The sequence below is a fragment of the Leyella stercorea genome (assembly GCF_021531355.1).
Classification (GTDB): domain Bacteria; phylum Bacteroidota; class Bacteroidia; order Bacteroidales; family Bacteroidaceae; genus Prevotella.
In genome coordinates, this window is record NZ_JADYTS010000009.1 from 1 (window position 1) to 57,671 (window position 57,671).

At 45.3% G+C, this 57,671-nt stretch carries 45 protein-coding genes and 4 pseudogenes (1 of these 49 running past the window's edge); 23 read left to right on the plus strand and 26 right to left on the minus strand.

Annotation, left to right across the window (positions count from 1 at the left end; all coding sequences use genetic code 11):
* The first annotated feature begins 508 nt into the window (after positions 1–508).
* On the plus strand, positions 509–823 hold the full coding sequence (locus I6E38_RS03905; RefSeq protein ID WP_235392783.1) for a hypothetical protein: 315 nt from the start codon (positions 509–511) through the stop codon (positions 821–823).
* A 142-nt stretch (positions 824–965) separates the two neighbouring features.
* Positions 966–3,446: an ATP-binding protein gene (locus tag I6E38_RS03910; protein WP_235392784.1), complete on the plus strand. Its 2,481-nt coding sequence runs from the start codon at positions 966–968 to the stop codon at positions 3,444–3,446.
* Positions 3,447–3,456: 10 nt separating this feature from the next.
* Here I6E38_RS03910 and I6E38_RS03915 read toward each other — a convergent pair whose 3' ends face one another.
* Positions 3,457–4,752, minus strand: a complete 1,296-nt coding sequence (locus tag I6E38_RS03915) for an ATP-binding protein (protein ID WP_235392785.1) — start codon at positions 4,750–4,752, stop codon at positions 3,457–3,459.
* Between the two features lie 187 nt (positions 4,753–4,939).
* Positions 4,940–6,295: a sigma-54-dependent transcriptional regulator gene (locus I6E38_RS03920; RefSeq protein WP_235392786.1), complete on the minus strand. Its 1,356-nt coding sequence runs from the start codon at positions 6,293–6,295 to the stop codon at positions 4,940–4,942.
* A 123-nt stretch (positions 6,296–6,418) separates the two neighbouring features.
* Here I6E38_RS03920 and I6E38_RS03925 point away from each other — a divergent pair, with 123 nt between their 5' ends.
* On the plus strand, positions 6,419–9,370 hold the full coding sequence (locus I6E38_RS03925) for a PEP/pyruvate-binding domain-containing protein (protein WP_235392787.1): 2,952 nt from the start codon (positions 6,419–6,421) through the stop codon (positions 9,368–9,370).
* On the opposite strand, the gene I6E38_RS03930 is transcribed toward I6E38_RS03925, so the two are convergent.
* From I6E38_RS03930 to I6E38_RS03940, 3 genes are all read right to left on the minus strand, one after another.
* Positions 9,367–10,155 carry a LytR/AlgR family response regulator transcription factor gene (locus tag I6E38_RS03930; protein ID WP_235392788.1) on the minus strand — a complete coding sequence of 263 codons (789 nt, stop codon included), beginning with the start codon at positions 10,153–10,155 and terminating at the stop codon, positions 9,367–9,369. The genes I6E38_RS03925 and I6E38_RS03930 overlap by 4 nt on opposite strands.
* Positions 10,152–11,303, minus strand: coding sequence for a sensor histidine kinase (locus tag I6E38_RS03935; protein WP_235392789.1), 1,152 nt, complete (start codon positions 11,301–11,303; stop codon positions 10,152–10,154). The genes I6E38_RS03930 and I6E38_RS03935 overlap by 4 nt, the downstream gene beginning before the upstream one ends.
* Positions 11,304–11,500: 197 nt before the next feature.
* A complete protein-coding gene (locus tag I6E38_RS03940; protein WP_235392790.1) occupies positions 11,501–12,508 on the minus strand; it encodes an aspartate-semialdehyde dehydrogenase in 1,008 nt (335 codons plus the stop codon).
* 297 nt (positions 12,509–12,805) lie between these two features.
* Between I6E38_RS03940 and I6E38_RS03945 the strand changes: the two genes are divergently transcribed.
* Positions 12,806–13,717 carry a helix-turn-helix domain-containing protein gene (locus I6E38_RS03945; protein ID WP_235392791.1) on the plus strand — a complete coding sequence of 304 codons (912 nt, stop codon included), beginning with the start codon at positions 12,806–12,808 and terminating at the stop codon, positions 13,715–13,717.
* Between the two features lie 121 nt (positions 13,718–13,838).
* Here I6E38_RS03945 and I6E38_RS03950 read toward each other — a convergent pair whose 3' ends face one another.
* Positions 13,839–15,290, minus strand: a complete 1,452-nt coding sequence (locus tag I6E38_RS03950; RefSeq protein WP_235392792.1) for a CCA tRNA nucleotidyltransferase — start codon at positions 15,288–15,290, stop codon at positions 13,839–13,841.
* 166 nt (positions 15,291–15,456) lie between these two features.
* Here I6E38_RS03950 and I6E38_RS03955 point away from each other — a divergent pair, with 166 nt between their 5' ends.
* On the plus strand, positions 15,457–16,212 hold the full coding sequence (locus I6E38_RS03955; RefSeq protein ID WP_235392793.1) for a DUF5020 family protein: 756 nt from the start codon (positions 15,457–15,459) through the stop codon (positions 16,210–16,212).
* 63 nt (positions 16,213–16,275) lie between these two features.
* The gene (locus I6E38_RS03960; protein ID WP_235392794.1) at positions 16,276–17,574 is read left to right on the plus strand and encodes an NCS2 family permease; all 1,299 of its coding nucleotides are present in this window, start codon (positions 16,276–16,278) and stop codon (positions 17,572–17,574) included.
* Between the two features lie 176 nt (positions 17,575–17,750).
* Here I6E38_RS03960 and I6E38_RS03965 read toward each other — a convergent pair whose 3' ends face one another.
* Complete coding sequence (locus I6E38_RS03965; RefSeq protein ID WP_407936638.1) at positions 17,751–19,535, minus strand: DUF4091 domain-containing protein; 1,785 nt, start codon at positions 19,533–19,535, stop codon at positions 17,751–17,753.
* Positions 19,536–19,739: 204 nt separating this feature from the next.
* Between I6E38_RS03965 and I6E38_RS03970 the strand changes: the two genes are divergently transcribed.
* Positions 19,740–21,002: a dicarboxylate/amino acid:cation symporter gene (locus I6E38_RS03970; protein WP_235392795.1), complete on the plus strand. Its 1,263-nt coding sequence runs from the start codon at positions 19,740–19,742 to the stop codon at positions 21,000–21,002.
* Here the strand turns inward: I6E38_RS03970 and I6E38_RS03975 are convergent.
* A complete protein-coding gene (locus I6E38_RS03975; RefSeq protein WP_235392796.1) occupies positions 20,956–22,137 on the minus strand; it encodes an acyloxyacyl hydrolase in 1,182 nt (393 codons plus the stop codon). The genes I6E38_RS03970 and I6E38_RS03975 overlap by 47 nt on opposite strands.
* A 285-nt stretch (positions 22,138–22,422) precedes the next feature.
* Between I6E38_RS03975 and dnaK the strand changes: the two genes are divergently transcribed.
* The 9 genes from dnaK (at position 22,423) to I6E38_RS04020 (ending at position 31,982) form a co-directional block, all read left to right on the plus strand.
* On the plus strand, positions 22,423–24,339 hold the full coding sequence (gene dnaK / locus I6E38_RS03980) for a molecular chaperone DnaK (protein WP_235392797.1): 1,917 nt from the start codon (positions 22,423–22,425) through the stop codon (positions 24,337–24,339).
* Between the two features lie 210 nt (positions 24,340–24,549).
* Entirely contained in the window at positions 24,550–25,110 is a 561-nt protein-coding gene (locus I6E38_RS03985; protein ID WP_235392798.1) for a helix-turn-helix domain-containing protein, read from the plus strand.
* Entirely contained in the window at positions 25,107–26,381 is a 1,275-nt protein-coding gene (locus I6E38_RS03990; RefSeq protein WP_235392799.1) for a site-specific integrase, read from the plus strand. Before I6E38_RS03985 ends, I6E38_RS03990 begins: the two co-directional genes overlap by 4 nt.
* A gap of 491 nt (positions 26,382–26,872) precedes the next feature.
* Positions 26,873–27,232 (plus strand): helix-turn-helix domain-containing protein, encoded by a 360-nt coding sequence (locus I6E38_RS03995; RefSeq protein ID WP_235392800.1) that lies wholly within the window; start codon positions 26,873–26,875, stop codon positions 27,230–27,232.
* Positions 27,232–28,605 (plus strand): DUF3987 domain-containing protein, encoded by a 1,374-nt coding sequence (locus tag I6E38_RS04000; protein WP_235392801.1) that lies wholly within the window; start codon positions 27,232–27,234, stop codon positions 28,603–28,605. The genes I6E38_RS03995 and I6E38_RS04000 overlap by 1 nt, the downstream gene beginning before the upstream one ends.
* A 73-nt stretch (positions 28,606–28,678) precedes the next feature.
* Positions 28,679–29,716, plus strand: a complete 1,038-nt coding sequence (locus tag I6E38_RS04005; RefSeq protein WP_235392802.1) for a DUF6371 domain-containing protein — start codon at positions 28,679–28,681, stop codon at positions 29,714–29,716.
* Positions 29,717–29,915: 199 nt separating this feature from the next.
* Positions 29,916–30,284, plus strand: a complete 369-nt coding sequence (locus I6E38_RS04010) for a plasmid mobilization protein (protein ID WP_235392803.1) — start codon at positions 29,916–29,918, stop codon at positions 30,282–30,284.
* 12 nt (positions 30,285–30,296) lie between these two features.
* Positions 30,297–31,523, plus strand: a complete 1,227-nt coding sequence (locus tag I6E38_RS04015; RefSeq protein ID WP_235392804.1) for a relaxase/mobilization nuclease domain-containing protein — start codon at positions 30,297–30,299, stop codon at positions 31,521–31,523.
* Positions 31,524–31,544: 21 nt separating this feature from the next.
* Positions 31,545–31,982 (plus strand): hypothetical protein, encoded by a 438-nt coding sequence (locus tag I6E38_RS04020; RefSeq protein ID WP_235392805.1) that lies wholly within the window; start codon positions 31,545–31,547, stop codon positions 31,980–31,982.
* 48 nt (positions 31,983–32,030) lie between these two features.
* Here the strand turns inward: I6E38_RS04020 and I6E38_RS04025 are convergent, their stop codons facing one another.
* The 6 genes and pseudogenes from I6E38_RS04025 to I6E38_RS04050 form a co-directional block, all read right to left on the minus strand.
* The gene (locus tag I6E38_RS04025; RefSeq protein ID WP_235392806.1) at positions 32,031–33,509 is read right to left on the minus strand and encodes an RNA-binding domain-containing protein; all 1,479 of its coding nucleotides are present in this window, start codon (positions 33,507–33,509) and stop codon (positions 32,031–32,033) included.
* A gap of 123 nt (positions 33,510–33,632) precedes the next feature.
* Positions 33,633–39,728: a DEAD/DEAH box helicase gene (locus I6E38_RS04030; protein ID WP_235392807.1), complete on the minus strand. Its 6,096-nt coding sequence runs from the start codon at positions 39,726–39,728 to the stop codon at positions 33,633–33,635.
* Positions 39,729–39,731: 3 nt separating this feature from the next.
* Positions 39,732–41,993, minus strand: a complete 2,262-nt coding sequence (locus tag I6E38_RS04035; protein WP_235392808.1) for a hypothetical protein — start codon at positions 41,991–41,993, stop codon at positions 39,732–39,734.
* 42 nt (positions 41,994–42,035) lie between these two features.
* Positions 42,036–42,950, minus strand: coding sequence for a hypothetical protein (locus I6E38_RS04040; protein WP_235392809.1), 915 nt, complete (start codon positions 42,948–42,950; stop codon positions 42,036–42,038).
* Between the two features lie 83 nt (positions 42,951–43,033).
* Positions 43,034–43,285, minus strand: a pseudogene (locus I6E38_RS04045) (BRO-N domain-containing protein); the annotation flags it as partial.
* Positions 43,286–43,316: 31 nt separating this feature from the next.
* Positions 43,317–43,529 (minus strand): helix-turn-helix transcriptional regulator, encoded by a 213-nt coding sequence (locus I6E38_RS04050; RefSeq protein ID WP_235392810.1) that lies wholly within the window; start codon positions 43,527–43,529, stop codon positions 43,317–43,319.
* A gap of 503 nt (positions 43,530–44,032) precedes the next feature.
* Between I6E38_RS04050 and I6E38_RS04055 the strand changes: the two genes are divergently transcribed.
* On the plus strand, positions 44,033–44,263 hold the full coding sequence (locus tag I6E38_RS04055) for an HAD domain-containing protein (protein ID WP_235392811.1): 231 nt from the start codon (positions 44,033–44,035) through the stop codon (positions 44,261–44,263).
* Between the two features lie 127 nt (positions 44,264–44,390).
* Positions 44,391–44,939: a hypothetical protein gene (locus I6E38_RS04060; RefSeq protein WP_235392812.1), complete on the plus strand. Its 549-nt coding sequence runs from the start codon at positions 44,391–44,393 to the stop codon at positions 44,937–44,939.
* Between the two features lie 170 nt (positions 44,940–45,109).
* Here the strand turns inward: I6E38_RS04060 and I6E38_RS15300 are convergent, their stop codons facing one another.
* From I6E38_RS15300 to I6E38_RS04080, 5 genes and pseudogenes are all read right to left on the minus strand, one after another.
* The gene (locus tag I6E38_RS15300; protein ID WP_262912322.1) at positions 45,110–45,514 is read right to left on the minus strand and encodes an Rpn family recombination-promoting nuclease/putative transposase; all 405 of its coding nucleotides are present in this window, start codon (positions 45,512–45,514) and stop codon (positions 45,110–45,112) included.
* Positions 45,454–45,750 carry a PD-(D/E)XK nuclease family transposase gene (locus I6E38_RS15305; RefSeq protein WP_262912323.1) on the minus strand — a complete coding sequence of 99 codons (297 nt, stop codon included), beginning with the start codon at positions 45,748–45,750 and terminating at the stop codon, positions 45,454–45,456. Before I6E38_RS15305 ends, I6E38_RS15300 begins: the two co-directional genes overlap by 61 nt.
* Before the next feature lie 321 nt (positions 45,751–46,071).
* Positions 46,072–46,732: pseudogene (locus tag I6E38_RS04070) on the minus strand (BRO family protein); the annotation flags it as partial.
* 188 nt (positions 46,733–46,920) lie between these two features.
* On the minus strand, positions 46,921–47,211 hold the full coding sequence (locus tag I6E38_RS04075; RefSeq protein WP_235392813.1) for a hypothetical protein: 291 nt from the start codon (positions 47,209–47,211) through the stop codon (positions 46,921–46,923).
* Positions 47,212–47,216: 5 nt separating this feature from the next.
* Positions 47,217–48,476, minus strand: a complete 1,260-nt coding sequence (locus tag I6E38_RS04080; RefSeq protein ID WP_235392814.1) for an ATP-binding protein — start codon at positions 48,474–48,476, stop codon at positions 47,217–47,219.
* A 182-nt stretch (positions 48,477–48,658) separates the two neighbouring features.
* On the opposite strand from I6E38_RS04080, the pseudogene I6E38_RS04085 reads away from it, so the two are divergent.
* A pseudogene (locus tag I6E38_RS04085) lies at positions 48,659–48,886 on the plus strand (IS66 family transposase); the annotation flags it as partial.
* 106 nt (positions 48,887–48,992) lie between these two features.
* On the opposite strand, the gene I6E38_RS04090 reads toward I6E38_RS04085, so the two are convergent.
* Genes I6E38_RS04090 through I6E38_RS04100 form a run of 3 tightly spaced genes read right to left on the minus strand, consistent with a single transcriptional unit; the run spans position 48,993 to position 51,848 of the window.
* A complete protein-coding gene (locus I6E38_RS04090; RefSeq protein ID WP_235392816.1) occupies positions 48,993–49,712 on the minus strand; it encodes a hypothetical protein in 720 nt (239 codons plus the stop codon).
* A 5-nt stretch (positions 49,713–49,717) separates the two neighbouring features.
* Positions 49,718–50,719 carry an AAA family ATPase gene (locus I6E38_RS04095; protein WP_235392817.1) on the minus strand — a complete coding sequence of 334 codons (1,002 nt, stop codon included), beginning with the start codon at positions 50,717–50,719 and terminating at the stop codon, positions 49,718–49,720.
* Positions 50,694–51,848, minus strand: a complete 1,155-nt coding sequence (locus I6E38_RS04100; RefSeq protein WP_235392818.1) for a DUF262 domain-containing protein — start codon at positions 51,846–51,848, stop codon at positions 50,694–50,696. Before I6E38_RS04100 ends, I6E38_RS04095 begins: the two co-directional genes overlap by 26 nt.
* A 445-nt stretch (positions 51,849–52,293) precedes the next feature.
* On the opposite strand from I6E38_RS04100, the gene I6E38_RS04105 reads away from it, so the two are divergent.
* From I6E38_RS04105 to I6E38_RS04115, 3 genes are read left to right on the plus strand one after another with little or no spacing between them, the layout of a single operon-like run.
* Positions 52,294–52,599 carry a hypothetical protein gene (locus I6E38_RS04105; RefSeq protein ID WP_235392819.1) on the plus strand — a complete coding sequence of 102 codons (306 nt, stop codon included), beginning with the start codon at positions 52,294–52,296 and terminating at the stop codon, positions 52,597–52,599.
* Positions 52,556–52,765, plus strand: coding sequence for a hypothetical protein (locus I6E38_RS04110; RefSeq protein WP_235392820.1), 210 nt, complete (start codon positions 52,556–52,558; stop codon positions 52,763–52,765). The genes I6E38_RS04105 and I6E38_RS04110 overlap by 44 nt, the downstream gene beginning before the upstream one ends.
* On the plus strand, positions 52,762–53,097 hold the full coding sequence (locus tag I6E38_RS04115; protein WP_407936639.1) for a DUF4134 family protein: 336 nt from the start codon (positions 52,762–52,764) through the stop codon (positions 53,095–53,097). Before I6E38_RS04110 ends, I6E38_RS04115 begins: the two co-directional genes overlap by 4 nt.
* 216 nt (positions 53,098–53,313) lie before the next feature.
* On the opposite strand, the gene I6E38_RS04120 is transcribed toward I6E38_RS04115, so the two are convergent.
* Together I6E38_RS04120 and I6E38_RS04125 are read right to left on the minus strand one after the other, a co-directional pair.
* A complete protein-coding gene (locus I6E38_RS04120) occupies positions 53,314–53,700 on the minus strand; it encodes a hypothetical protein (protein ID WP_177833236.1) in 387 nt (128 codons plus the stop codon).
* A 12-nt stretch (positions 53,701–53,712) separates the two neighbouring features.
* Positions 53,713–54,084, minus strand: a pseudogene (locus I6E38_RS04125) (DUF4143 domain-containing protein); the annotation flags it as partial.
* Positions 54,085–54,590: 506 nt separating this feature from the next.
* Between I6E38_RS04125 and I6E38_RS04130 the strand changes: the two are divergent.
* Complete coding sequence (locus I6E38_RS04130; RefSeq protein ID WP_235392822.1) at positions 54,591–55,571, plus strand: hypothetical protein; 981 nt, start codon at positions 54,591–54,593, stop codon at positions 55,569–55,571.
* Positions 55,572–56,112: 541 nt separating this feature from the next.
* Here the strand turns inward: I6E38_RS04130 and I6E38_RS04135 are convergent.
* Positions 56,113–57,309, minus strand: coding sequence for a GH25 family lysozyme (locus I6E38_RS04135; protein ID WP_235392823.1), 1,197 nt, complete (start codon positions 57,307–57,309; stop codon positions 56,113–56,115).
* Positions 57,306–57,671: the 3' end of a hypothetical protein gene (locus I6E38_RS04140; protein ID WP_235392824.1), read on the minus strand. 636 nt of this gene lie beyond the right edge of the window; only the last 366 of its 1,002 coding nucleotides appear in the window; its start codon lies off the right edge, out of view — the gene reads right to left on this strand; its stop codon occupies positions 57,306–57,308. The genes I6E38_RS04135 and I6E38_RS04140 overlap by 4 nt, the downstream gene beginning before the upstream one ends.

Below are 57,671 nucleotides of genomic sequence, written 5' to 3' on the forward strand. Positions count from 1 at the left end.
TCATACCGCGCCCCTCCCCCGTAGGGAGGGGAGCGGTATGATTTGTCAGCTTAAGTGGCGGAGGTCTCCGGCCTCCGCAGCAAGGGATAATTGTGTTGATGTGTTGTAGTATGTACTCGACTTGGTGCTGCGGAGGCCGGAGACCTCCGCTACTAATCCCCTTACTTAGGCTACGGCGAGGACGCCATAGCCTCCTACAGTTTGCAGTGCATATTACTCCCCTCCCTACGGGGGAGGGGCAGGGGGTGGGGCTTTCTGTAGAAAATTTCCACACCCCTTCCACACTTTCCCCACATTTCCACAATGCCATAATTTTGCGGAATTTCTTCTTAAACATTGATAATCAGTATGTTATGTAAAGACTGCGATTTTTTGGCACAGCCGTTGCATTTTAATAAGCGAACGGCACAACACACTACAAGTTCTACACAGCGAGTGGAGCATACGAGAGGTTGAAGCCGGGATTCGATTTCGCATATTAATAATAACAATTTAAAATTCAACAATTATGAAGAAGTTAGTTTTCGCAGCAATTGCAATGATGGTAATGGTATCGGCAAGCAATTCATTTGCTACCAAGTCAGCAACATCTATGAAGGGCTACAACACTGAAGTGGCAGATACCACCGACACTACCAAGACTCAGCCGGTAGAGGACACAACAAAGACAGAGCCTGCTACACCTGCCAAGGAAGAAGCTCTCGACCTGGCTCTCTACATCGCAAACGACACTGCTGAGGTAGACACAACCACTACCGACTCAACAAAGACTCCGGCTACACCGGCTACACCAGCCACTCCTGCTAAGCCAGAGACCGTTTAATAAACCAAGGTAAAAAGCTATTGTCTTAAGGATTGCAAATCGCTGCCACAGAAGCTGCACTAATGCCGCTGAGTGGTGGCGGTTTGGCGTTTTGCGAATTATTCTGTAACTTCGCACTCAATATAAACAACAACAATCACGTATGAACTACCGCACGTTACGTCTGAAGATAATCACCGGCTATGCCATTCTTGCCATTGTGCTCGTGCTCGCAGCGCAGATGGTGTACGACAGTACGCGCTCGCTGACGGCTCTCAATACTGCTTCGGAGCGACTCATGGAGCGACGCAACATCGTAGACAGTCTTGTATACAGCATGCTCGACGCTGCCAACGCCGAACGCTCGGTGATGATGGGCGACACACGGCAGTGGAACCGCTTCGCCTCGTCGATAGCTGAGTCGCAACACAAGGCTATGCAGCTGAAGAAGCTCGTGGCTGACTCGGTGAAGGCACTGCGCATGGACACGCTTGCCAACCTTATGGGTGCCAAGCGCGACAATGCCATGATGGTGCTCAACATTCTTGCCGACGCTTCGGGCGACGCCGTGTATGCACGCAAGGTGCACGACCTGCAGAGCGGACGCGACTCGGTGGTGATTCATCCCAACGAGATAACCAGTGCCAGCAACCGCGAGACGGTGTACAACATCGTGAGCACCCGACGCGGATTCTTCCGCCGACTGGGCGACGCCTTCCGTCGGCAGCGCTCGGACACCATAGCCACGACAATGCAAAGCGGACGCACCGACTCTACTGCCATGGCGCAGGGCATCAACATTGCCGACTCGGTGGCTGAGGCTCTCAGCGACATACGGCACGAGATAAAACGGGCAGACACGCGCCGACAGGACGCCATAGGCAACCGCACACGTTCGCTCAAGCTCGTAAGCATTCAGCTGGCATGGCGCACGGGGCAGATGCTTGAGGACATACAGGCCGACGAGCACAACGCCATGCAGCGTGCCATCAATGCCGACATGGCTGCACGCAAGGCTACGATGATGAAGATAGCGGCTCTGGCTCTGCTTGCCATTGGCGTTGCCATAGTGCTGATTGTGTACACGCTGCGCGACATACGCCGACAGCGCCGCGACCACGAGAGCATCATTGCAGCCAAGAACGAGACCGAACGAATCATGCAGCAGCGACAGCGACTGTTGCTCACCATAACGCACGATATAAAGGCCCCCGTGGCTTCCATATCGGGATTCATCGCTCTGCTCGGCGAGTGGGTGAGCCAGCCCAAGCCGGTGGCTTATCTCGACAGCATACGTTCGTCGGCTGAACATCTGCTGCAACTCGTGGGGGCGCTGCTCGACTATCATCAGCTTGAGAGCGGCAAGGCTACGACGCACGCCGTGAGCTTCAATCCGGCGCAACTCGTAAGCGACTGCGCCACACAGGCTCGACCCGTGGCAAGCGGCAAGAATCTGGAGGTGGTGTGCAGTCTGCGCACGGGTGTCGACCGCATGTGTATGGGCGATGCGTTCCGCATACGCCAGATTATGAACAATCTGATTGGCAACGCCGTGAAGTATACCGACCAAGGCTCCATCACCGTGTCGGCTGCACTCTGCGGCTCGCAACTCACAATGAGTGTGGCTGATACTGGCAGCGGAATGACCGAGAGCGAACAGCAGCGCATATTCAACGCCTTCACACGTCTGCCCGATGCGCAGGGCAAGGAGGGCGTAGGTCTGGGACTGTCCATAACGCGCGAGGCTGTGAACATGTTGGGCGGAACGATTCGTGTGGTTTCGCAAAAAGGCAAAGGCTCGAAGTTTACGGTGACGCTGCCCGTAGACATCGACAACACGCAATCGGAAGAAACAATAGGAAAGGCTGTGAGCGAGGCTTCTGCCGAAGTGAAGACTGCCGGAACTGCCACTGTGCCGTCAGCATCACGCACTATAAAGGTTGTCATAGTCGATGACGACCGCTTGCAATTGCAGCTGTTGGGCGAGATGATGGCTCGCATGGAGGATGTCGACCTCGACGTACACGTCACAGCGAGTGCCGACGAGGCGATAGAGATGATAGGCTGTCTGCGTCCGCAACTGGTGTTCACTGATATTGAGATGCCGCAGATGAGCGGTAGGGAGATGCTCCGACGCATCGACCGCAAGGGTGTGAAGACGGTTGCCATGACGGCTCACGACCAGAGCATCTACTCCGAACTGCGTGCTGAGGGTTTCAGTGCCTGCCTCTTCAAGCCGTTTGACGTGCAGACGCTCGCCGCCACGCTGTGTCAGCTCACGGGCATCGCTCCGCATGTCAGTGCTCCGACAGCATCTACCACCAACGCCCAACACGATAATAGCATATTCGCCCCTCTTCTCGTCTTTGCCGAAGGCGACCCCGAAGCGGAACAACAAATCATTGCCGACACCCGTCAGTCGATAGAAGAATATCTCGCCATGCTCAACAATCCCAACGACACTACAGCTGTAGCCAAGGCAGCTCACAAAGCCATGCCACTACTGAAAATGCTTATGCCTAATGATGTGGAGTGGCTGGTGGAGCTGACGCCAGAGCGGATACTGACGACGGAGGTAGAGAAGAGAGGGGAGTTGGTGGAGAGGTTTAGGAGGGTGTTGGAAGGGATGGCGTCCACGCCGTAGCCTGTGCAGACTACATACGAAACGGTACCATACATGCATATAGAGGGATATTGATTATCCAGTCTTGGTCCTTATATGGAAGCATGGAGTAGCGGAGTCCCTTCAGTTCGGGATTATTCGTGATGAATGTTCTCATTGATTTTGCCTTGACATTCACCTCAGCCTTTACTTCTATTGGAATTACACGATTGTGCCATTGGGTCAGGAAATCAATCTCTATCGTGGAATTATCCACTGCATGATAGTACAACGAAATATCCAGGCTCTTCAATTGGGTGAATACGTATAGTTCAGTGAAGGCTCCTTTATATTCCGAGAAAATGTCATCGCCTACCAGCATCGATTCGGCAGATGTCTCTGCCATGGCTCCCATCAGTCCTACATCTAGCATGAAGAGTTTGAAGGCGTTCAGGTCTTCATAGAATTTAAAGGGGAGTCGTGGCGTGTTCACTCTCTGCACCTTATATGCCAGTCCTGCATCTATCAGCCATTGTATTGCCAGTTCGAAGTCGGCGGCTCTGGCACTTTTCTTCACGGCTCCATATACGAATTTCTTGTTCTCCTTGGCTAGTTGGGCAGGAATACTGTCCCACACCATGTTGATACGTGGCACTTCGCGTTCGGGGGCATGCTTCGAGAAATCACGACGATAGTCTTGGATAATCTGTTTTTGTATAGAGCGCACTTCTTGCAGGCCCTTTTGCTGCACATGGGCGAGTACAGCTGCCGGCATTCCTCCCACATAATAATATTGTCGCAGCAGACCGATAAATTCAGTTTCAAGCAAGTTGATGACGTTCCAATTGCCTTCCTTCAAGATACTCACCAGTTTTGTTTTCCCCATAGCATTGAGAAATTCGATAAAATTCATCGGATAGAGTCGCAACTCTTCCACTTTTCCAACTGGATATGACACCCCGTTATGGAGTGATATTCCCAGCAATGAACCTGCCACGATGATATGAATATCAGGAGCATCCTCGCAAAAGAATTTTAAAGCTTCCAATGCCTTTGGACAGTCTTGTATCTCGTCGAGCACCACGAGGGTATCGTTGGGGGTAATATCTATCTGACTTATAGCGGAGAGTGCCATCAGCATATCGGCAGTTGAGCCGCCCTTATCAAACACTTCTACTGCCTTCTGATTTCTGTCGAGACTGAAGAATGCAAGCTTTTTATACTCTCTCTTTCCAAATTCTTGCAGAATATAGGTTTTGCCTACCTGTCGCGCTCCGTTGAGAATCAGAGGTTTATGCTCCGGTTTGTCTTTCCACTTCAATAGTTTTTTATAGATACTTCTTTCCATAATTCACACTTTTTCTGACGAATAATCATGTAAAGTGCACACTTTTTCTAACGAATAATCAAGTAAAGCACACACTTTTTCTGACGAATAACGCAACGAAGATACACTTTTTCTGACGAAAGACAAAGAAAAAGACTGACTTTTTTGTCAAACCACACTACAACAACCTCTCAACACCGCAACACCTTTACCCCAACTTATTATACAGCGTCTTTCTGTCTATTCCCAACATTCTTGCTGCCTTCGACTTGTTGCCGCCACACAGCTTCACGGCATCGAGTATGCGCTGGCGCTCGGCATCGGCATCGTGGAGGGCGGTGATGGGTTCTTGACGTACAGGACCCATGGCGGCGGAGAGCTCGTCTTGTGTGATGAATGCGCCACGTGCCATGAGAACAGCACGCTTAACGACGTTGTTGAGCTCGCGCAGATTGCCGGGCCATGAGTAGGAAGCCAGCTTTTCGGCGGCACGTGCGTCGAAGCCCTCAACATGGCGCGAGAGCTCTTCGTTGGCAAGGCGTACGAAGAGGTCGGCGAAGAGATAGAGGTCGGTGCCACGCTCTGAGAGTTGAGGCATGTATATAGTGAACTCGCTAAGACGATGGTAGAGGTCTTCACGGAAGCGGCCTTCGGCTACTGCCTGCTCCAGATTCTCGTTGGTGGCAGCCACAAGACGGATGTCGATGGGGCGCTCCTCGGTGCTGCCCAACGGACACACACGACGCTCCTGCAAGGCACGCAACAGCTGCACCTGCACCTCGTAGCTCAGATTGCCCACCTCATCGAGAAACAACGTTCCGCCATTGGCTGCCTCGAAAGCTCCACGCTTGTCGGCATCGGCACCCGTGAAGGCTCCCTTCTTGTGTCCGAAGAACTCAGACGCTGCCACATCACGAGGTATGGCACCGCAGTCGAGTGCCACGAAAGGTTTGCCGGCACGCTGGCTCTGCTCGTGTATGCGACGCGCAACATACTCCTTGCCCGTGCCCGACGCTCCGAGTATGAGCACCGACATAGGCGTTGGCGCAACGAGACTGACGTAGCTGTAGAGCTGGCGGGACGCGTCGCTTTTACCTTCGATGTGTCGGGGAGAGGGATTATGGGGTTGAGGTGTTGTTGTGGTGTTGTTTGTGTTGTGGTGTTGAGGTGTTGAGGTGGTGTGATTTGTTGTTGTCTTTTCTGCATTCTGTAGTGCATCCTTAATCTTGCTCAGAAGTATGTCGGGCTGAATGGGTTTGGCTATGTAATCGGCGGCACCCGACTTCATAGCCAAAACGGCGTTTTGCACTTCGGCATAGTTGGTCATGACGATGAAGGGGATTGACATACTGTGCTTGTGCAACCATGCCAGCAGTTCCAGTCCGTCGCGGTCGGGCAGACGGAGGTCGCTGAGCACAAGATTGTAGGCAGGCTTCTCCTCGATAAGGCGCACGGCAGCGCCTACCGACGTGGCTTTGTCCACATCGAATCCCTTCTTCTTGAGCCATGTCTGCATCATTGTTCCGAAAGCTATGTCGTCCTCAACAATCAATATACGTGTCATAAACCTATAAGTGTAAAGCTAATTAAATGTTTGTCAGTGCAAAATTACTGATTTTATAATTAAATGTGTAAATTTGTATTGTTAAACACCTAAAAATTAAAGATATAGGAGGGAACTAAATCTATGATACCACAAGAATACAGCAAGTTTATCTTGAAAGACGTGACGTTCGTGAATCTTATGATGCGTCGCATATACAACGTGCTCATCGTGGCAAATCCCTACGATGCATTCATGCTTGAGGACGACGGCCGTGTGGAGGAGAAGATATACAACGAGTATGTGGAGCTGGGACTGCGCTATCCGCCTACGTTCACGCAGGTGAGCACAACGGAGGAGGCGTATCAGGTGCTGCGCACCATGAATATCGACCTTGTGATATGTATGCCGGGCAATGCCGACAACGATGCCTTCTCGGTGGCACGCGACATCAAGGCGGGATTTCCCAAGATTCACTGCGTGGTGCTGACACCATTCTCGCACGGCATAACGAAGCGCATGGAGAACGAAGACCTGTCGATATTCGACTACGTGTTCTGCTGGCTCGGCAACACCAACCTCATACTGTCTATCATAAAGCTTATCGAGGACAAGATGAACCTCGAACACGACATTCAGGAGGGCAATGTGCAGATGCTGCTGCTTGTGGAGGACAGCATTCGATTCTACAGCTCCATACTTCCCAATCTATATAATTACATCCTGGCTCAGAGCAAACGATTCTCTACCGAGGCGCTCAACCGCCATGCCGCCACACTTCGTATGCGCGGACGACCCAAGGTGGTGCTGGCACGCAACTACGAGGAGGCAATGGCGCTATACACCAAATACTCTGACAATGTGCTGGGCGTGATAAGCGACGTGCGATTCCCCATTAATGGCGTGAAGGACAGTGAGGCTGGACTCAAACTGCTGCGCGATATACATAAGGACAATCCTTATCTGCCGCTGATAGTGGAGAGTACGGAGAGTGCCAATCGCGAAAAGGCTGAGGCTGAGGGATTTCGTTTCGTAGACAAGAACTCAAAGAAGATGTCGATCGACCTGCGTGCCATCATGGAGGAGCACATGGGATTCGGCGACTTCATATTCCGCGACCCGAAGACCAAGGCTGAGATAATGCGCATACACTCGCTGAAGGAATTGCAGGACAACATATTCAAGATACCCGACGACTCGATGCTCTACCACATCTCGCGCAACCACATGAGCCGTTGGCTGTCGGCGCGAGCCATATTCCCCGTATCGGAATATCTGAAGAAGATAACGTGGGACCGACTGAAGGACATCACCGCCCACCGCGAAATCATATTCGACGCCATTGTGCAATACCGCCACATGAAGAATCTTGGCGTGGTGGCAGTGTTCGACCGCATGAAGTTTGACGCCTACTCGCATTTTGCTCGAATAGGCGAGGGTTCGCTTGGAGGCAAGGGACGTGGTCTGGCTTTTCTCGACAACATCATCAAGACACATCCCGACTTCAACACGTTTGCTGGAGCAACGGTGCAGATACCCAAGACTGTGGTGCTCTGTACCGACGTGTTCGACCAATTCATGGAGCAGAACAATCTGTATCAGATAGCCCTGAGCGACGCTTCGGACGACGAGATATTGCGCCACTTCCTGCACGCACAGTTGCCCGACTCGCTGATAGCCGACTTCTTCACATTCTTCGAGGCGGTGAAGTGTCCTATTGCCATACGCTCCAGCTCGCTATTGGAGGATGCCCACTACCAGCCCTTTGCCGGAATATATTCCACATACATGATACCTTATCTTGAGGACAAGTATACTATGCTCGAAATGCTGGCGTGCGCCATCAAGGGTGTGTACGCATCGGTATACTACAAGGACTCGAAGGCGTATATGGCAGCCACAAGCAACGTGATAGACCAGGAGAAGATGGCGGTGATTCTGCAAGAAGTGGTGGGCAAGCAGTATGACGGGCGCTACTATCCTAACATCTCGGGTGTGCTGCGCTCGCTCAACTACTATCCTATCGGCGACGAACGTGCCGAAGACGGCATAGCATCACTGGCGCTTGGACTGGGCAAATACATAGTGGACGGAGGTCAGACGCTGCGCGTGTCGCCCTATCATCCCAACCAGATATTGCAGACAAGCGAACTGGACACAGCACTGCGCGAGACGCAGACACGATTCTACGCCTTGGACACTCGCCACGTGGGCAACGACTTCAAGGTGGACGACGGATTCAACATACTCAACCTGAAGGTGAAGGAAGCCGAGCGCGACCATTCGCTCAACTACATAGCATCGACCTACGACCCCTACGACCAGGTGATACGCGACGGAATATACGACGGCGGGCGCAAGGTGATAACCTTCGCCTCGGTGTTGCAGCACGGCGTGTTCCCACTGCCGCAGCTGTTGCAGCTGTCGATGAAGTATGGAGCCGAGTCGATGCGCCGCCCCGTAGAAATAGAGTTTGCGTGCAACATCAACCAAGACCGCACGGGGGCGCTGTATCTGCTACAGATACGACCCATTGTCGACTCCAAGCAAATGCTTGACGAAGACGTGGCTGCGGTGCCCGATGCCGACTGCGTGCTGCGATCGCACAACTCGCTGGGACACGGCGTGACGGAAGACGTTACGGATATAGTGTATGTGAAGACCGACGACCGCTTCACGGCGTCTGACAATCCGACGATAGCGCGCGAAATAGAAAAGATAAACAAAACGTATCTTGACAACGGCGCAAACTACGTGCTTGTAGGACCGGGACGCTGGGGTTCGAGCGACTCATGGCTCGGCATACCCGTGAAGTGGCCCCACATATCGGCAGCACGTGTAATTGTGGAGGTGACTCTGAAAAATTATCGTGTAGACCCGAGTCAAGGTACACACTTCTTCCAAAACCTCACGTCGTTTGGCGTGGGCTACTTCACCGTCGACGAGAACCGTGGCGACGGATTCTTCGGCAAGAGCGAGCTCGACGCCATGCCGTCGGTGATGGAGACCGAACATGTGCGCGTGGTGCGTTTCGCCCGCCCGCTGAAGATAATGATGGACGGCAAGCGTCAGAAAGGTGCCGTGCTGAGGCGTTAGCGTCCGAAGTACTTGTCGGCAAGATAAGCCGAAAGCGGCTCCTTATACATGTCGCCGATGGGCAGATATGTATCGGCATCCATCACGATGCGGTTCTTGGTCACTTCCTGTACATGCCTCATATTGACAATATACGAGCGGTGTATGCGCAGGAAGTGGCTGGGCAACCGCTCTTCCATCTTCTTCATACTGAACAGCATGATTATTGGGCGCTGTCCGTTGATGTGAACCTTCAGATACTCGGACATTCCCTCGATGTAGCGTATGTCAGCAATGTTGACCCGAACTACACGATGCTCGGTCTTGAGGAATATCGAGTCGTCGTCAGTTGGGATTGCATCGGAAGCGGCAGGGCTTGCGTCAGATACTGAAGGGGCTGCATTGACGGCAACGTTATTGTCGACAGGCTCGGCAGTAGTAGGATTTTCGAGTTCGAAGCGGTGCTTTACGCGCATGGCTGCACGCTTGAAGTCGTCGAGTCCGAAGGGCTTGAGCAGATAGTCGACGGCATCAACCTTAAATCCGTCGACGGCATACTCCGAATAGGCTGTGGTGAACACTACGAGCGGAGGCGCTGCGAGCGAGCGCACGAAGTCCATGCCATTCATGTCGGGCATATTGATATCGACAAATATGGCGTCAATCCTTTCGTTGTTGATAATGTCGCGTGCCTCGATGGCACTCTGACATTCGGCTACCAAATCGAGAAACGGTATTTTCTTTACGTAAGCGGCGAGCTGTTGCAATGCCAGCGGCTCGTCGTCGATTACTAATGTTTTTATCATTGTGTGAGCGGAATTTCTAATTTCACTGTGTAAGTATCTTCTTCCTCTTTAATGTCGAGGGTGTAATCGTTGGGGAAGAGCAGGTCGAGTCGGCGGCGCACATTGCTGAGGCCTACGCCACCCTTCATGTTTTCGTCATGTTTTATTTCGGGACGGCTGTTGCGACAGCTGAACAGCAGGCGGTCGGCATGAGGCTGCAGGCTGATTTCGACGAACGACTTGGTGCGATAGCTGATGCCGTGCTTGAAGGCATTCTCAACGAAGATGACGAGCAGAAGCGGTGGCAGCATGCTGTCGGGCAATACGTCGGGCGCATCAAGACTGATGCTCACATTGCCCGTATTATAGCGCATGGACATAAGCTGAACGTAGTTGCGTAGAAACTGCACCTCGCGCGAGAGTGGTGTGAGCTTGTTGTTTCCCTCGTACAGCACGTAGCGCATCAGTTTCGACAGTTCCACAATCGATGCCTTGGCACGCTCGGGGTCGATGTCGACAAGGGCGTGGATGTTGTTGAGGGTGTTCATGAAGAAGTGGGGGTTGACCTGATACTTCAGGTATTGCAGCTGACGTTCCAGGGCGTGCTTTTCAATCTGCGTAAGCGCCTCGGTGGCTTCCTGCGATCGGAAGTAGAGCTTCACGCCGAGGTTCATGCCCATGAGCAGCAGTCCGCCGAACACAGCCACCATCTCGCCCGGACCGAACAGTGGCATCGGACTGAACAGACGCATCTCAGGCTTGCGTCGCTCGGGGTCGTTGGAGTAGGGGCGGTCGTATTCGCATTCGGGGCATTCCTTGTCAGTGTTGCATTGTTTGCATTCGGTGGGGGGAAGAGACTTGGGATGACGCATGCGATGATCGGGGCGCATGACGTATAGTGTGCACATCGTTATGGCAAGCAGAGACATTGCCAACGCTGTGTAGAGCCATGTGCGTCGCTTGATAATCAGTATGGGGGCAAGCAGAAAATTGTGTATAGAGAACAGCACGACCCACACGGTGTTGAACTTCCATGCGTTGAGAATCTCCTCCCACGAGAAATCAATATGCGGATTGGTCGACATACGCATGTACATGCTCATCACCGGCGAAAGGTACAATACTATCCACAACAAGGTGTATATGATATGTTCCTTGCGATAGTTCATCTTGGTTGTTTTTAGCAGCGCAAAAGTATACATATTATATATGAGTTAGAAATTTATTCAACGAATGCATTTGTTTAGTCAGCATATAGCTAAATGACAAACGCCCTGTAAGTGCAAAAGCTTTGAATCATGATGCTTTTGCCCTTACAGGGCGTTAGGCTTGCAAATTATATATACCTTATATTATAAGGGCTTGATTAGATTTGGCCTACGCTGTGCAGATATTCGGCAATCTGAACAGCATTGAGGGCTGCACCCTTGCGAATCTGGTCGCCTGAGAGCCAGAATGTGAGGCCGCAGTCGTCGGCGAGGTCCTTGCGTATACGTCCAACGTATACGTCGTCCTTGCCGGCTGTCTCAAGTGGCATAGGATAAACGAGGTTGGCTGGATCGTCCTTGAGTGTACAGCCAGGAGCTGCAGCGATGGCCTTCTGAGCCTCCTCAACGCTGATTGGGCTTTCGGTCTCAATCCATACCGACTCAGAGTGTGAGCGCAATGAGCTTACGCGAACGCACATAGCCGAGCAGCGCACGTCGCTGTGCATGATCTTGCGAGTCTCGTTGAACATCTTCATCTCCTCCTTGGTATAGCCGTTGTCGGTGAACACGTCAATCTGAGGAATCACGTTGTATGCCAACTGATGGGGGAATTTGCTAACAGTGACAGGCTCGTTGTTGACGAGCTCCTTGTACTCCTGCTGCAACTCAGCCATAGCAGCTGCGCCGGCACCGCTTGCGCTCTGATAGCTTGCGATGTGGATGCGCTTGATGTGGCTCAGAGCCTCAAGCGGCTTGAGCACTACCACCATCATGATAGTTGTACAGTTAGGGTTGGCAATGATGTTGCGCGGACGGTTGAGTGCATCCTCGGCGTTGCACTCGGGTACTACCAAAGGTACATCGTCGCACATGCGGAATGCCGACGAGTTGTCGATCATGACTGCACCGTACTTGGTGATGGTCTCGGCAAATTCCTTAGATGTGCCACCGCCAGCCGATGTGAAGGCTACGTCGATGTCCTTGAAGTCGTCGTTGTGCTGAAGGAGCTTCACTTCATACTCCTTGCCCTTAAATGTGTATTTCTTTCCGGCAGAACGCTCTGAGCCGAACAGCACAAGGTTGTCAATGGGAAAATCTCTCTCTGCGAGTATGCGGAGGAACTCCTGTCCTACAGCTCCGCTCGCTCCAACAATTGCTACATTCATGTCTTGTATGTTTATTTGTTTGTTAACTAATTCCTGAAATAGGTTGCAAAGTTACAACTTTTATTATTAATAAGTTACAATTGTGAGTGAATTATAATGCAAAATTGCGTGATTTTGTCATTCCTGACGCTTTGGGGCGATACTTTGGGTTTCGTATGGCTTGTCAATGCCCTAAACGTCTATTGTTCAATACGTCAGATTTTATTTTCATGAATATTCTTTTTTACGCAAAAATGACTATCTTTGCAGTTGAAAAGGAACTTGAAATAGAATAACGCGTATAAGGGAGGAACATATATGAATATCAACAGCAATTCGGAACAAAAGGTTGACTTTGACTATATTCTCGACAAAGGAGTGGCAGACTATTCGGATGGTGACATCGTGATATTCGAGCAAATAGGAGACAAGTCGCTGAACGGCTCAGTAAAACTCGACATGATTATGTTGGCTTACTGTGTCAAGGGGCGTATGCAGGTAAACGTCAACGGCAAGACATACACTGCCAAGGCTGGCGAGGTGATGATAGGACTGCCCAACAACGTGTACAGCAACTATATGATTTCGCCCGACTTCGAGTCGAAGATATTCGGCCTGTCGTATGCTGCTGCCGAGCGCAACATGCGCATCAACCGCGACGTGCTCGACCTTATAGGATATGTTGCTACCAATCCCGTTATCAGCCTTGATGACGAGCGCCAGGCTCTCATCACGAAGTATTACTCTATAATAGTGCATAAGATAAAGTCGCCGCACGGCTATTTCCACAAGGAGATTATGCACAGCCTGTTCCAGTGTGCCATATACGAGCTGTTTGCCATCATTGCTCCATATGTGCAATACTCGCACGACGGCGGCGAGACGAAACAGGCGAATCTGCTGTTCCGTAAGTTTGCCGACCTGCTGTCTGCCAATGAGGGTAAGGTGCGCTCGGTGAAGCGTTATGCCGACGAACTGTGCATAACGCCTAAGTATCTGTCGTTCGTGTCGAAGACGGTGACGGGCAAGACGGCGCTTGAATGGATTCATCAGTCGACGGTGAAAAACATTGAGCGCTATCTGAGCCACTCGAATATGTCGATAAAGGAGATTGCCGATATTCTGGAATTTCCCAACCTGTCGTTCTTCGGAAAATTCACAAAGAGTCATCTCGGAGTGTCGCCTACAGAATACCGTAGGCAGCAGAGCATGAAGAATAAGAATTTGTAGAGAATTGAGAGTTGAAAGTTGAGAATTGAGAGTTATGATATGTTATATGTATTATATATAACATTGTAATTACGATGTTTTACAAAGGTAATCATAACTCTCAACTCTCAATTCTCAACTCTCAACTTATTGAAAGCCCCATTTCCTTCGCCTTCTCTACGAGCAGTTGCATAAGCGGTTCGCGCTCGTTGGGCACCCTATTGTCGAGCACAGCATCCTTAAGATATTGTTTAAGGAGTCCCACTTCGCGGCAGGGCTGCATATTGAACATCTGCATTATTTCGTTGCCGTCGATAACGGGCTGCAGCAATCGCTTGTAGTCGCGCTCCTTCAGGTCGGCAAGCTTCACACGTACCATACGGAAGTTTTCGGCAAACTGCTTCTTGCGCACTTCATTCTTCGACGTGATGTCAGCCTCGCAGAGCGTCATGAGGTCGTCGATGTTGTCGCCGGCATCATTCATCAGTCGGCGTACTGCCGAATCAGTCACCTCATCATCGGCAATTGCGATGGGGCGCATGTGCAGGTCGACAAGCTTTTCAACGTATTTCATCTTAGCGTCCATAGGCAGCTTCATACGACGGAAGATGCCCGGAATCATCTTTGCACCAAGATAGTTGTGATTGTGGAATGTCCAACCGATGGCAGGTTCCCAACGCTTCGACTTAGGTTTGCCGATGTCGTGGAACAGTGCAGCCCAACGCAGCCAAAGGTTGTCGCTATGCTTAGCCACGTTGTCGACAACCTCAAGCGTATGGTAGAAGTTGTTCTTGTGGGCGCGGCCGTTGCGGGTCTCCACTACGTCTAGAGCCGAGAGTTCGGGAATGATGAGCTGCAGGAGTCCGCAGCGCTGCAACTCCACGAAGCCACGGCTGGGCTGCGGCGTGCGCATAATCTTGTTGAGTTCGTCGGCAATGCGCTCGCCGCTCACAATCTTGATACGTTCGGCATTGCGTCCGAGAGCCTCGAAGGTCTCGTCGTCGATGTAGAAGCGCAGCTGGGCTGAGAATCGCACGCAGCGCATCATGCGCAACGGGTCGTCGGAGAAGGTGATGTCGGGATCGAGCGGAGTGCGAATTATGCCGTCTTCAAGGTCGTAAATGCCGTCAAATGGGTCGACCAGTTCGCCGAAGCGGTCGTGGTTGAGGCATACAGCCATGGCATTGATGGTGAAGTCGCGGCGGTTCTGGTCGTCTTCCAGAGTGCCGTCTTCGACTATAGGCTTGCGCGACGAGCGGTCGTAGCTCTCGCGACGAGCACCAACAAACTCCACCTCGGTGTCGTGATACCTCACCTGCGCCGTGCCGAAGTTGCGATATACGGCAAGATGGGCGCGCCATCTGCCCGTCTTCGGGTTCTTGCCTAATTTGTGTTGCAGTGCTGTAGCCACCTCGATGCCGCTACCCACAACCACCACGTCGATGTCGTTGGTGGGGCGTTCGAGGAAGATGTCACGCACATATCCGCCTACGAGATAGCACTCGACTCCAAGTTCGTCGGCCACCTCGCCTATGCGGTGAAAAATATTCTTGTCAAGGATTTGTGCCAGTTCGGCATCAGTGTATAATTTCATTCTCTTGTTTGGTTTCGTATTGCAAAATTACACATTTTTACCCGAAATTTATCCCTAACCACATATAATTGTATTATTATGTACATAATTAGGATATACAATACTTAATATATCGAAAATTATGTCTAATTTTGCAATAACATTTTTTTAACAAACAAACAAATCAATGAAAGCCAACAAAATGACTCTCGTGATGGCTATCCTCGCCATCATGTTCATTGCTCCGGCCAAGGCCAAAGCACAGGTAAACGCACAGCTGTTTTATGATTTCGGCACTGACCGCAAGTTCGCAACCCTCACACTTGAGATGTTCAAGCAGGACAAGTGGGGTAACACCTACTTCTTCATCGACCACGACTTCAACTACGACCAGCACGTAGCAGGTCCTAACTTGGCTCCTGGTGGTACATACTTCGAGATAGCACGCTGCCTCAACTTCTGGCAGAACTCAGCTATCAAGAACCTCTCGCTTCACGTAGAGTACAACGGTGGTATCACTGCCTCATATCCTATCAACAACGCATGGCTCGTAGGTGTCGACTACTTCATGCACAGTAAGGACTTCAAGAACACCCTCAACCTCAAGGCTCTCTACAAGAACATCAAGAAGAAGGACTCTGACGTGCCTATGCAGTTTACAGCAGTATGGGCTATGAACGACCTCTTTGGTGTGAAGGGATTGAAGTTTGACGGATTTGCCGACTTCTGGTGGGAAGACCACGCTGTCGACTTCCGCGAGGACGGTTCATGCGACATGAAGTCGACCGTGTTCATCACCGAGCCACAGCTATGGTATAACGTTGGTCAGCACTTCGGCGTAGACAACCTCAGCCTCGGTACAGAGATTGAGCTGTCTAACAACTTCGGATCTACTGGCGGTTTCAAGTGCCGTCCTTGCCTTGGCGTAAAGTGGGACTTCTAAGCCTAAAAAGGTAAAGAAGTAAAAAAGTAAAAGAGTAAAAAGGTTTTTAAAAACAATAAGACTATGCTTTCAAAACTCTTTGGCTTCGACCCCAAGAAGCACAACATCCGCACTGAGATTATGGCTGGTGTGACCACATTCCTCACCATGGCATACATTCTCGCTGTCAACCCGAGCATCTTCTCCAACCTTGCATCGCAGGGTATGGACACCAATGCCGTGTTCACATCAACAGCCTTGGCTGCTATCGTCGGCACTCTCGTAATGTCGATCTACGCCAAGAAGCCTTTCGGACTTGCCCCGGGCATGGGACTGAACGCCTTCTTCGTGTTCACCGTCTGCCTCACCATGGGCTACTCATGGCAGTTTGCGCTGACCGCCATCCTCATTGAGGGATTCCTCTTTGTGCTGATGACCGTAACGAAGATACGTACACTCATCGTAGACGCCATTCCGGCTACGCTCAAGCGCGCCATCGGTGCTGGTATCGGATTGTTCATCGCCTTCATCGGACTCAAGAACGCCGGCATCATCGTTGAGAACTCAGCCACATTCGTGACCATCGGCAAACTGACAGGCGGCTCTGCACTACTCGGCGTCATTGGCATAATCCTCACCTCGGTGCTCGTAATCAAGAAGGTGCCGGGCTCGCTGCTTATCGGTATTCTTGGCACAGCGCTCATCGGTATTCCTATGGGTATCACCAACTTCAACGGCATCATCGACACTCCGCCGTCGATTGCGCCTATATTCTGTAAGTTCGAATTCCACCATATCTTTACTATCGATATGCTTATCGTGGTGTTCACATTCCTCTTCATCGACATGTTCGACACCATGGGTACGCTAGTAGGCGTATGCACCAAGGCGGGAATGATGCAGAAGGACGGTCGCATTCCTGGACTGAACAAGGCTTTTATGGCTGATGCCATTGCCACTATGACCGGCGCTTGCCTCGGTGCCAGCACCACTACAACATACGTAGAGAGTGCATCGGGCGTTGCTCAGGGCGGTCGTACCGGATTGACAGCCTTCGCTACAGCCATGTGCTTTGTCATAGCGCTGTTCTTCGCTCCGATATTCCTCTCTATTCCGGCTGCAGCCACAACACCGGTTCTTGTAATCGTGGGTCTGTTCATGCTGTCGCCAATCAAGGATATCGATCTCGACAACTTTGCTGAGTCTATCCCGGCATTCATCACCATCATCATGATGCCTCTGACATACAGCATCTCTGACGGTATCCTTTGCGGTGTTATCTCTTACGTTGCAATCAACGTAATCTGCGGCAACTTCAAGAAACTCAACATCACGCTGTATATATTGGCAGTGCTGTTTGTGATGAAGTACATTTTCATCTAAAAAAAATTGAGAGTTGAGAGTTGAAAGTTGAGAGTTATGATTACCTTTGTAAAATATCGTAATCAAAATGGTATGTATATAAACATTATATATGGCATATCATAACTCTCAACTCTCAACATTCAAGTCTCAATTCTCAACTATAAGATTCTCAACTTTCAACTCTTAATTTTTAATTAATTGAGCAATTGCTCAATTGCTTCCACCATCGGCGCTGCCAAGGCGCGCTTGCTGGCGGGGACTTCTTGCGGTGTGAACTTCTTCACCATATTGTTCAGTTTCTGCAACTTTGCCTTCTGTCCGGTGCGTGTGTATTCCTTGCGCAGCTGAACAATCTTCTCGCAAATCTGCAGACCCTCTATCAGACGCTCGAAACGGATGCTTGAGCGCGGACCGGGATAGATGCAATAGGTGTCGCCGGCAGCCCATGAGCGGAAACGAGAGTCGCGCAGCGGGTCGCGTGTCCAGCTGTTGTACGACCAACGCAGGTAGCCGTCGTAGTCGCCGCCCAATGCGTGCACAGCCATCCATGCCGCTTCGGCAGGTGGCGAGAAGGTGAATGTATTGGGAAATCCCTCGGTGCAGCAAGTGTAGTAGGTGCTTATCTTGCCCTCGGCGCGACGACGGGCGAGCACATCCTGCGGGAAATCGTGACCGTAAGCTATACAATAATAATACAGGTCGCGCTCAATCTCCTCGTGATAGATGCCTGCGAGCGAGATTTTGTAGTCCTTGTCGGCATCCTTTATCACCTTTATCGCTGCCTGCATGTCCTTCATCGGGCGCTCGTCCATGGCTATGCAGGTCTTATCAAACCATCCCTTCTGGCGCAGATGCTTGGCGAAGTCGCGCAGGAACGTGCCCCAGTATTCGGTGTAGGCAGCCTCGCCGGGCTTAGCCTTGACAAACTGTATGCGATTGGTAGCCTCGTCGTAGTAGTCGAAGCGCAAGTCCCACGGAATCATTGTGTAGCAGGCGATGAGCCGGTTGATGCCGACGTCGTTCATCATGAAGTCGACATATCGGTCGAAGACGGCATAATCGAACGTCCACGAGCCGTCGATGTGCTTGATGCGTGTCACCATCGAGTCGTAATGGTCTTCGGTCTGTCCGTTCCACGGCTTGTGCATGATGCTCGTGGTGATGCTATACTGTCCGGCATCGGCAAGCATCTTCATGATGGGGCGCATTGCGTCGAAGTGTTCCTTGCTCCACAGCGGCACCTTATAGTATCGGGCTACGGCGTAGGGGTTCTGCCAGAGGTCGAGGTTGGTGGTCCACTGCTGCGGTGAGGGCAGCGTGCGGTTGATGACCTGCAACTTGAGTTGCAACGTCTGCGGCTTCATGTTCTTGCCGCTCACGGTAATCTGTGCGGTGTAATTGCCGGGCTTTGCATCCTGCGGCACCCACACGTTTGCCCATATAGGCTGCGTGGTGTTGCGGCGCACGGGCAATGTCTTGTTGATGTCGAGCACATCAGCCACTACCGATGAGTCCCAGTCGGCAGGATTGCGATAGCCGCATCCGCTGCCGTCCTTGTTGAGCTCGTCGGTCATGACGTAGCGCACAAAGTTGGTGTGTATGGCAGATGCAGGGATAACGGCCTTGCCCGAACGCAGGTCGGTGACGGCAATCTGCACGTCGTCGAGATTGACATTGGTCCAAAGCACAGCCTGGGCGTTGACACGTTCGCCGCGCCATGCCTTTAGGCTGACTGCCTTCTGCGTCTTCACCTTCGGAATGTCGAGGCGGCGGTAGCGTGTGTCGATTGATGCCCAGCTCAATTGTGTGGGCTGAGCGAGCTTAGCCCATGCAGCATCGGAGTCGTGCGGCTTGGTGTCGGTCAGTTCTTCGTAATGGCCGAGTGGGAAGATGTCGGCTGGCTGACTGCTCTGTGCGTTGGCAGTGAGCGCTGTCATGGCAACAGCGCACAATGCAACCGAAAGTCTGATTTTCTTCATTATTGATTGGTTTTAGTGATTGTTTATGATTGTCGGCTATTGGTGTGTAAGCTTGCAAAATCAGCTATACGCTTACAAAGTTAGCCTTTTCTGATGATATTTCGATGGTTTTAAATCTAAAATACCAAATTAAGACTATTGCAAGAATGACGATAGTTTTGTAATTTTGCGGAATTAACGCTTTAAGAAAACAGAAATACTGATATGGATAATAACAAAGAGATGGCTCAGCATAGCTGTGCTGAGTCGCAGAACTTCTGGTTGTGGCTCGGAGCACTCGTCATCGGTACGGTGCTCGGAATGCTTGGTGTGGGATGGATTGACAGTGCCACCAACTTCGTGGCTACCATTTACACCCGCCTTTTTCAGTTTGTGGCTATACCTACTATAGCCTTTGCCGTCACCACTACGCTCGCCCGATTCGGCACGCAGAAAGATACAGGACGCATATTCCGCCACACGCTGACCTACACGCTGCTCACTACGGTGGCTGCAGCTGCCGTGGGCATGCTGCTGTACCGGATTATCTCGCCCGACAATCTGCCGCTTGAGGCTATTCAGGGCGACACGGGCATTGACTCGGTGAAGCAGGAACTTGGCGACGCCTCATACATGGACTATATCATTGGCATTGTGCCCGACAATGTGCTGCGCCCGCTGGTTGAGGGCAATGTGCTCTCGCTGCTGCTCATAGCTGTGGCTGTGGGCATTGCCCTGGCACGTATGCCCGAGACTGACAGCAAGCGCACGCTGATGAACGGTCTCTACGGATTGCAGAACCTTGTGTCTACACTCATCCACTGGCTCATCGACATTCTGCCTATAGGCATCGTGGCGTTTGCAGCACAGCTGTCGGCTGAGGTTACTGCAGGCACCGTAGTAACGTCGATAGGCAAGTATGTGGCTGTGATATTGGGTGGCAATCTGTTGCAGTTCTGCGTGGTGTTGCCGCTGTTCCTCATGGCTCGCGGACTGAATCCTATACGCGTGGCTCGTGCCATGACTCCTGCTGTACTTATGGCATTGTTCACCAAGAGTTCGGCGGCTACGCTGCCCGTCACCATTCAGAGCGCCGAGGAGCGTCTGGGTGTGGACAGTCGTGTGGCACGCTTCGTACTGCCCATCTGCACTACTATAAATATGAACGGATGTGCAGCGTTCATATTCGTCACATCGCTGTTCGTAATGCAGAATGGCGGGGTCGAGATTACATGGGGTACAATGATTATGTGGCTCTTCATATCGGTGATAGCAGCCATCGGCAACGCCGGAGTGCCTATGGGATGCTACTTCCTTACACTCTCGTTGATGTCGGGCGTGGGCGCACCGATAGCCATTATGGGCATCATCCTGCCCGTATTCACCGTGCTCGACATGATTGAGACAGCCGAGAATGTGTGGTCGGACTCGTGTGTTGCGGCTATGACCGACCGAGATGTCCGAAACGCCAGCCCACGCCAAGCATAAGGTGCTTGGGTCGGTGGAAGTCGTTGAGGCAATAGCCTATGTGCAGCAGGAAGCGGTGCGTAAGATTCAGCTTCAGCGCTAACAGTTCGTATATGCCGTGGAAGTCGTCGGTGGCGTTGACGAAGTTGCTGCCTATGCCGAAGTTGATGGCAAAATAAGGCATGCAGAACTCTACACGTGCCGACGCTCCGAGCGCCATCTGGCGCCACACCGACTCTGGTGCTACACCAGCAAGGTCGACGTTGGCGCCACGGTCGTAGGTGCCGTCGAGCGATAAGCCTGCCTTCAGCCAGTGGTTGAAGCGGTACATCGGGTTGAAGTTGAATCCTGCCACGGCATACGTTCCGGGTAAGATGTAAGCTTCGCCGTCGCTCATATAGTAGCCACGCTGATGCCATGCGCCATATAATATAAGGTCGTAGGTGATGTCGTGGCTCACGGCTGGCATGGCTTCGTGACGATAGAGTAGGCGAGGCGAGTGGCGGTTGATGTAATAGGCGGCACCGATGCGCAGAGCGGCTGTGTTGAGGCCAAGGTTAGGAAACTGCGTGTTGCCGTTGGAGTAGTGGGTCACGTTGAGGCCGAAGTTGAGGTCGACATGGCGCGAGGCTATCCAGCGCATATACAGGTCGAACCCGATATATGCCGTGACGCGCGAACCTATCAGTTTGTTGTCGGGATTGTCAATCTCGTCGTACGGTTTCCATCCGAAGGTAAGTCCGAGATTCCACTCGTAGTTGAGCGCCAGTCGATTGCTCAGACTGGCTATGCGTGCGCCTTGCAACAGAAATACCGACACCGGATTGCCCAACTGCGGATTGAACTCGTTCCATCCGATGCCAATGCCTTGGTAAGTGTCGCGGTAGATGCGTGCCTGCTCGCTGCCCTCGGGAGCCGAGAAGGCATACTTAAGGTAATAGCCCATATCGTGGTTCATGGTGCGCACTTCGGGATTCTTGCCACGCAGGAAGTCGTTGGTATGCAGTATGGCGCCCGGACGATAGTCGAACATTAATTGATGTACGAAGTGGCGGGTGGCTGACGAGTCGGAAGGCTCCGGCTCGGTTTGTGCCGACATGGGCAGGGCTAAAAGCGCAAGCAAAGCCCATAATATATAATAAGGTGTTGTTTTCATTTCACGATACTTTGTTTCTGTACTCACGTGAATATCTTTCTCACGTGAGTAATATAATTGCAAAAGTAAGTATTTTATATCGTTTTGCAAAAAATGTCATATAAATCTTTCCTTTTTTCGTTTCTGTGCCATATTGACAGGCTTTTGGCCCCGTGAAATGTCAGTACGAACTTAGCATTCTGAGTTTTGGCACACCATTTGTATATTATACGGCGAACGCAGTCGTAGTGCTGCTGTTCAGCATACAAATATTAATCACGAAATAAAAATAAAAAAAGATACATTATGGGAAAGATTATTGGAATCGACTTAGGTACTACAAACTCATGTGTTGCCGTTTTTGAGGGCAACGAACCTGTAGTAATCGCCAACAGCGAAGGTAAGCGCACAACTCCTTCAATCGTTGGATTCGTAAAGGACGGTGAGCGTAAGGTAGGCGACCCTGCAAAGCGTCAGGCTATCACAAACCCGAAGAACACCGTATATTCTATCAAGCGCTTCATGGGTGAGACCTATGAGCAGTGCGCTAAGGAGGTTACGCGCGTTCCGTTCAGCGTAGTTAACGAAGGTGGCTACCCACGCGTTGACATCGACGGCCGCAAGTATACTCCGCAGGAAATCTCAGCTATGGTGCTTCAGAAGATGAAGAAGACCGCTGAGGACTATCTCGGTCAGGAGGTAACTGACGCAGTTATCACTGTTCCTGCTTACTTCTCTGACTCACAGCGTCAGGCTACTAAGGAGGCAGGTCAGATTGCTGGTCTTAACGTTCGCCGTATCGTGAACGAGCCTACTGCCGCAGCTCTTGCTTACGGTGTAGACAAGGCCAACAAGGACATGAAGATTGCCGTATTCGACCTCGGTGGCGGTACATTCGATATCTCAATCCTCGAGTTCGGTGGTGGTGTGTTTGAGGTACTTTCTACCAACGGTGACACTCACCTCGGTGGCGACGACTTCGATCAGGTAATCATCGACTGGCTCGTACAGGGCTTCAAGGCCGACGAGGGCATCGACCTCTCTAAGGATCCGATGGCTATGCAGCGCTTGAAGGAGGCTGCCGAGAAGGCTAAGATCGAGTTGTCAAGCACAACTTCTACAGAAATCAACCTTCCGTATATCTCAGCCGAGGGTGGTGTGCCAAAGCACTTGGTTAAGACTCTGACTCGTTCACAGTTCGAGCAGTTGGCTCACAACCTCATCCAGGCTTGCCTCGTACCTTGCCAGAACGCTATCCGCGACGCAAAGCTCCAGACTTCAGATATCGACGAGGTTATCCTCGTAGGTGGTTCAAGCCGTATACCTGCTGTTCAGACTCTCGTTAAGAACTACTTCGGCAAGGAGCCTTCAAAGGGTGTTAACCCTGATGAGGTGGTAGCCGTAGGTGCTTCTATCCAGGGCGCTATCCTCAACAAGGAGAGCGGCGTAGGCGACATCGTATTGCTCGACGTTACTCCGCTTACTCTTGGTATCGAGACAATGGGTGGCGTAATGACAAAGCTTATCGATGCTAACACAACTATCCCTGCAAAGAAGAGCGAGGTATTCTCAACAGCTGTCGACAACCAGACTGCCGTAACTATCCACGTACTCCAGGGTGAGCGTCCGATGGCTTCACAGAACAAGTCAATCGGTCAGTTCAACCTTGAGGGCATCGCTCCGGCTCGCCGTGGTGTTCCTCAGATTGAGGTTACATTCGACATCGACGCCAACGGTATCCTCAATGTATCGGCTAAGGATAAGGCTACAGGCAAGGAGCAGGCCATCCGCATCGAGGCTTCTTCAGGCTTGAGCAAGGAGGAAATCGAGCGCATGAAGGCTGAGGCTGAGCAGAACGCTGCTTCGGACAAGGCTGAACGCGAGAAGATTGACAAGCTCAACCAGGCTGACTCCATGATCTTCACCACCGAGAACTTCCTTAAGGACAACGGTGACAAGATTCCTGCTGACAAGAAGCCGGGCATCGAGCAGGCTCTCCAGCAGCTCAAGGACGCTCACAAGGCAGCCGACGTTGCAGCTATCGACTCTGCCATCGCCAACCTCAACAACGTTATGCAGGCAGCTTCTGCACAGATGTATCAGGGTGGCGCACAGCCGGGCGCAGGTGCTCAGGCAGGTGCTGGCGCACAGCAGCAGCAGGCTGGTGGCGACGCTAAGAGCGACGAGACAATCCAGGATGCTGACTTCGAGGAGGTGAAATAAGTATTGATAAACATCTATAACAATAAATAGTAAAATAGGGTGTAACTCAATGAGTTGCGCCCTATTTTCGTTTTTAACACTTGCGGATGACTATGCTTGTTTCTCGTTATTTTATTGTATATTTGTACCATATTTGTAACGCAACAAAATAGTAGATAATGTGCAACAAAAACACTCTTTCTACGTTATTATATAGAAAAGGCAATAAATATGGCAGCATCGAAATTTCAAATAATACGCAAGTGTCAGGTGTGTGGCGAGGAGTTTATGGCTAAGACCATAGAGTCCTGGTACTGTTCGCCCAAATGTTCCAAGACAGCATGGAAGCGTAGGCATGACGAAGAGGAAAGAAACAAACTTCTTGACAAGGTGGTCAAAACCATTCCAAAGGAGCAAGACTTCATCAAGGTAACGGAGGCATACGCCTTGTTTGGTATCAGTCGTTTTACTCTTTACAGGCTTATACGAAAAGGACAGATTTCTCACATCAATCTCGGTACGAACCAAATACGAGTGAGCAAAGAGGAACTTATGAAACTCTATCCTCTTCGTCCCAAGGCTACGGAAAAACCGAAACAAGTGAAGAAACTTTATAGTCTTGAACCTAAGGACTGCTATACTATTGGAGAGATAAGCAAGAAGTATAAGGTCAATGACAGTACGGTGTATGCGCATATACGCAAGTACTCTATACCGACACGGCAGATAGGCAACTATGTGTATGTACCCAAAAAAGAAATTGACAACCTATATAAAGGAGCAAAACAATGAAGAAAGCATTAGCCCATACACGAGTGACGGTGAAACTCCGCAAGTCAGAATATCATGATGAATGGTATCTTTACATTGAGGCTTATCCTGTATTCCAATCGGGCAAGGACAAGCCACAACGACTGCGTGAGTACCTGAACCGCACGATAACTACTCCGGTATTTGACAAGTCACGCAATGCCCGAACAGGTGCCGATGGCAAGACCACTTATAAGCCCAAGCGAGATTTGAATGGCATAATCGTATGCAAGTCGCAACTTGACCAAGAAGCGTGTATCTATGCCGACAAGGTAAGGAGTATGCGCCAAAAGGAATACGATAACGCTTCACTCTATTCGGCTGAGGAAACCGAACAGGTAGAACAGATGGAACGCTCACGCTGCAACTTCCTTGAATACTTTGCCCATGTAGCCGACACTCGCCATGCCAATAGTTCAGACTCGATTATCGTTAACTGGAGGCGTGTAGGCGAGTTGTTGAAGATATTTACCAAAGGCGATACTATCTTGTTTGCAGACATAGATCTGAAGTTAGTAGAATCATTCCGGCGTTTCTTGATGACTGCTCCGCAAGGGGGCAATAAGTCTGGCACAATCTCACAGAACACGGCTTCCACTTACTTTGCCATTTTCAAAGCAGGACTGAAACAGGCTTTCATTGACGGCTACCTAACCATTGACATATCGGCAAAGGTGAAAGGCATACAAGAACAAGAAAGCCGTAGGGAATACCTGACTGTGGAAGAACTGAACCGTTTGGCGCAAACACCGTGCGACCCATTGTTGAAACGTGCAGCCTTATTCTCTGCTCTCACAGGTATTCGTCATTGCGATATTCAGAAATTGAAATGGTCGGAAGTGGAAATGTTCAACGGCAATTATCGCTTGAACTTCACGCAACAAAAGACAAAGGGCGTTGAGTACATGCCAATCTCAGAACAAGCCTTTCAACTTTGCGGTGAACGACAAGATGGAGACTTACTTGTGTTTGCAGGATTGCCAGCACCATCTTGGATAAATCGTCCTGTCAAAAGATGGGTTGAAGCAGCCGGAATAAAGAAGCATATTTCATTCCATTGCTTCCGCCATTCGTATGCAACGCTCCAGTTGGCGGGTGGTACAGACATATACACTGTCAGCAAAATGCTTGGTCATACCAATGTTCGCACAACACAAATTTACGCAAAGGTTGTTGATGCAAAGAAAGAGAATGCCACAAAGAGAATTACTTTGGACTTACCTCTTGCAGATACAAATGAAACAACCGAATAGACCTAAATTACACCTTATTATATACTGCCATCCACACGCATTGTTGTGGGTGGCTTTTTCTTTTTTATGGGGTTGTTTCAACCGAACCCATCTCCACGGAACTATGGATGCTTTATAAAACGGCATAAGGGGTACGGTTGAAACGACTCCCTTATAACTGTCTATACCGTCACAGGAATGTGATTACAAGTCATACCCTTTGTAACTTCTATTATGGAGTGATTTGAAGTCACCTCATATATCCACAAAGACCAATAAGGATACATACGACACCATCTTATGATAGCCTTATGATGTACTAATGACAAGCACCATAGCCGAAACAAAATGATAATGACTGATGTCATTACCTGTATTGATTATCAATAACTTTTGTATATGACAACTATGTTTCGATGATGATTGTTTATGTGATGTCTGTCAGCATAAAATCAGCATTCAAAATCCATGTTACTTTGCACTCAAATCGAACAATAAAATCAATGAACGATATGACAGAAAAGAACATTACATTTGAGGATTTGCCCAAAGCAATGACATGGATGATGGATAAGTTGAACGAACTTACATCAAAGGTTGACAATATCAATAACCAATCTGTGCTGCCACAGACGAATCAATGGATGAACTTGAAAGAACTGTGTGAGTATCTTCCCTATCATCCTGCCGAACAAACTGTTTATGGTTGGACGAGCTGCCACCAGATACCTTTTCACAAGCGAGGCAAACGCATCATGTTTCTCAAATCAGAGATAGATACATGGTTGCATGATGGTAAGATTAAATCGCAAAAGGAGTTGGAGGCGGAAGCTGCCCAGTTCCTTAAATCAAAACGTAACCACAGATTCTAATGGATGCACTTGAATTATGCAACAGTTTAAGAATGGAGTTTGAAGGTGTCTATGAGAACAAGATACCACTGGACGCACTTCCTGCAAAATTACAGGACATGGTTCTCGCATTGGCTCGTCAAGAAAACTACTCCATAGAATACACGCTTGCCTCATTGCTGGTTGCTGCATCAACAGCTATCGGCAATGCGGTGAACATCTGTATTCGTGGCGGTTGGATAAGCAATGCTGCTATGTATATGATATTGGTGGGACGGCCAGGCATGGGCAAGACACCGCCTCTTGACTTTGCCTTTCGCCCAATCCGTAAGCATGATGCTAAGGCTATCCGTAAGTTCAAGGAAGAAATGGAACTCTACAATGAGGCATTGGAACGGCAGCGAGGCAAGAAAGAAGATAGTGGAACACTTCCGCCTAAGCCGATATTGCGCAGAACCATAATATCCGACTTCACACCAGAAGCCTTGATACGTGCGCATGACGACAATAAGCGTGGAGTCGTATTGTATGTGGATGAAATCATGGGTATGTTCAATGCCGTAAACCAATACAGCAAAGGTCAGTTGATAGAACAACTCTTGACTGCGTTCAGTGGCAAGGCTTTGGATGTGTCACGTTGCAGTATGCCCGTTCCTATCCATATTGAACATCCATTTATAAACATAGTCGGCACTATGCAAACCATACGAATGCACGAACTGATAGACAAAGGCTATAAAGCCAATGGTTTCTTAGACCGCTTTCTGTTTGTATATCCTACTTCGCAGAAGATAGCAGATTGGGCGGATGATGAACCTTCAAGTTCTTCCTCTTTTGACAACTATTCTACATTGTGGAAAACTGTCATAGAAAAGATTTGGGATTTGCCATATTCTATGAATGAAGATGATGATACAATACAGAATGTATTGAAATTCTCAAAAGATGCCAGCAATTACTTTACGGCATGGCGCAATGCTGCAATTGGAGCTGTCAACAAGATAAAGGATGACGCATTGGTGGATAGTCGCATTATGAAAATGCCCATGTTGACTGCCCGACTTGCATTGACTATCCAAATCTTGCGATGGGCTTGTGGCGAGGTGCATAAGAACTATGTGGATATAGACTCCATCAAAGCAGCCATTCGGTTGAGTGATTATTTTGAGAACTGTTATACAGCTATTCAAAAGTTCATGGTGTTGGATGGAATAGAACCACAGAAGAAAGAATTTCTCAACAATGTGGGCAAGACATTTACAACGGCAGATGCCATTCAAGCAGGAAAAGAAGTCGGCTTGTCGGAAAGGTCGGTCATGTATGCCTTAGTCGGTCTTGTAACCGACAAGATAATCAAGAAAGTAAAACGAGGAGAATACGAGAAACTGCAATAATACCCATTGTTTTGCACCTTGCAGTTATTGCAGTTTGCAGTTCCTTTTCTCTGTTTCATAAAAAGCAACTATTATGGCTGAATATAGATTTGTGCTTCAAAGATACAAGCGTGGCAACAAAACCACTTGCCCTAAATGTGGCAAGAAGCGTTGCTTTGTCAGATATATTGACATAGAGGGAAAGATACACTTCCCTGACTATGTGGGTAGATGTGACCATGAGCAGTCATGTCAATACCATTACAAGCCATCTGATTATTTCAAGGACAATCCAATGTTAATTGATAATGTAGATTGGAAATGCCATACAACAAAGGCGATGCAACAAGAACGACCAATCTCTTATATTGACAAATGCTTGATGGAACGAACACTATCCAATTATAGCATAAACCCTCTGTTTGTTTTCTTGAGTGGCATCATGGGGAAAGAGGAAACAGAACGGATATTCCACCTGTACAAAGTCGGCACCTCAAAGAAATGGGGCTGTGCTACTGTTTACTGGCAAATAGACTGGCACGGTCGAGTGCGGTCAGGTAAGATAATGCTATACAACTTGTCTAATGGTCATAGAGTGAAAGAACCGCACAGTTATGTGAGTTGGGTGCATAGCGAACTACACTTGGATAACTTCAACATGAAGCAATGCTTGTTCGGTGAACATATATTACCGCAATATCCATCCAAGCCAGTAGCAATTGTGGAGAGTGAGAAGTCCGCTTTAATAGCTACACACTTCATGCCCGATTTTATATGGCTAGCTACAGGCGGAATACATGGCTGTTTCAAGGAAGAAAGCATAAAGGTGTTGAAGAACCGCTCGGTTATGTTGTGTCCTGATTTGGGAGCATTTGAGGCATGGAAAGCCAAGATGCCTATGCTTTCTAATGTATGTAGCAAGGTTATTATAAGTGAACACTTGGAACTTGTAGCTACCGAAGAGCAACGTAAAAGTGGATTGGATATTGCCGATTTCCTGCTCATGACAGAAACACCAGTAATGGCACTTCAGCGAATGATAAAGCGCAATCCTTGCATTGGCACATTGGTAGAACGATTGCAATTGGAGGTCGTAGGTTTTTACAACGCCGAAAGCAAGCCTATGCAATAATGTGACTTGAAACAATAACGAATAAAGGGAAGAAATGGATGAGGTTGTGTCAGATGGTTTATTGGTAGCGTTGCAAGAAATGCCAATGTCGTACAAATCAGCGAGGCTTATTCATACGTCAATGGCTTCTTGCAGTACTCGCAAGCTCGCACCGATGCCTTTTCTATTCCCTAATATCAACAATTATAAACACCATATTATGGCAACAGCAAAGAATAATACAACGCCCAAGCGCACGGAGCGCTTGGAGGTCAGAGTAACCTCTGACGAATACAACCGAGTGGCAGAACTTGCCAATACCTGTGGCTTGACAGTAAGTAACTATGTACGCAAATGTGTATTGGGGCAACATCCCAAACAAAGACTGACCGACCGAGAAATTGAAGCTTTGTGCAGTTTGGCTGATGCACGTGGCGACTTGATTAGAATTGTCAGCGCAGTCAAGAGCATTCAGAGCGATAAACGAGGACTGTATTTTCACAATACCAAGTTTGTTGAAGAATGGATGAAAGCAGCCATTCCACTTATAACTCGTTGGGGCGACATCAAGGATTATCTGACATTATAAACATCGACTATTATGATAGCAAAGGCAAGAGCAATATCACATGGTGCCAACTCCATGCGATATGTAGTAAACAAAGACAAGTCGGACATTATCAAGTTGCACCTGTTGCCCGACAATGTGGCTGCTGAGTCTTTATGGTCAAGAATGCTATTGCATCAGGCAAAGTTTCTTGGCGAGCGTTCCAAGGCAATCAAGAACAACATGATAAGAATTGAGGTGTCGCCAACAGCCGATGAAACCAAAGGCTGGACTAATGCGGATTGGGAAAAACTTGCAGACGATTTCATTCGAGAGTTTGACTCCATCGATTTATCTGAGAAAACAAAACGTGCAAAAGACAAACACACCAATCTCCGTAACAGCCAATATGTAGTGTCACTTCACCGTGACAGTAAGAGTGGCATTTTGCATCTTCACATTGATGCCAACCGAATAGACAATGACGGAAACATCAACAATGACCATAATATCCATATAAGGGCAATGGCTGCTGCCAATAATATTGCCAAGCGTAGAGGTTGGGTACAAGCGTCCGACATTTCAATGCAAAACAAACAAGAGATAACGAATGCCTGTATGGATGCTCTCCGTTCTATGGATAGGTTTGATTGGAATGATTATGTGGAGCGACTAAAACAATATGGCTATGATGTGATGCTGCAAAAGGACTCTCAAAATATTGTCCGTGGATATTCCATAAAGAGAGGCAACTCCACTTATAAATCTTCGTCTCTTGGTAAAAGCAGAAATCTTATGCCATCGAAGATAGAAGCGACATGGAATGAACTGCGCAAAGTAGTTCTCCAAAAAGAAAATACAGACATAGATAGTCATGAGAAGAATACATCCGAAGAACTGCAAATTGCAAATAATGCAAGGTGCAGAAACTGCAACGAGTTCCAATCCCAACCGTTGATACACCATTCCTTCAACTGGAATTATTGTGACTACGAGATAGATATTCCATCGAATATTAACGATATTCTTATGCAAGAAGTGTCGTTATCAGAGAACAACGTATTCGCCACTATCAATGATTTGCAGCGAACAGCCATTCTTCTTTTCGCTGGCTATCTTGATGCGGCTACGCAGATGTCAGAATCTTCTGGCGGTGGTGGCAGCACTCCCGATGGTTGGGGAAGAGACAAGGATGAAGATGATTTGGAGTGGGCAAGACGATGCGCACGAATGGCAAGCCACATGTGCCGTCCTGCAATCAAAAGAGGAAACAGACGATGAACATCAATACAATTTTACGATATGAGAACATCAAAGAATGACAAAGTTGACATCTCCACTCTGATGCAGAGTGTTGACAATACGGAAACACTGAATACGGAGACTGACAAAATAGCCAAACTTATAGAAGCAACTTCTCAGTTGAACAAATGCTTATTGTCTGTTGTAGAGCAACTAAAAAACATAACCTCACAGCCAATAGAATTATCTGTCAAACAATCTGACATGGACCAATTTCGCCTTGTGAAGAATGGCTACATCCAAGAAGAAACGGAGCTTTTGAAAAAACACGTTGCAAAACAATTAGCCATGATAAAGGCTCATGAGCAGCGTATTTGCGAAGTTTGTAAACAAGGTGAGGGCATTTGGCTGTCAGACTTTTGGCTAAAGGTATGGGGTGTGGTACAGATTGTAGTTTATGGTGTAATCACCTTGTATCTGATGGCCAAGTCATCGTAAAAGACAGGTGGCTAACCACGAATGTTTGGATTAGCCACCTGTAAAGTATTAAATATTTTTAAGAATGAGCCATTGCCCGTTTTTATCACTTCCGCTACGAGCTATGTAGCCTTTCTTTCTTAGCGAAGTCAGTTCTCTTTTTAGCGTTGCAAGCGAAACATCGAGTCTGTTTGCCAAATCTTCTCTTGTTATAGATGGATTTTGCTTCATTGCAGAAAGAATAGCTTGCTTCCGTTCATTTACAGGCTCATTTACAGGCTCATTTACAGGCTCATTTGTTGACTCATTCTGAATATGGAGGGTCAACTTCACCTGCATAAGTTCGGGCTGTTCCAACAATTCTGGCTTTATCCAATGCTTTTCATTCCAAGCATTTAGGATGAGAGGAAAGCCTGAGCCAAGGTTCTCACCATAGCCAATCATGCGAAACATATTCTGCATACGCTGATTACGTGCTTTTGACTCTCCACCTCTGTAAATTTGTTCTATTGGGAGCTTTAGCAGTCCAGGATTTGTCAACACAAAGCAATCATCATACTTCTCGACTTTCAATATTCCGTTAAGCATGAAATCGGAATGGATAATCATGTTGGTGACAGCCTCACGAATGGCTTTGGCCTGTAAAGTATCGTCTGTACGTATCACGCCATCCATGCTGAAAGGTCGTGGCAAATCACGTGTCAGCTTTGGAATAACCATACGGATAAAGTTGAACAGGTTGTTCTCCCAAGTTCCATCGTATGTCAGTCGGTCACTATAACGTTGGTCTCCTATAAGGTTCGACTTGTCGATATAGTCCATACGTAAGTTGTCAAAGCGCTCACGCACTGGCAGTCCCTTACCAAACATTAGGAGTCCAGCCATGGTCAATCCTTCTTCTCCTGTTCTTCTGTCTTTGGCATATCCTCCAAAGTTCATCAAGAATTCCTTATCGTCATAAGAGTTCCATTGATGTTCTGGATGAAGAGTCTGGAACATCTTGCGGTAACGCTCCAATGTTGGAACGTCAACATCGTTCATCGTGTAGTATTCCAAGAGCATTCCATCGTTGCCAGCTTCATTGGCATCACGGAGCATCATCTTCAGTTCTTGCTCCGTGCAATGATAGTCGCCTTCATGGTTACGCTTGAACGTACCCTTTGTTAGATTGTTGTTGATGTAAACTGGGCGTTCTGTGTATGTGGCCCTAGGAACATTGATTATAATCACATTTTTGCCGTCAACATCAATAGTTTGTATGTCTTCATCACGTAGCAAGTTGATGTTCACTTTTTCCTTGCTGTTTACCATATTCCACAAATCCTTGCGTATCTTGTCAGCATCTTCCACGCCAATGATTTCAAATCGTTTGGCAGGGTCATTCTCTGTCATGTTCTCATACACTCCAAGAAGAATAGTGCCGCCATAAGTGTTTGCAAAAGCGGAGTAAGTGTCCCAAAGAGAATTGGGAACACTACGCTGCGCTTTCTTGCATTCAAGCGTTACACGCTCACCTTGGGAAAGAAGGTTTTGTATCTTGATGTTCATGTATATAATATTTCTATTTTAACAAGCTCCATACAAGTTAACTCATGTAGATTAAAAATGCAAAGGGAGCCTTTTATGAAGAGATTAAGTATTTTGTATTTGCTTATTGTATATGATAGTTATTTACAGCTTATTATACGAAATTGTATATAATATTCCCGAATAATATTGCTTTTTATTATACAATGGAAGATCCATATCCCAATCGAACCTAAAGTCATCGTCCGTACAGTCAGAGTTGCTTCCACCAAACAAACTCCATCCATGGGCTATACCAGCGTCAGGACGAATGCAGAGTTCGACATCTGCTGATTTTATGGAAATACAACGCTCATGCTCTATATAGCCGTGATCCACAATCGTAGGAGTTATACCAGTCAATTCTCTGACAACATCCTCCAAGAAACTATTTCTTGCCATATTGTCTCCGTATTCTCTTTCCAAACGAACACCATGACTGCCATAAGAATCTCCATTTGGCTTTTTTACAATGATATTCAATGATGCAATATTCACATTCAGTTTTTGCTGAACATCCGCAATGAAATGCGCCAAAAGAATGCAACCCAATGGAGTGACCAAGTAACGGTCTGAATAGGTCAAGCTGACATTTTTCCCATTCATACCAGAAATTATTCGCTCCCACTTCTCTGATTTGCATTTCATCAACTTTGCACATAAATTGCCAACATTGCAATCTTCCAGAATACGAGCATCAAACATGATAGAACCATCATCTGCATTCATTTCAGACAAAACATCGGACGGATTAATAGGAACATATTCCATCAGAATGTTACTTAAAGAAGAGAACACATCTCCATCTCCCCACTTAGCTGTCAAAGAGGTGTCAACATTTTCGCCAAAATACATTTTCTTCGTTCCATCACTAAATGTCACGGCAAGTAATGGTTTCAAAGAATCCCTTAATCCAACCTTTACATACTCGAATTTATTTTTGAACAATGCAGCCATCAAAATAGCTTTTGAAGAAGCTGAACATGATGATATTCGTATGCTCTTATTCCAAACATAAGCCACATCAACCCCAGACAAAGAGAGTTCACCCAATAACTTACTATAAGGGAAATCATCAAGTTGCCAATTGTCATAATCATTATCCACAAATACTTTCAATGACTTCACGTTATCATTGCGAGTAAGTTGATAGAATTCTGTCGAAAAATCCGTTGTTACTGCGGAGGCATCATGAATTTCAGACACAATTGACTTTGGGGCAACTCTTGAATTGCGCTCCATTTCCAACCACTTCAAAGCCTTTTGACGATTTAAGTAATTGATATACCACTGAGATCTACGGTCAATCAAGCACTTGGTGCAAGAACGCTCACAATCACACTTCGCCAATGCTTCATAAGCTTTTTCCAACACCTTGTCTTTATATTCACGGAAAAGTGGAGAATAGCCAGCTCCACCGAGAGCTGTATCATAAATGAAGATAGAGTGACTGGCCTCATTATAACCAAAGTCTATCTCACCATCATTAACTCCCAGCAATTCTGTAAGTTTTCTACTCAATATGACACCCAATGAATATAGCGTTTCACTATCTCTTACCAAGACATTAGCAGCATCATAGAATTTAACTTCTACGAAATCTGTTTGATAACGTCCAACAAGCAGAACGTGTCTTCTAATATTTCTACCATTTGCTTCACCTCCTGGACATGGAAGGCCAGTAGATAAATGCTTATGACCAGCAAGAACATTTTCTGAGTAATCTGGACTTTGCTCATACTCCATTCTTCCGCAATAAGGACAAAAAGCAAAACCATAGGTGCTTTTTCCTCTATTAAAAAACAATATTTCGGACTCGTTTGTAGAGCAACGCACAACCATTTTTGCAGCAGAAGTTTTTTCTTGCCACGGATCCATCTTCAACAGTACAGGCTGAACAAAACTCATCTCTCCCTGTGCATTCATTTTTCGAGTTGGCTTTGAACCAAATGCTACGCTGAAAGCTACAGGCTCAACCACTTCCGTAAAACGTTGCTCAGTCGAAATGCTCATGTCCTTAATTCCATGCATTGAGTTTTCCTTGCCGCATTTAGGACAATCGTTCAGGACATTACCCTGTCGTATAACGGTATAACCACAATGCGTACAATTTTGCAGCACGTATCTTGTTGTATTATCATCATACTTCGTCTTCATCAAAATTCCAGCAGGTTGATATATCCATTCATTCTTTACGACTTGCTTACCAGGAGCATAGGCAGAAATGGCTTGACTTAAATGCATAGTCGGAGAGTTCTCTTCATTATTTTTGCCCAACACGCATTGCACTAAACCTGTAGGAATGCCAGCACTTGGCAAGAACGAATGTTCTGCCATATAGGTCAGAAGAGAAGTTGAAAGGAAATTGTCTTTTTGATACTGTACAGATCTTAATGCTGCACTATTTCCGTCCTCTTCTTCCAACAATTTTATCGTTTTATCCAAACTATCTATACGTGCTTGGTACAATCCTCGAACTGCCGTAATATCTTTTTTAGTTGTGAAAACAGCATCACTCAATGGAATGTTGTCCAAGGCTGTTCCCCTTACTAAGGCCTTATATGACGCATCAAGGTCTGTTCTATTACAGCCAATAATGCTATCAATATGATTCAGGAACTTGTCGAAATAGCACAATCCGTCATTTGCGACAAAGAAATCCTCCAATTTGGCTGTAACTCGTATTCCACCCTGTATAGATACGAAATCTGCAAACACCATAGCATTTACATGACGTTGAATCAACTGACGACTTTCCAACTTTAACAAAGGAGTTTCCGTCAAATGCGTAATTGGGTAATCAGGATGCTTCCATGTGTTTGCGCCAATCGGGTTAGGGGCGCAAAAAGTCAGAGCCAAAGCTTTTGACTCACTTCTACGACCTGCACGACCTGCACGTTGCAGATAATTAGCGGATTTTGGTGGCACGTTGTTCATGACCACCTCACTGATACCACCAATATCCACACCCATTTCCATAGTTGTAGAGCATGACAACACATTTAGATGTCCCTCATTGAACTCCTTTTCATATTTATCCAAATCTTCACGAGATTGCTGGGCAGAATGCTCCGCAGAAATAAAGATTGGTTTCTGGGCATAAACCCTCTCGTGCAACCCTGTATAAACACCATACTCTTTCTGGGAAGATAAATTTTCGTCAATCCATGCAGCAATTTTCTTGTCATCCAACTCTGTCGACTTGAAAGGGAAATATGGGTATTTAAAGGTCGCTGCCACCTTGAATCTATCAAAGTTTTCCTTTCCTATATATCCATTAATACGTGGACTATATCCTTTGAAAGTTACATCCACAACGACATTGTCAACAGGACAAAGGTAACCCTTTTCCATCAATTGCAATTTTACCTTTTTCCCTATCAAATCCAACATATATCCTCTGTCCTCGGTATTTACAGGGTCAAGTATGTTTGATGTCAGAAATCCCCAAGCTTTATCCAAGAGGTTGTTGATAATGGCAACCTTACCATCATCAATCTGCTCTGCGTCATTGTAACCTAAAACAGCACAAAGAAGAAGCACCAATCTATTTTGGTCATCTTGTACCGTTCCATCCAGTCTCTGTCTCACTACAGGCCATTTACTCACTGGCTTCCCATTTACACGCTTATCAGAATCCTTTGGGTAGATTTCCGACATATAGATATTCTGAGTCAAATAAGGCTTGACATCTCCTGCCATCATATAATGTCTGCCACCACGAATAACATAGTCAATACAGATTTTCAAAAAGTCTTGCCAATCTTCATCTTTACAGCCCTTTGCCAAAAGAGCTTCCGGACACTTTGCCTTTTTCAAGTCAGGATATACCAATCGTACAAATCCCATAGTCTCCATAGAATTTGCTCGTTTCGGAATCCAACCGAATTGATCTATCAACAACGCCCTGAGATAAACCGTCGTGTTCTCTGCCCCTTTGCCTCCACGTGCCTCATTGATATGTTTATAAAGCTTTCTGAAATCAGTATTATTTTCCAATGCTGTACTAATCTCATCAAACGACACTTCTGGTGGAGCAGGAACAACTTGCTTTCCACTTTTTTTAGCTTCAAGACGTTTCAGTTCTGTAAGAAGGAAAGGAGGCAAAGCTTCCTTTGGCTGTGTACTCAAATATTGATATGTCTGCTTTTCTTCATCCGTTAAACCAGAAGGTTCAATTCTTTCAAGTCTCATATCAGCCATTTTATGAAAAATGCTGGCACGAATCCAAGCACGTTCCACATCTTGATTTAATCCCATAGCTGTGCGAGCAGAACCTTGTCTGTTATCGGTAAAAGTTATATACTTTTTGCCTTTGTACAGAATTTCAGAATCAGTACTCTTTACCTCTTCCGCATTATCCAAGATAGTTGTGGCCAAGGCACGCCCCATCTGGGTCGCACTTGCTCGTAAATAATTAACGTGACCTAAAGAATTGCCACAATAAGGGCATAAGTCCTTGTTGTTTTCCGAATGACGCAAAGACTCAAATACAGTTGCCTTATCTGCATCATCTGGAGCAATTTCTATCTTGTTTTTCTCATGATTAAAGACATGCTTTTCCACATGAGTATGATGACGCAAACAAAGCTTAGAAGGTTTTGCGAAATAGAAAGGCGTATATCCTGCAGCTTCTTGTCTTACCCTACCGTCATCAACACTAAGATCTTCGCTTGTTATAAGATCCTCATCCGTATCAAAGAACACACCATTATCCAAATCCACTGTATTTACATGCATTCGGAATCCTTCCGATGTGCTGTTTTCTCCTACGACAATCAAACCACCACATGAAGGACAGGTTGCGACCTCCAACATTTTGGATTTACAAACAGGACAATTAGTGTTCTGATAGGTAGTTAAGCTGCCTATCCCCAATCTAATCTTCTTATGTCGGCTGCACTCTGGATTCACACAAGCATACACGCCATTAATTGAACGTATAAAATAGTGGATTCTAGAAGGTAACAATGCCGCCTTTCCACCATCAGCTTTATTCAATCCATCGACTTTGTCGCTCAAAGCATTTATTACTTCAAGTGATTTTACAGTGTCTTTACTTATAACACTATCCAATTGCTTTGCAATCTGCTTGGTAGAAAGCACAGGATTGGCATTCAGCTTTTTGCGAAGTCTCTCAATATCTGCAAGAGAAATCTTTGTCCCATATTTAGCATTTATGCTTTCTATTGCCACTGTTGCTTTGGCTGCATCCATTTCTGGAACGATTCGTTTTCCACCAATCACCACGATACTATCAGCAGGCTTACCTGTTAATTGTGAGACAAACGTCTTCAATTTTTGTTCAGCAGCAGGATTGTCCTCATCACCTATTGTTGCAGATGTTACGGCAAAGTTAACCTGATCAATAGTTACCCCAAAAGCATCAAGAACACGGCGCAACTGCAACGACAATTCCGCAGCAGAAGACCCCGTATAGGTATGGGCTTCATCAAGCAAGATCCATTTCAGTTTGCCTTGTGACTTTTCCAAAATGGCTTTATCCTCAGCACGTACCAACATGTAGTTTAGCATCGTCGGATTCGTAAACAACACCTGTGGAGGGGTCTCACGAATTTGTGGACGAGTTACCAATTGAGGGAAGAACTTAGAAGTAAAACTCTCTGTTCTTTTGCTCTTTTCAGTGTCACCATTATAAATGGCATAAGTGACTTTGTTGGGAAGTGCATTACACCAGGCATGAATACGCTTTTGTTGGCTTTTCATCAAGGCATTGAGAGGATAGAGAAAGATAGCCTGAACACAATTCTTCTCTTTTCTGTTTGCTATATCTTGAAGAACAGGTATCATAAAACACTCCGTCTTTCCTGAACCAGTACCAGAGGTAACGACAATCGTTTTACCCTCACCAGACAACATTGTTTTCCAACTCTTTGTCTGATGCTTATAAGGGCAACGACTCATAGGAAATCTCATTTCCTCATCAACCTTGTCACTCCCCAAAGCCTCCACGAAAGAAGGGGATAGTATATGCAATTTTGTTGCATGCTCACCAAATGTTTCCTTGCTATTTTCCCAAGGAAATATAGATTGAAACACAGGTTCCGCCATCAAAGGTTCTTCCTTTGATAAAATATGGCGCATATATGCCACTTCCTTGGCTTTACCTCTGAGCCAGAGAGACACCAAGGAGTCTATAAGCACCTTTTCTGCGGATGTATAGAAATCTGCGTAGTTCATATCTTATCTATCTAATGTCTTAATATATTTAACCGTTTTGAAGAAAATGTCGCTGTATGTCTCTTTGAAATACTTTCTGTAGAAATTGACAATACGAGCAAACTCCCTGTTTTCCCAAGCGAACAAGTCTATACAATTTTCTTGAAGGCATGTATTTTCGGCAGCGCACATAGCAGCCTCTAACATAACCCTGTACGAAGGCAATAACCTTTGTCCTTCATTGTAATAAGCATTGCTCAACGAGAATTTGGCAATCGGCAAGTCTTTATTCGTATCTGACAAACCATGTATTTTTGCACAATAAGCATTAATGTCTGCTATATTAAATGCCCTTCCTGCATCAACATTACCAGAAACAAGGAAAGCTGCAAAAGTTTGTGCTATATCCGTTGACATTGTAGAATTAAACAATTCTTGCAACAGCTCCACCAAAGACTGCATTTTCCTAAACATCATAGGCTGCAATACTTCGGGAACACTTGCCATAAATTCCTCAATACATTCCTCCCAAATCTTGGCAGGAATCCAATGAATTGCAACAACCATCTCTTGCTCAAACCTATCAATATCTTGTGACAAGACATCCTTGTACTCGTTAAGCCACATGGCAATGACAAACTTTGCCAACAATCTGGAGTTGCGTCCTATTGGCTTTAATCCATTATACGTTGGGAAAGGCAAATTATATCGGCTACAAATGTCAAACGCCTTACATACATCTTTCCAATGTTTGCCCATCATGACATCCTCATTTTTCAAAGCCTCATACCAATCTTTTGTATTGCTAGAAGAACGTACAGTTCTTTCTTGTTTATCAAAATCATAAGCCTCCCTATTGTAATATTTTGGAATTATCCTACGCTTTGCCTCTGGACCCGAAAACACAACGACCTCTTGTTGATTAAAGTCATCTGGGAATGTGAACAGATTCTCAGAATTATCTAATCGCTCCAATTTTACAACAAAGAAGTCTTCTGATGAAAGTTCATCTCCAACAGGAAACGCATAAACTTCGCCATCATAGAGAAAATCATCAGTATCTTCTTCAGTACTGTCGATGACCCTTATCTTTCCGTCTTCAATGGTTGACTCCAATACGAATTTTCTAATGAATATCTCTGTACCATAAATATTCATGGCTACGGAACTGGAACGGTCAAAACTATTAGCGCCATACAGATTAAACATGCGAACAATAAGGTCATTATAGTCAGCGAGAGATACCAACCCATCTATCACCTTACTGCGCAAATGTTTCAATAAGCTATAATCTTCAAACTTATCAGAAACGTATGACACATCTATATTGCGTTTTTTACCATAACAACCATGGCTTACAACACAAAAGTTTGTCAAGTTAGCCAATGAAACAATCTTTCCATTTGGTACGATATTTCCTTTTATATCCGTAACGGTCACTCCATCAAAAGGAATGGCTATGGACAAACGCAAAGTTGGATTCCCAGCACAGTAAAGGCTGAAATCACATACAGATGGTGTAAACTTACTGTCCTTACTTCGCTTAACCATCCATTTGTTGGTTCCCAATTCCGTAATATCAACTCCCTCTTGCATATTAATCTTAGGAAGCATATCTGCACCACACGAGCAAATGATGTTCGTCGAGAAGACACTTTCATTATCAGAAGTAAACTTCAATTTTCCTATTGAATAGAAAGTTTCCGTAACAGTATGCCCATCGGGCAACTCCACACGAATATCAACCAATCCACAAGGAAAGACGCAGTAAGACTTCAAGCTACGCCATTTGATGTAATTATCATTTCTGAATCTATATTTTACAGCGCAGTTCTGAACACGATGTTTCTCTTGGTCATACACACGAACATATGGTATCGTTGATAACAATTTATAGTTTGACTTTTCAACCCAAGAGATATAGTTATTAGAGAATTCTACAGCATATGGTGTGAAGTCATTAGTCAACTTAACCTCTTCAGCTGTTTCAGAATTTTGTAAATCCAGTTCATCCGTAAATGCGTTATAATAGAGTTCTTTGTCACAAATGGTAATTGGCAAGGATTCTCCATTTTTCCACTCGTGAGAAAATATTGCCATATTATTCTCGACATTGGCAGTTTTTGACATACTATAAAGATGGTCATCCAACATCTGGAACACCTGTGGGTATTCAAAGTTTGGTGGATAACAACCTGCTATCGTCAAGAACAATCGATCATCGTTATCACATCTTACCTTTACCTCTACCACTGGTTCACCAGTCCACAAAATATCGCTATGCATACCTACATTGATACGTGTATATATTGCAGACAAGACATTGCCTTACTCATCTCTAACATTGTCTTTCCTCACATATTTACCCACAAGCGTTCCTGCAACAAACACATCAAAGGAATAGCATGTCATTATGTTTAAACCAGGAATGGAATCTGACGAAATATCCTTGACAACATCCATGTTTACATAAAGATACCCTTTCCCATTCTCCATAGTTCTTAGTTTCCAATGCAAGGAAAGTGGACGTGTTTTGCGCTGTGCTTTCGCACGACTATATGCAGTTTCCAATGACTTGGTCAATTCTGCAAGCGATGCATCTGTATCATCATAAGGAAGAATGTCTTTTTCTCCCACAATGACGGCGTGGGCTATCTGCATGGAAACATCATAGATGTTCTCATTCTTAAAAGCCTTACCCAAATAAGAAATGCAATTAAACTGTTGTATTATAGAGCTATCTACTTCGTTCCAATCAATATTTATTAATGACAGTTCACTCACCAATTCTTTTAAGAACCGAGAGTAATTGCCCATATTACCACTGTTTGTAATATAGTTTATTGGTAGTCCACCTTGATTTAGTAGTGTACGAAAATATAAAGTTCCTTTTAGTGAATGTAAAAACGTATAACCATGTTTTTGTAGTGCTTCTCTCGCAGCTTTATACAGCTCGTTGGCATAACTGCTATGAATTCCAATACCCATAGCAACATCTTCTTTGGAAGGAATATTGCCCTTATAGTCTCTTCGCCACCACTCCGCATAGCACAAAGCCGCTTCCTCACCATATTTGGCGAGGTCACTTGTATGAATTCTCAACGTCTGTTTCAAAGCCTCATACTCTTCTTCTGATAGCTTGAACTTCCACAAAGGCATATTCTTTTGAAGTCCTTGCATTCCACGAGTTCTTAAAATGTCCAAATATGAAGTATGGACATACTCTACATTCTCATCTGTCATTACAAACGCATATAATTTAGAAATTGAGTAGCATATAGTTTTTTATAGAATATTTGACATACAAAGTCAATAAAAATAAGGAATTCAGCAACGTCAGTCATGCGCAATTTGCCGTCTGAGGCACGAAGCTTCAACCCGTGACAATTTGTCACGGTTTCATTACCTTCTTTTTTGAGTCTCTGCTTCAGCTTTCTCCAATAAGCATTGGCATCTTTGCTGTCAGTCAGCACACCGCACACATCCACAATGGAGAAATACCATTTTTCCTCCTTGTCGTCCCATACGGTACGCACCTTCTTTTCTTCAAACAGTTGAAGAGATTCCTTCTTCGTCATATTCTTTTTTCCTATTTCATTATCTTGATTGTCAATCAATATTATCTTCTCTAAGAAGATCTGTCACCTCTACTTCAAGCAATTTTGAAATTTTCATCAGACTGCCCAAGTCAGGCTGACAGGTGTTTGTGCACCATTTTGATATGGTGGTCTTGTCCTTTCCCAGTTGTTCGCCAAGCCATTTGTTAGTCTTCTTCTTTTCTGCAAGGACCACTTTTAGCCTGTTCAATTCTCTATTTGCCATATTCATATATATGTTTTGCTTACAAAGGTAGCTATAAAACACAACAATCGAGCAGAAAGCATCTAATATTTTATGTTTATCTACCAATTTGGTGAGAAAAGTTCACTTTTAAAAAGAATACTCCTCCGTTTGTGATAACACATAAATCTGAACAAAGCTCACTCACTCCTCTCTTGATTTTCCTATTTTTCCCTACTTTTACCTATCATCATAAGCATCCATATTTGTACCATATAAATATAACACGTTGATATTCAGTGGTGATAATCTTTGAGGAGGTCAAGTAAGTTAGACCAATCTGTAAATCAGAATCCTAATAAATAATAAAAGGCGTACAACTGAAATTTTGTTTAGAAATCGGTTGTACGCCTTTCTTGTTTAAATGAATTGACGTTCTATAAGATCTAAGTTTCTTAATATTTTCTTACCAATGGCAGTTACTGACAAGATTATATTTCTTGACCTTGATGGGGGTATGAACACTCGGCGTCATCAGCGGCAGCGTGTTGCTTTCAGCAGACATTGACGTTGCAGACCCGACGGTGCTGCATAGCAAGGGCGCGGAAATAGCGTCGTGGCTTTATGACAACAATATGCAGCAGGCTCCGTATGTAATTATCGATGACGGATACGTAATCCTGGAGTCGCAACTCCCACACTTCGTCCAGACCGACTCGTATGACGGTCTTACTGAAACGCTCGCTACAAGAGCCATCGGGATTTTATCAGAATAAACAATAATAAGGCGTACAACTGAAATTATGAATTTTGGTTTGAAAAGTTGATTGCCATTCACGTTCATATATAAGAAATTAGTGGTATCTTTGCGTCTGAACATTAGTATTATTAAAAAAAGGCATTATGGGACAGTATCTTGCAGTAGGATTGCGTTTGAAGGCATCCGTTAGAAAAGAGAAACAGCTTGATGGCAAATCGGTTGAGGAAATTCTCGGTAAAGTGGAGGATAAGTATAACTTATCTGAAATTTACGAACGTCGTGAAGAAGAAACGTATTATGAATATTCTATCAAGAAGGAAGTTCTTGATAAAGAACTTGTGCCGCTGATTGAAAAGTTCTATGCCCTGCGTTATACGAAGGATGAAAGAACAGATGCGGCAGATGTGATAGAGGCATTGAAAGCTCTTCCCGACACTTCCGCTCGTCTGGAGCTGTTGAATGAAAGAAGATTTCAGACTTATCAAGCCGGTGATGATATGGACTATTTCTATATAGATGTATTCCCTCCTATGGAAATACGTGTGTGTAGCAATAATGCCATTCTCAGCATTGACGGTAAGATTGCAATGGATTGTTATGGTCGTGTGCTCGACTTCTTTAGTCGTTGCATAGCCGCACAATTGCAGGATTTTGCACTGTCAAAGGCATTGACAGTATGGATTGACGGGTAATTCCCATATCTTATTCTGTTTTTTAATCTTTCAAACAAGCAAGTGGTATTGTTACTGATATTCTGTTGTATATGCAAGCAGAGCCTGATATTTGTGGATATTAAATGCTATGAATTGCGCTGTTTTGTTGCTAACTTTTGTGGTAATTTTGAACTAACTTTTGCGGCACTTCATTTGTAACTTTCGCTGTATTTTATTTGTAGTTTTCGCTGTGTTTTATTTGTAGTTTTTGAGGTATTTTGTTTGTAGTTTTTGTGGCATTTGATTATGTGTTTTTGTGGTAATCCATCGGGTGTTTTATGCTCTTTGTTTACTTTAGCCGCTTTTTCGCCTTTAGCCATGCCTTCCGCAAATTTTTTCTTTTCTGCTGTTCTTATGGCGTTGACTATATCGCGGTAAGCGTTGACGCTGTCTTCGTATAATTTGCGTTCCTGATTGTCGAACTTCGGAATCTCTACATATATATATGTCAGCTTGTCGTATAACACCTCGTGAGTGTCCACCTCCATCAACTTCACTTCATGATGCCAACGTTTGGCATTCTGCAGACCTTCGGCAAAGTTGAAGTTGAGCAAACCGATGGTGTATACCGGATTACCTTGTCGTTCTCGCAATAAACATCGAAGATTGCACGGCGTGCATAAACTCTGTCGCCAAGCTGTTCTGAGTTAAGATACGTGACGTCCTGCACGTTTTGTTCGACATGAAACATAGCGTTCAGAAAGCTGATGAGCAACGCTTTGTTGAACTCAGAACCGAAGAGTCGCTTAAAACCAAAATCAGTATGTGGATTAATGTATTTCTCTACCATAATGCTGCATTTTTTTTATTCCAACAGCAAATATACGGTAATTTTGTTGATTTTCAAACGTTGACAGCGCAAATAAATATATAGTTGTGGAATTTTTTGTTGCTTAATGTAGCACGTTGAAAGCCAAACCATTCGTATCTTTTTATCAACAACATTCTCCAAGTTATTCAGCTTTACCAGCATAAATGCCATCCGCTCTCGGCATCTGTTTCACTTGGCTTCCTTATTCGAATCATGAAATAAGCAGAATGGCTCGGAGTGTCGGGATAACTTTCTTTTTTTTCTTTGGGCCCTTTCAGTTGATAGTCCGTAAGAATATTCTTATTCTTTGTTAGTCTCTATATTAGGCAGATAATCACTTGCTTTAGCTTGCGATATCACTCCATGTCCCAACTTTGATTCCAACTGTGTGCGTGCGGCTTTCGCAACGCTACCACCATCCTTAGCCACTTGCTTTTGCTGATGAAATCCGTTAGGATTGCGCTGTTTGGACAGCTCCGTGGCAGATGCCTCGGCAAGCATATTGAGGGCTATTTCCATGTTGGTCATGTTGTCGCGCAGGCTTTCCTTCTTCAGACCTTTGAAACTCTTGTACTGTTTGGTTGTCATTCCACTCCACTCTCGGGTAATGATGTCGGTAAGAGAAGCATATTATCCAAGCATCTGAATATCCCAAACGCTTGTAGTCAACGATGGCTTGGTCTATGCTCTTTTCCGGATCCTGCATTTGTTCCAAACGAGAGCTTGCCACCTGTGCCATCCATACCTTGAAAGGCTCTGCCTTTGGTGAAGGAATCGACTGGATAATGCGGAAGAGTTGCTCTGTGTCGGCAACGTCTGTCAAGCGCAATTTGCCGTCAGAGGCATGAAGTTTCACCCCGTGACAATTTGTCACGGTTTCATTACCTTTTTTTTTGAGTCTCTGCTTCAGCTTTCTCCAATAAGCATTGGCATCTTTGCTATCAGTCAGCACACCGCATACTCTTTGACTATATATCCGATGTCATCAACAAAGCTGCAGCACTGCCATCAAGAACACCGCTAAGTAAGTACCGGGAATTGCTGCCGGATAAATGGAAACAAAAAAATATCGTTCAAGAATAAAAACTTGAGCGATATTTTTTTGATGTGTATATACTAGCATCGCGGATACGCTTACTCTTGTTAAATTTACAACCCTTTACAGGAATCATACAATCCCTTCTTTTGCTTCTTGATGCGTTCATATTCTGACCGCATTTTGGTGGCCATCGGCTCGTTGTTATTAGCCGAATATGCCTGAGCGAGCATGTTGAATGAACCTTCTTTCGTGTAATTGTCTATGACATACCCATCGACCAGCACTTCTGCACGAATTCGTTTTAGCATGATGGAATTGGGGTATGACTTTAGCCAGTTGTCGCAGAACTTCAATGCTGTTTCAAAGCTGCTTGTCCATAGCATATCTCTAAATATCATCATTACGTTTATCCCAGTTCAAGTAAATCTTTGTCCGTCAAGAAATCCAACACCCCAACAGTCAATACTCCGAGTTCGTCCTCCTTGCGGTGAATATCATCGCCAACAATGACAATCTTACGGAAGTGGTCATTGATTGACAATAATGGGCGACGTTCTTGCTGTTCCTTCTCCGGCGTAGGCATGTGGAAAGCCGATTGGATATACACTCTGTATGGATGGCGGTTCACCACAAAGTCTACCTCCAACTGTTTTCTGACAAACTTGCCATTCTCATCCTTGCCACCAAGCTCTACCAATCCTACATCCACATTATATCCACGACTACGGAGTTCATTATAGATGATATTCTCCATAATGTGCGTTTCCTCTTGTTGGCGATAGTTGAGAATAGCTGCACGAATGCCGATGTCTGCGAAGTAGTATTTAGTCTCGGTGCCGATATACTTTCTGCCTTTCACATCATAGCGCAAGGCTTCTTCTATCAAGAAAGAGTCTTTCAGATAGTCAATGTATTGTTTTATAGTGTCTCTTTTTATGGTTGCTCCTTGTGCAGATTGAAAGGTATTGGCTATTCTTGTTGGATTGGTTGACGAACCAATGCCCGAGGCTATTACACGCACCAGTTCCTTCATTCCTTCTGGATTGCGTAGATGGTTGCGCTCAATTACGTCACGTAGATAGGTCGTTTCATACAGACCACGCAAATAGTCTGTTTTCTTTTCTTCCGTTTCAAGCAAAGCCACCTGTGGTAGTCCTCCAAAAGTATAGTAATCCAACCAAGCTTTGCGTATATCTCCACCAATACCACTAAAGTATTCGTCAAAAGTGAGAGGCCAGATGCGTATCTCGTCACCTCTGCCTCGGAACTCAGTCACGACATCACTTGACAGAAAACGAGAGTTTGAGCCTGACACATACACATCTACATTCCGCATGTGTGTCAAGCTAAGAATAACCTCCACAAATTCTTCTACGAGTTGTACTTCGTCCAAGACTATATAATAAGGATTGCCATCATCCATAACCTTTGAATCTATATAGTCGAGCAAGGCATCAGGCTTCCTCAACCGCCTGTTTCGGAAATCATCAAGTTGTATTTCGATGATGTGACTATCAGCCACCCCATGTTCCAACAACCAGTTATGCCAGATATCAAACAGCAGGAAAGACTTTCCACATCGTCTGACACCTGTTATAATCTTCACAAGACCGTTTCCACGTCCTGCAATAAGTTCATCCAAGTATTTCTTACGTTCAAATATCATGTTAGAGTGTTTTTTTTGATATTGGTATCATATTTTACACCGCAAAGATAACATCTTTATCCCAAAAGCCAGCACAATCAATGAAAAAAACAGCGTTTACCAAGTAAAGAAACGTGAAGTATCCGCGATGCAGCCTTGTCCATATTTTTTTATCTCTTTACCTTTGCTGCGTGAATAAAAAATCTAATTCCCGAAGAAACTCACTTTTCTTCGGGTCACATGCCGGTGCCAAACGGGCAACCATGTTCTATTCGCTTGCATGCTCCTGCAGACTGCAAGGTATCAACTTCTTTGACTATATATCTGATGTCATCAACAAAGCTGCAGCACTGTCACCAAGAACACCGCCAAGTAAGTACCGGGAATTGCTGCCGGATAAATGGAAACAAAAAAATATCGCTCAAGAATAAAAGCTTGAGCGATATTTTTTTTGACGTGTATCTACTAGCATCGCGGATACGCTTAATCTTAAAACAACAAATCAGGGCTACTTAGACACTGTTCAAAATATTGTGCTTAGAACCTTGATTTTTCTACATATCTTACGATGTAAGTGAAATCTCCTGACGTATCATTCAAATGATCAAAGCCACTAGTTAAAATAATCTCTATTTTATCGTCCACTATCAAATAGCGGTCATGTCGATTCTTCATTTGTGGATTCTTGGTAAAACTCCATGTGCCACAATGCTGCTTCAGTAATTCTATATGCTTGTTGTCTATGTCGTTGTATATAATCTCCAATTTCTTTTGTGGCAATATTCTTTTGATCAAATCAACATTTCTATCTTTAACGGAGAAATATTTATCATACAGAACAACTTTCTTGGCATGAAGGCAAATTGATGTCAAATGCTTTATAGCAAGATCACGTGGTTCTGCCATATCAAAACTTGCAGAATAATTATTTTCCAATCGTTGTTTATCATCCATTATGTTAACATAAGGATATGTGTCTTTAGTGGAACTCAGGATTATTTTATACCAAGTGCTATTTTCTGCTAATTCTTCCAGAGGTTGTTTCCTTAATCCATCATGAAGCATATGATTTTTTAAGTTTTGTTCCAAATCCACACCGTTGTCCTCATATTGCTTGATATTGGATACTATACTGTTTTTATAATAATGAAGTAACTGCTTGATTTTCTTTTGGTCAAATTTTTCGCCTTTTTGAAACTTGTGATATTCCCGAAACAAGTCATCATCAAGTACAACGCCATTTATAATTTTCCCCATGTCTTTTATTCTATTTCCAATAAATTTTCCAATGTGGCATCAAAAAAGCCTTCTGGAAAAGAAGTCTCGAATTTGCCTCCTTCAGTAAAGCGTATTGTTTCAAAAGGTGAAGTAATTCCTCCCTTGTAATAAACAACAGCTTTGTCATGATCAAATTTACCTTTGAAAATCTGATATTGCAATTTGTCTATAAGGTGTTCGCAATGGGTTTCAAGCAGCACCTGAATGCCTGCGTTGGCAATATAGGTAAAGAATTCTCCCAAGCGTGCTTGAGCAGCTGGATGCAAATGAAGTTCCGGATTCTCAATCATCAGTAAATCCCCTTTCTGGGAACGTAAGCACATTATCAATGTTTTTACCAGATAACTGACACCAACTCCTAATTGTTGAGGAGATAAGTTGGGCAAATCATCACTTTTATAAACCACCTTTACTTTTGTTTGGCTCACTTTTTCTGTCTGCATCTCAAACTTAATTCCCAATATGTAGGAAAGCCAATAGTTTATGTGCGATGACAACGTTTCTGATTCATTGAGTATAAGAAGTCCTCTATCAATAGGGCTAGACTTTTCCTGCTCAAAAGTTCCGAAAAGGTATTCACCTGCTATGCCTACTTTGTATTTAGGTGAGATTGTTTCCATCTCACTAAATCCCAGTCTGTTGGCAGATAGATAAAACACATTTTTTTCTAAATCAATATTTAATCCGTTAATGCACACTGTTCCATCTGTATCCATTTTACAGTGGATTTGGTCTCCTTCATTGGATAATACGATACTTAGCTCCTTTGCGTTTACATTCCTGTTGCGTAAGGTTTCAAAGGTAAAGTCCATGCCATCCATGAGTAAGGAAGCCATAGGGGACGAATAATACAATGCGGTCAGAATTGCCTGAAAGCAGGTTGATTTCCCGGTTGAGTTCAATCCCGTCAATATGGTCAGCGGACAAAGTTCAAGTTCTTGATGCTCAAGCGACTTGAAGTTATTTATTGTTAGTTTTGATAGCATCGCTTATTTGTTTTATGAGTTCTTCTGCCAAGTCATATCTGTCGTTCAGATTTGTCGTAGAGTCAACGTTACCTGAGAACATTTGCTGATGATCGAATTTCCTTTTGAAATTTTCTACTTCTTTCTTCGTGTAATCAACATCTTCCATCAATTTGTTGTCTGAGAAAACGTACATAAGCACTTCAAAAAGAGGCATATTTATGGGGCGTCGATTACCCGATTCTGAATCAAATCGGAACGCGTCTCTACCCAAGACATTATAACAATTATCCATGGCTCTATAGAAAGTATTCTTGCAATCTTCCAATAGTTCTTTTGAAGCTTTCTCGTTTAAGAATATCATTGTTTTGGCAAGAAAATCATCTATGTCGCTTTTGTATTCAATGGTTTCTCCATTTTGTTCCAATACTTCATGTTGCTTTTTCTTCAGCAAATAAAATGCTATGGAGCGCAATATTACGTATTGGTCTTTCATTCGTTTGCTGCTTATGCCCCTTCCTGTTGCATTCAAGAATACAGAAGAGGCGGCAAGGTCTTTCAGCATGACTGTAGAATGTCCCTTATAAAGTGCGTTGCGCATTTCTTGATTGGTCAGTCTTGTTCCACCACGATTGACACGGTCAAAAATATCATATTTTACTCGTTCCGGTGTAGGGGGCTGTATGATGTAAAAGGACAACTGGTAGTCTTCAAATATACCCTGCATCTTGAAATCCAATTCGGAGAATGTCTTCCCGTTACATTGTGGAAGAATTTTCAAATCTTTCAAACTGAACTTATTATTCAAAAAGTTTAGAATCGCAGAGATACGCTGTCTTCCGTCAACTACCTGTTTGGTGCCATCTTTCATCTCAAACAGATAAATTGTCGGAATAGGTATACCCATGAGAATCGATTCGACCAATTCTGCAGATTGTTTGGCACTCCACACGTCGTTACGCTGGAAATCAGGGTCTATCACTAGTTCCTTTCTTTCCTCTACCAATCGTTTCAAATGCATGGTGCTATATTGTGCTTTTTCAACTCGCACTTCCGCATTAGGGTAAACGGATTCTAAACCACCGATATCGGTGGTTTCCCCTTCCAAGAAATCAGCTTCAGTGTTATTGTCAAATTCTTCTTTCTGCATACTCTATTCTTTTGTCATTCAAGTACAAAGGTAGTATTTTTTAGCGACACTTAAGTCTGCAAACAGAAAAACTTTTGAAAATCAATGGTAGTGACAAGTGATAAGAAAGTAAAAGAAGGCCTGTCTGTCCCACTTCCGACATACAGGCTGTGCTTAAAAGCAGAAACATATTAAGCGGAGTCGCCAATATTGCAATCCCATAATATTTAGCCACCAACAGATACTTCCAAGTATGAAAAACAAGTTTGATTTTATTTTATCTACAATTGATGTTAAGAAACAGTCCTCGTCAGGGCTGTTTTTCTTTTATCCCAATCTTTCAGAGTTTCTTTGCAACCGTTTCAGAGAGGTGCTTGGTAAGATAATACCAATCAAATTAACGTATCACAATGGGCATTCGCAGCCTTTCTGACTGTAGCACAGATTAATCAATATTTAAAAAGATATGAGTTCATACTTGACATTCGTACTTGTATTAACAGCGATTTATATCATCTACTACGCTGTTATCATCACCAAAGACCTTTATGGAAAGAAAGATGATGCCAAGACTGCCGAGGAAGTTATTGGCGTTAGCAGTATGGCCGATGCAGAAGAAAGCGTCGCTGTTGAAGAAAACGACGCTTTCTTCTGCATTGGTGGAAACAGTTACGATACGCAGGTGGATGCCGTCACCGGCAATGATGCAGACAATACGAACGGAGGCAATGAACAGTCCGCTGAAACAGAACGGAACGGACGAATCCGATGACACTGACAACGAAAGTGCTTTCGACAAATTTAAAGCGAAGATGGAGAAACTGTTGGAAGATACGGATACGTTCATGTCCAACCCTATGACAGACCAGGAACTGTACACGGCAATGATCATGCGAGACCCGAAGTTGAAATGGCACATGGTAAAGAATGAGCTATGAGAATGAAAAGAACTTATTGGGCATTGTCCACAATCTTGTTGGGCATCCCCATTCTGGCCAATGCCAAGTGCGGAGGCGTGAACTATAGTTGGGGAGCAGACGTACTGGCAAGTATGCACGACTATGTGGTAACTATGATGCTGTATGTGCTTTACCTGCTCTACGCCATAGCAGCTATAGTAGCAATTATTTCCGCTTTACAGATATACGTCAAGATAAATATTGGAGAAGACGGAGTGACGAAAGCCATCATGATGCTTGTAGGTGCCTGCCTGTTCATTTGGGGCGCATCTATCGTATTCCCTGCCTTCTTCGGCTATAGTATATGGTAAAAGGATTTAGGATAACAACAGACTCAATTGCAGACGAGTATATAAAAATAACGATTAACAATCAAAAGGAAAAAGAATGTTTAACAAGGCAAAGAATTATAAACCTAATCTTTGCCTTGTTGCTTATGGGCGATATGCCCACAAACAAGGCAAGAACGAGCGACAATGCGCAGAAGCAGAGTGCCAGTAATGCTGTTCCCATATTCTATTCTGTTTTTATTGTTTTGTTTTATGTTCTTTGTCAAACAATTCATCATCCTCATGAAGCAGATATTCATATTCGGTACCGATAAGACTTTCACGGTCATATTCTTTTCTGTACTCCATGATGTAATAACTTATGGTTTCGGGATAATCATAGACGAATCTTCGGCAAACTTTCTTGTACATAAGCAATATGCGTTCGTCGTCGGCAAACTCAAACAGATAGTCAAGCATTCGGCCTACTTCATTTGCAGTTGCGTGTTTCCTCGCACAGAACTCCTCTACAATGGGAGCATATTCTATGGCTGCTCTCTCACGAATCTGCATAAGTCCCTTTGCCAACTCTTTTATTCCTGCAAAGAATTCTTGATAATCCTTGTCCTTACTGATATCATTCATGACATGTCTTTTTTAATCTTTCAAACAAGCAAGCGGTATGACTTTGACTCCGTCTGGGCGTGTGTAAGCCATGCTGCCACCTGTCATGACAATCATCAAGTCGGGTTCGCGCAGCGGCACCTGCTTTTCTGTCTCATTATGCACTTGAATGAGTCGTTTAATTTCCAAAAGATGTTTGGCTCCTTCTTCTATCTCACGGCTGCCAAGTTTGCACTCTATCAGAGCATAGCGTCCATCGTCAAGATGAAGCACCAAGTCGGCTTCCAATCCGTAGCGGTCGCGATAGTATGACAGATGATTGCCAAAACCTGGAGTATAAGCCCGAAGGTCTCTCGCACACATCTGCTCAAAGATGAAACCAAAGGTTTTGAGCTGAGTCATCAATGGTTAAGATGTTAAATATTGCACGAGTTGTCCGTTCATCCCTTTGTACGCCATCCACTCTGGAGATATCGTCTCTACATATTTTAGTCGTAATTTGATTATATGTGCAAAGTTAGTGGTATTCAGTTGTATTTGCAAGCAAAAACTGATATTTGTGGATGTTTAATACTATGAATTGCGCTGTTTTATTGCTAACTTTTGCGGTGGTTTGCAACTAACTTTTGTGGTGTTTCATTTGTAATTTTTGAGGTGTTTCATTTGTGATTTTTGGGGCAATCCATCGGGTGCTTTTGTGGTAAAGCACTACCTTTAAATAAGGTAGGCTGCACTCGGGAATACAAAACAAAACTTCGTATTTGTTTTGATATTCCGCTCATTTGCACTACCTTTTAATAAGGTAGGCTGCACCTCGGAAATAAAAAATAAATGTGATTTATTTTTGTATTTCTCTCGGTTTGCACTACCTTTGTAACGTAAACAATCTGGATGTTAAATATATAATTATTATGACAAGAAAATTAATTCTATTATTATGTTGTTGTTTTGTAACGTTATTCGTGCAAGGCAAAGACGGTGTAAAATTACGTTCCTTAGTATTCGATGCTCATATGTATTATGATGGAATGGAATGCTCAAAATTTTCAAATGGGCCGAGTGTTACATACCATACAAATGATGGCTATAAATCATTTGTTCAGGATATAGAATATTCATCAGACTATTCTTCTGTTTTATCTTATTATGTAAATCCTGCTGGTGCAGATATTCAAGGATATTCGTTTAAAATTGACGCTTATGTTATAACAAAAACAAATCCTCGCACCAGAAATGTACAAAAAGTTGATTATAGTTCTCTTTTTAATATAGAGAATGATAAAATCAAATTCAATGAATCGATGGTATCGATACCTGTAAAGATTTCTAAAGAGAACAAGGAAAAAATAAAATTCAATCCAAAACATCAAATATTGGTATTAGGTGTGAAAGCTAATAATGATGACAATACTGATATTACAAACAATGATGATGAGCCTATTTCTTCAAATTATGTAGCAATTTGCTTTGAAACAAAAGAACAAAAACCATTGGATATTAGTTTCAATGGTATATCGTGGTGGGATGAAGAAGGTGACTATTCTATTGATTTATCTTCACACATATTTCAAGTTTCGGAAGAGAAAATTGATGATATAAAAGATAGTATTGTTGTGAAAGGTAACGATGAACACCCTATAACCATTCATAAGGTGTCAACAGATGCTAATGGGATTACTAAATGTTGTGTCTCCGTAGAAGATAGTTCGGAGAGAATCTATGGGTATACCTATGTAAATGTAAAATTTTTACCAAAACCAACATCAATTAATCAACTCGTAGTTTCTGATGCTGATAAAAAAGATGATATATACAACATTTTGGGTCAAAAAATTCGAAGAGTTAATAAGGGACTATATATAAAGAACAGAAAGGTGTACTTTAAAAAATAAGGTAATTCAACTCCACACTACCTCAACTGGAGCTTGGCACTAACCCCTCACCAAAGCCTCATTCCACAACAATATTTGCATTTCTTACCGCTCAAAACTGCGAGTTGAACGCACAAGAAATCTTTGGTGCGTTCAGATGGCAGTTTTGAATGGTTTTGTTATGTGGCTCATACACAGAATGTTATGCCGATTAAGATGTTGTTGTACAAATATTGGCGGCATAAAAAAGCTCTATTTTATTTCAAATGGACTACATTTAGAGGGCAACTGTAGTCCTTTTGCCCTCTAAAAGGACAACTATTGCATAGCAAAAGGGCTACAGTTGGAGTGCAAAGAAGCCTTGAATGACAATCAACGGGGTGTCGGACACTATAAAAACAATAAAAATCGACTCTGGAAATCTCTAGAATCGATTTTTATTTTGTAACACTTTTTTACTGCTTGTACAATATTTGCATATTGTACTAACTCGGCTCTTCTCTGGTAGTTAACACCATCTCAACATCTCACCACAACATCCGGAGCTCTGCTCCGCCTCCGTCTACCTGATGCATTCGCGCTGCAGGAAGTCTTCGTATTCGGAGCGATAGCCGTTGAATACGTTGATGTCTACTTCGGGACGTATGCCGGTGACGCGTCCGTCGGGGCATAGCTGCCAGTAGACGAGGTGTACGTCGGGCTTGTATTCGCCGTAGCGTGCTATCCAGATGTTGTAGTCGCGCTTGAGGTCGGGTGCGGAAGGGAGGTAACGGTTGACGAATGTTTGCGAGATGTAAAGCACGGGGCGGGTGCCGGTGTGCTGACCTACGATGCGCAGCCATGTGCGCACGGCACGGAACAGGGCTTCGGGTCCGCCCATCTTCTTGATCATAGCGTGGGTTGGCTCAACGTCGAGAACCGGGGGCAGGTCGCCCTTCGAGAATTTTGAGTTGGCTATGAAGAAGCGTGCCTGGCGGTCGGCAGGCGTACGTGTGGAGAAGAAGTGGTAGGCTCCGGTCTTGATGCCGCGTCGGCGGGCAGCCGTATAGTCGGCACGGAAGTAGCGGTTGCGTATGGTTGTGCCCTCCGTCGACTTGATGTAGCAGAACGATACGGGATAGTCTACCTTGCCGCGTACATGCTTGCGCGATATTGTTCCTAAGTGGGCTATGCGTAGACGGCTCCAGTCGATGGGGTAGTGGCGTCGGCCTACGTCGTGCTGGAAGCGCGAAAGGTCGATGCCGTAGATGCGGTCGGCGGTGTATTCGAGCCGTTCGCCCAGGAATCGGTTTTTCGACCACTCGCCTATGCGCAGATGCTTCTTGGGCAGGAGTGCAAATCCGAATCCCGTGCGCTGTCCGTCGCGCCACTGTCCGGAGTAGAATCCTTGTTGAGCGTCGGCAAAGGTGCCGTGTCCGTGGGCAATGGCGTCGCGGTTCATCTCGCCCGAATAGGTGCCTGTAGAGTCGGTCCATGTGCCTCGCACCAGTGTGTCGGCACGCCATGTGCCAACGATGCGGTGATGTAGCGAGTCGTGGCTCACGCCCTTTCCGCTGCGTTTGCCGTCGCGCCATTGTCCGGCGTATATGGTGCTGTCGCCTATGCTGAGCGTGCCGTAGCCGTCGTAGCGGCCGTTCTTTACGGTGCCGCAATAGGTGTATTTGCCGCGCTGGCTGACTATGGTGTCGGGCGTGATGTCGCGGCACGACGTCAGCAAGAGCAGCGCTAATATAAACAGATGTGTGATGTGTGTCTTCATTTCTTCAACAGTTTACTGATTTCGCGACGCGAGATGATTTTCTTTCCGCTTACTACGCCTATGAAGTGGCCGCGACTGGTGTATACGGGTGCTCCGTCGGGGGCGAGCAGGCGCGACATGTTGTGGCAGCCCGATGCTTGCACGGTGCCCTGGACGATGATGGGGCTTACGGTGTCCGACTCTATTCCGCGCACGCCGAGAGCCGGGGTGGCTGCTGTGAGAATGGTGCGTGGCGTTGAGGCGTTCCAGAGTTGCAACTTGGCGGGTTTAGCCCAGTCGGGTGTGCTACGGTCGGTGGTTTGCAGCACAGCCATTTGCAAGGTGCTGTCGCGGCTGACGAGGTGCATCGGAAGGCGTATGGT

Coding starts and splice junctions, on each gene's coding strand:
- I6E38_RS03905 (WP_235392783.1), top strand. CDS start 509: ATGAAGAAGTTAGTTTTCGCAGCAATTGCAATGATGGTAATGGTATCG.
- I6E38_RS03910 (WP_235392784.1), top strand. CDS start 966: ATGAACTACCGCACGTTACGTCTGAAGATAATCACCGGCTATGCCATT.
- I6E38_RS03915 (WP_235392785.1), bottom strand. CDS start 4,752: ATGGAAAGAAGTATCTATAAAAAACTATTGAAGTGGAAAGACAAACCG.
- I6E38_RS03920 (WP_235392786.1), bottom strand. CDS start 6,295: ATGACACGTATATTGATTGTTGAGGACGACATAGCTTTCGGAACAATG.
- I6E38_RS03925 (WP_235392787.1), top strand. CDS start 6,419: ATGATACCACAAGAATACAGCAAGTTTATCTTGAAAGACGTGACGTTC.
- I6E38_RS03930 (WP_235392788.1), bottom strand. CDS start 10,155: ATGATAAAAACATTAGTAATCGACGACGAGCCGCTGGCATTGCAACAG.
- I6E38_RS03935 (WP_235392789.1), bottom strand. CDS start 11,303: ATGAACTATCGCAAGGAACATATCATATACACCTTGTTGTGGATAGTA.
- I6E38_RS03940 (WP_235392790.1), bottom strand. CDS start 12,508: ATGAATGTAGCAATTGTTGGAGCGAGCGGAGCTGTAGGACAGGAGTTC.
- I6E38_RS03945 (WP_235392791.1), top strand. CDS start 12,806: ATGAATATCAACAGCAATTCGGAACAAAAGGTTGACTTTGACTATATT.
- I6E38_RS03950 (WP_235392792.1), bottom strand. CDS start 15,290: ATGAAATTATACACTGATGCCGAACTGGCACAAATCCTTGACAAGAAT.
- I6E38_RS03955 (WP_235392793.1), top strand. CDS start 15,457: ATGAAAGCCAACAAAATGACTCTCGTGATGGCTATCCTCGCCATCATG.
- I6E38_RS03960 (WP_235392794.1), top strand. CDS start 16,276: ATGCTTTCAAAACTCTTTGGCTTCGACCCCAAGAAGCACAACATCCGC.
- I6E38_RS03965 (WP_407936638.1), bottom strand. CDS start 19,535: ATGAAGAAAATCAGACTTTCGGTTGCATTGTGCGCTGTTGCCATGACA.
- I6E38_RS03970 (WP_235392795.1), top strand. CDS start 19,740: ATGGATAATAACAAAGAGATGGCTCAGCATAGCTGTGCTGAGTCGCAG.
- I6E38_RS03975 (WP_235392796.1), bottom strand. CDS start 22,137: ATGAAAACAACACCTTATTATATATTATGGGCTTTGCTTGCGCTTTTA.
- dnaK (WP_235392797.1), top strand. CDS start 22,423: ATGGGAAAGATTATTGGAATCGACTTAGGTACTACAAACTCATGTGTT.
- I6E38_RS03985 (WP_235392798.1), top strand. CDS start 24,550: ATGGCAGCATCGAAATTTCAAATAATACGCAAGTGTCAGGTGTGTGGC.
- I6E38_RS03990 (WP_235392799.1), top strand. CDS start 25,107: ATGAAGAAAGCATTAGCCCATACACGAGTGACGGTGAAACTCCGCAAG.
- I6E38_RS03995 (WP_235392800.1), top strand. CDS start 26,873: ATGACAGAAAAGAACATTACATTTGAGGATTTGCCCAAAGCAATGACA.
- I6E38_RS04000 (WP_235392801.1), top strand. CDS start 27,232: ATGGATGCACTTGAATTATGCAACAGTTTAAGAATGGAGTTTGAAGGT.
- I6E38_RS04005 (WP_235392802.1), top strand. CDS start 28,679: ATGGCTGAATATAGATTTGTGCTTCAAAGATACAAGCGTGGCAACAAA.
- I6E38_RS04010 (WP_235392803.1), top strand. CDS start 29,916: ATGGCAACAGCAAAGAATAATACAACGCCCAAGCGCACGGAGCGCTTG.
- I6E38_RS04015 (WP_235392804.1), top strand. CDS start 30,297: ATGATAGCAAAGGCAAGAGCAATATCACATGGTGCCAACTCCATGCGA.
- I6E38_RS04020 (WP_235392805.1), top strand. CDS start 31,545: ATGAGAACATCAAAGAATGACAAAGTTGACATCTCCACTCTGATGCAG.
- I6E38_RS04025 (WP_235392806.1), bottom strand. CDS start 33,509: ATGAACATCAAGATACAAAACCTTCTTTCCCAAGGTGAGCGTGTAACG.
- I6E38_RS04030 (WP_235392807.1), bottom strand. CDS start 39,728: ATGAACTACGCAGATTTCTATACATCCGCAGAAAAGGTGCTTATAGAC.
- I6E38_RS04035 (WP_235392808.1), bottom strand. CDS start 41,993: ATGCATAGCGATATTTTGTGGACTGGTGAACCAGTGGTAGAGGTAAAG.
- I6E38_RS04040 (WP_235392809.1), bottom strand. CDS start 42,950: ATGACAGATGAGAATGTAGAGTATGTCCATACTTCATATTTGGACATT.
- I6E38_RS04050 (WP_235392810.1), bottom strand. CDS start 43,529: ATGGCAAATAGAGAATTGAACAGGCTAAAAGTGGTCCTTGCAGAAAAG.
- I6E38_RS04060 (WP_235392812.1), top strand. CDS start 44,391: ATGGGACAGTATCTTGCAGTAGGATTGCGTTTGAAGGCATCCGTTAGA.
- I6E38_RS15305 (WP_262912323.1), bottom strand. CDS start 45,750: ATGGTAGAGAAATACATTAATCCACATACTGATTTTGGTTTTAAGCGA.
- I6E38_RS04075 (WP_235392813.1), bottom strand. CDS start 47,211: ATGATGATATTTAGAGATATGCTATGGACAAGCAGCTTTGAAACAGCA.
- I6E38_RS04080 (WP_235392814.1), bottom strand. CDS start 48,476: ATGATATTTGAACGTAAGAAATACTTGGATGAACTTATTGCAGGACGT.
- I6E38_RS04090 (WP_235392816.1), bottom strand. CDS start 49,712: ATGGGGAAAATTATAAATGGCGTTGTACTTGATGATGACTTGTTTCGG.
- I6E38_RS04095 (WP_235392817.1), bottom strand. CDS start 50,719: ATGCTATCAAAACTAACAATAAATAACTTCAAGTCGCTTGAGCATCAA.
- I6E38_RS04100 (WP_235392818.1), bottom strand. CDS start 51,848: ATGCAGAAAGAAGAATTTGACAATAACACTGAAGCTGATTTCTTGGAA.
- I6E38_RS04105 (WP_235392819.1), top strand. CDS start 52,294: ATGAGTTCATACTTGACATTCGTACTTGTATTAACAGCGATTTATATC.
- I6E38_RS04110 (WP_235392820.1), top strand. CDS start 52,556: ATGAACAGTCCGCTGAAACAGAACGGAACGGACGAATCCGATGACACT.
- I6E38_RS04115 (WP_407936639.1), top strand. CDS start 52,762: ATGAGAATGAAAAGAACTTATTGGGCATTGTCCACAATCTTGTTGGGC.
- I6E38_RS04120 (WP_177833236.1), bottom strand. CDS start 53,700: ATGAATGATATCAGTAAGGACAAGGATTATCAAGAATTCTTTGCAGGA.
- I6E38_RS04130 (WP_235392822.1), top strand. CDS start 54,591: ATGACAAGAAAATTAATTCTATTATTATGTTGTTGTTTTGTAACGTTA.
- I6E38_RS04135 (WP_235392823.1), bottom strand. CDS start 57,309: ATGAAGACACACATCACACATCTGTTTATATTAGCGCTGCTCTTGCTG.